Source organism: Rossellomorea vietnamensis (assembly GCF_008180615.1).
In the GTDB taxonomy this organism is placed as follows: Bacteria; Bacillota; Bacilli; order Bacillales; family Bacillaceae_B; genus Rossellomorea; species Rossellomorea vietnamensis_D.
In genome coordinates, this window is record NZ_VTEH01000016.1 from 57,378 (window position 1) to 110,143 (window position 52,766).

At 42.8% G+C, this 52,766-nt stretch carries 61 protein-coding genes (1 of these 61 only partly in view); 49 read left to right on the plus strand and 12 right to left on the minus strand.

The window, feature by feature from the left end; genetic code table 11:
* The 5 genes from FZC79_RS17700 to FZC79_RS17720 form a co-directional block, all read left to right on the plus strand.
* Positions 1–199 carry the 3' end of a diacylglycerol kinase gene (locus FZC79_RS17700; RefSeq protein ID WP_148948082.1) on the plus strand. It extends 725 nt beyond the left edge of the window, so only the last 199 of its 924 coding nucleotides appear in the window; its start codon lies off the left edge, out of view; it ends in the stop codon at positions 197–199.
* 872 nt (positions 200–1,071) lie between these two features.
* A complete protein-coding gene (locus tag FZC79_RS17705) occupies positions 1,072–2,700 on the plus strand; it encodes a mechanosensitive ion channel (protein ID WP_252183380.1) in 1,629 nt (542 codons plus the stop codon).
* A 359-nt stretch (positions 2,701–3,059) separates the two neighbouring features.
* On the plus strand, positions 3,060–4,043 hold the full coding sequence (locus tag FZC79_RS17710) for a TAXI family TRAP transporter solute-binding subunit (protein WP_148948084.1): 984 nt from the start codon (positions 3,060–3,062) through the stop codon (positions 4,041–4,043).
* A gap of 289 nt (positions 4,044–4,332) precedes the next feature.
* The gene (locus tag FZC79_RS17715; RefSeq protein WP_252183381.1) at positions 4,333–4,851 is read left to right on the plus strand and encodes a DUF1850 domain-containing protein; all 519 of its coding nucleotides are present in this window, start codon (positions 4,333–4,335) and stop codon (positions 4,849–4,851) included.
* Positions 4,844–6,835, plus strand: coding sequence for a TRAP transporter permease (locus tag FZC79_RS17720; RefSeq protein ID WP_148948085.1), 1,992 nt, complete (start codon positions 4,844–4,846; stop codon positions 6,833–6,835). Before FZC79_RS17715 ends, FZC79_RS17720 begins: the two co-directional genes overlap by 8 nt.
* Before the next feature lie 40 nt (positions 6,836–6,875).
* Here the strand turns inward: FZC79_RS17720 and FZC79_RS17725 are convergent, their stop codons facing one another.
* The 3 genes from FZC79_RS17725 to FZC79_RS17735 all read right to left on the minus strand — a co-directional run bounded on the left by FZC79_RS17725 (position 6,876) and on the right by FZC79_RS17735 (position 8,341).
* On the minus strand, positions 6,876–7,172 hold the full coding sequence (locus tag FZC79_RS17725; RefSeq protein WP_148948086.1) for a hypothetical protein: 297 nt from the start codon (positions 7,170–7,172) through the stop codon (positions 6,876–6,878).
* Between the two features lie 131 nt (positions 7,173–7,303).
* Complete coding sequence (locus FZC79_RS17730; protein WP_148948087.1) at positions 7,304–7,648, minus strand: hypothetical protein; 345 nt, start codon at positions 7,646–7,648, stop codon at positions 7,304–7,306.
* 321 nt (positions 7,649–7,969) lie between these two features.
* Positions 7,970–8,341 (minus strand): cyclic-phosphate processing receiver domain-containing protein, encoded by a 372-nt coding sequence (locus FZC79_RS17735; protein ID WP_148948088.1) that lies wholly within the window; start codon positions 8,339–8,341, stop codon positions 7,970–7,972.
* Between the two features lie 396 nt (positions 8,342–8,737).
* Here FZC79_RS17735 and FZC79_RS17740 point away from each other — a divergent pair, with 396 nt between their 5' ends.
* From FZC79_RS17740 to FZC79_RS17805, 14 genes are all read left to right on the plus strand, one after another.
* On the plus strand, positions 8,738–9,055 hold the full coding sequence (locus tag FZC79_RS17740) for a YciI family protein (protein WP_148948089.1): 318 nt from the start codon (positions 8,738–8,740) through the stop codon (positions 9,053–9,055).
* Positions 9,052–10,053 carry a S66 family peptidase gene (locus tag FZC79_RS17745; protein WP_148948090.1) on the plus strand — a complete coding sequence of 334 codons (1,002 nt, stop codon included), beginning with the start codon at positions 9,052–9,054 and terminating at the stop codon, positions 10,051–10,053. The genes FZC79_RS17740 and FZC79_RS17745 overlap by 4 nt, the downstream gene beginning before the upstream one ends.
* An 88-nt stretch (positions 10,054–10,141) precedes the next feature.
* A complete protein-coding gene (locus tag FZC79_RS17750; RefSeq protein WP_148948091.1) occupies positions 10,142–11,155 on the plus strand; it encodes a S66 family peptidase in 1,014 nt (337 codons plus the stop codon).
* On the plus strand, positions 11,152–11,358 hold the full coding sequence (locus tag FZC79_RS17755; RefSeq protein ID WP_187442859.1) for a hypothetical protein: 207 nt from the start codon (positions 11,152–11,154) through the stop codon (positions 11,356–11,358). Before FZC79_RS17750 ends, FZC79_RS17755 begins: the two co-directional genes overlap by 4 nt.
* 140 nt (positions 11,359–11,498) lie before the next feature.
* Entirely contained in the window at positions 11,499–12,329 is an 831-nt protein-coding gene (locus tag FZC79_RS17760) for an alpha/beta fold hydrolase (protein WP_286365381.1), read from the plus strand.
* 24 nt (positions 12,330–12,353) lie between these two features.
* Positions 12,354–12,662 carry a hypothetical protein gene (locus FZC79_RS17765; RefSeq protein ID WP_148948094.1) on the plus strand — a complete coding sequence of 103 codons (309 nt, stop codon included), beginning with the start codon at positions 12,354–12,356 and terminating at the stop codon, positions 12,660–12,662.
* A gap of 60 nt (positions 12,663–12,722) precedes the next feature.
* On the plus strand, positions 12,723–13,022 hold the full coding sequence (locus FZC79_RS17770) for a hypothetical protein (RefSeq protein WP_148948095.1): 300 nt from the start codon (positions 12,723–12,725) through the stop codon (positions 13,020–13,022).
* A gap of 144 nt (positions 13,023–13,166) precedes the next feature.
* Complete coding sequence (locus FZC79_RS17775) at positions 13,167–13,784, plus strand: NUDIX hydrolase (protein ID WP_148948096.1); 618 nt, start codon at positions 13,167–13,169, stop codon at positions 13,782–13,784.
* A gap of 65 nt (positions 13,785–13,849) precedes the next feature.
* Positions 13,850–14,311 (plus strand): DinB family protein, encoded by a 462-nt coding sequence (locus FZC79_RS17780; RefSeq protein ID WP_148948097.1) that lies wholly within the window; start codon positions 13,850–13,852, stop codon positions 14,309–14,311.
* 380 nt (positions 14,312–14,691) lie between these two features.
* Positions 14,692–15,531, plus strand: coding sequence for an alpha/beta fold hydrolase (locus FZC79_RS17785; protein ID WP_148948098.1), 840 nt, complete (start codon positions 14,692–14,694; stop codon positions 15,529–15,531).
* Positions 15,532–15,654: 123 nt separating this feature from the next.
* Complete coding sequence (locus FZC79_RS17790; RefSeq protein ID WP_148948099.1) at positions 15,655–16,701, plus strand: DUF2268 domain-containing protein; 1,047 nt, start codon at positions 15,655–15,657, stop codon at positions 16,699–16,701.
* 25 nt (positions 16,702–16,726) lie between these two features.
* The gene (locus tag FZC79_RS23900) at positions 16,727–16,855 is read left to right on the plus strand and encodes a hypothetical protein (protein ID WP_286365380.1); all 129 of its coding nucleotides are present in this window, start codon (positions 16,727–16,729) and stop codon (positions 16,853–16,855) included.
* A gap of 50 nt (positions 16,856–16,905) precedes the next feature.
* Complete coding sequence (locus tag FZC79_RS17795) at positions 16,906–17,409, plus strand: GNAT family N-acetyltransferase (protein WP_148948100.1); 504 nt, start codon at positions 16,906–16,908, stop codon at positions 17,407–17,409.
* Positions 17,410–17,806: 397 nt separating this feature from the next.
* The gene (locus FZC79_RS17805; protein WP_148948101.1) at positions 17,807–18,382 is read left to right on the plus strand and encodes a phosphoglycerate mutase family protein; all 576 of its coding nucleotides are present in this window, start codon (positions 17,807–17,809) and stop codon (positions 18,380–18,382) included.
* A gap of 396 nt (positions 18,383–18,778) precedes the next feature.
* Here FZC79_RS17805 and FZC79_RS17810 read toward each other — a convergent pair whose 3' ends face one another.
* Together FZC79_RS17810 and FZC79_RS17815 are read right to left on the minus strand one after the other, a co-directional pair.
* Entirely contained in the window at positions 18,779–19,810 is a 1,032-nt protein-coding gene (locus FZC79_RS17810) for a DUF4030 domain-containing protein (RefSeq protein ID WP_148948102.1), read from the minus strand.
* A complete protein-coding gene (locus tag FZC79_RS17815) occupies positions 19,810–20,325 on the minus strand; it encodes a sigma-70 family RNA polymerase sigma factor (protein ID WP_148948103.1) in 516 nt (171 codons plus the stop codon). Before FZC79_RS17815 ends, FZC79_RS17810 begins: the two co-directional genes overlap by 1 nt.
* Positions 20,326–20,563: 238 nt before the next feature.
* Between FZC79_RS17815 and FZC79_RS17820 the strand changes: the two genes are divergently transcribed.
* The 12 genes from FZC79_RS17820 to FZC79_RS17875 all read left to right on the plus strand — a co-directional run bounded on the left by FZC79_RS17820 (position 20,564) and on the right by FZC79_RS17875 (position 28,431).
* Positions 20,564–21,103: a GNAT family N-acetyltransferase gene (locus FZC79_RS17820; protein WP_148948104.1), complete on the plus strand. Its 540-nt coding sequence runs from the start codon at positions 20,564–20,566 to the stop codon at positions 21,101–21,103.
* A gap of 84 nt (positions 21,104–21,187) precedes the next feature.
* Positions 21,188–21,646: a GNAT family N-acetyltransferase gene (locus tag FZC79_RS17825; RefSeq protein ID WP_148948105.1), complete on the plus strand. Its 459-nt coding sequence runs from the start codon at positions 21,188–21,190 to the stop codon at positions 21,644–21,646.
* Positions 21,647–21,659: 13 nt separating this feature from the next.
* A complete protein-coding gene (locus tag FZC79_RS17830) occupies positions 21,660–22,169 on the plus strand; it encodes a GNAT family N-acetyltransferase (protein WP_148948106.1) in 510 nt (169 codons plus the stop codon).
* Between the two features lie 16 nt (positions 22,170–22,185).
* Entirely contained in the window at positions 22,186–22,686 is a 501-nt protein-coding gene (locus FZC79_RS17835) for an NUDIX hydrolase (RefSeq protein ID WP_148948107.1), read from the plus strand.
* A gap of 392 nt (positions 22,687–23,078) precedes the next feature.
* Entirely contained in the window at positions 23,079–23,534 is a 456-nt protein-coding gene (locus FZC79_RS17845; RefSeq protein WP_148948109.1) for a YndM family protein, read from the plus strand.
* 217 nt (positions 23,535–23,751) lie between these two features.
* Positions 23,752–23,907: a hypothetical protein gene (locus FZC79_RS23315; RefSeq protein WP_187442860.1), complete on the plus strand. Its 156-nt coding sequence runs from the start codon at positions 23,752–23,754 to the stop codon at positions 23,905–23,907.
* Between the two features lie 329 nt (positions 23,908–24,236).
* On the plus strand, positions 24,237–24,542 hold the full coding sequence (locus FZC79_RS17850; RefSeq protein ID WP_113929055.1) for an antibiotic biosynthesis monooxygenase family protein: 306 nt from the start codon (positions 24,237–24,239) through the stop codon (positions 24,540–24,542).
* The gene (locus tag FZC79_RS17855; RefSeq protein ID WP_148948110.1) at positions 24,539–24,931 is read left to right on the plus strand and encodes a hypothetical protein; all 393 of its coding nucleotides are present in this window, start codon (positions 24,539–24,541) and stop codon (positions 24,929–24,931) included. Before FZC79_RS17850 ends, FZC79_RS17855 begins: the two co-directional genes overlap by 4 nt.
* 790 nt (positions 24,932–25,721) lie before the next feature.
* Positions 25,722–26,108, plus strand: a complete 387-nt coding sequence (locus FZC79_RS17860) for a GntR family transcriptional regulator (protein ID WP_148948111.1) — start codon at positions 25,722–25,724, stop codon at positions 26,106–26,108.
* Positions 26,105–27,001 carry an ABC transporter ATP-binding protein gene (locus FZC79_RS17865; RefSeq protein ID WP_148948112.1) on the plus strand — a complete coding sequence of 299 codons (897 nt, stop codon included), beginning with the start codon at positions 26,105–26,107 and terminating at the stop codon, positions 26,999–27,001. Before FZC79_RS17860 ends, FZC79_RS17865 begins: the two co-directional genes overlap by 4 nt.
* Positions 26,985–27,731 carry a hypothetical protein gene (locus FZC79_RS17870; RefSeq protein ID WP_148992215.1) on the plus strand — a complete coding sequence of 249 codons (747 nt, stop codon included), beginning with the start codon at positions 26,985–26,987 and terminating at the stop codon, positions 27,729–27,731. Before FZC79_RS17865 ends, FZC79_RS17870 begins: the two co-directional genes overlap by 17 nt.
* Position 27,732: 1 nt before the next feature.
* The gene (locus FZC79_RS17875; protein ID WP_148948114.1) at positions 27,733–28,431 is read left to right on the plus strand and encodes a hypothetical protein; all 699 of its coding nucleotides are present in this window, start codon (positions 27,733–27,735) and stop codon (positions 28,429–28,431) included.
* Positions 28,432–28,485: 54 nt separating this feature from the next.
* On the opposite strand, the gene FZC79_RS17880 is transcribed toward FZC79_RS17875, so the two are convergent.
* Positions 28,486–28,680: a hypothetical protein gene (locus FZC79_RS17880; protein ID WP_187442861.1), complete on the minus strand. Its 195-nt coding sequence runs from the start codon at positions 28,678–28,680 to the stop codon at positions 28,486–28,488.
* A 692-nt stretch (positions 28,681–29,372) separates the two neighbouring features.
* A complete protein-coding gene (locus tag FZC79_RS17885) occupies positions 29,373–30,041 on the minus strand; it encodes a CPBP family intramembrane glutamic endopeptidase (RefSeq protein ID WP_148948116.1) in 669 nt (222 codons plus the stop codon).
* 119 nt (positions 30,042–30,160) lie between these two features.
* Between FZC79_RS17885 and FZC79_RS23320 the strand changes: the two genes are divergently transcribed.
* From FZC79_RS23320 to FZC79_RS17895, 3 genes are all read left to right on the plus strand, one after another.
* Positions 30,161–30,307, plus strand: a complete 147-nt coding sequence (locus FZC79_RS23320) for a hypothetical protein (RefSeq protein ID WP_187442862.1) — start codon at positions 30,161–30,163, stop codon at positions 30,305–30,307.
* A gap of 159 nt (positions 30,308–30,466) precedes the next feature.
* A complete protein-coding gene (locus FZC79_RS17890) occupies positions 30,467–30,655 on the plus strand; it encodes a hypothetical protein (protein ID WP_148948117.1) in 189 nt (62 codons plus the stop codon).
* A gap of 365 nt (positions 30,656–31,020) precedes the next feature.
* Positions 31,021–31,461, plus strand: coding sequence for a GNAT family N-acetyltransferase (locus tag FZC79_RS17895; protein WP_148948118.1), 441 nt, complete (start codon positions 31,021–31,023; stop codon positions 31,459–31,461).
* Positions 31,462–31,488: 27 nt separating this feature from the next.
* Here the strand turns inward: FZC79_RS17895 and FZC79_RS17900 are convergent, their stop codons facing one another.
* On the minus strand, positions 31,489–32,241 hold the full coding sequence (locus FZC79_RS17900) for a hypothetical protein (protein ID WP_148948119.1): 753 nt from the start codon (positions 32,239–32,241) through the stop codon (positions 31,489–31,491).
* Positions 32,242–32,386: 145 nt separating this feature from the next.
* Between FZC79_RS17900 and rlmD the strand changes: the two genes are divergently transcribed.
* From rlmD to FZC79_RS17945, 9 genes are all read left to right on the plus strand, one after another.
* A complete protein-coding gene (rlmD, locus tag FZC79_RS17905; RefSeq protein WP_148948120.1) occupies positions 32,387–33,760 on the plus strand; it encodes a 23S rRNA (uracil(1939)-C(5))-methyltransferase RlmD in 1,374 nt (457 codons plus the stop codon).
* A 296-nt stretch (positions 33,761–34,056) separates the two neighbouring features.
* Positions 34,057–34,584, plus strand: a complete 528-nt coding sequence (locus FZC79_RS17910) for a hypothetical protein (protein ID WP_148948121.1) — start codon at positions 34,057–34,059, stop codon at positions 34,582–34,584.
* 5 nt (positions 34,585–34,589) lie between these two features.
* Complete coding sequence (locus tag FZC79_RS17915) at positions 34,590–34,835, plus strand: hypothetical protein (RefSeq protein ID WP_148948122.1); 246 nt, start codon at positions 34,590–34,592, stop codon at positions 34,833–34,835.
* 28 nt (positions 34,836–34,863) lie between these two features.
* Positions 34,864–35,274 (plus strand): protein-export chaperone SecB, encoded by a 411-nt coding sequence (locus FZC79_RS17920; RefSeq protein WP_148948123.1) that lies wholly within the window; start codon positions 34,864–34,866, stop codon positions 35,272–35,274.
* A 571-nt stretch (positions 35,275–35,845) separates the two neighbouring features.
* Positions 35,846–36,538: a response regulator transcription factor gene (locus FZC79_RS17925; RefSeq protein WP_148948124.1), complete on the plus strand. Its 693-nt coding sequence runs from the start codon at positions 35,846–35,848 to the stop codon at positions 36,536–36,538.
* Positions 36,539–36,635: 97 nt separating this feature from the next.
* Positions 36,636–37,559, plus strand: coding sequence for an ABC transporter ATP-binding protein (locus FZC79_RS17930; protein ID WP_148948125.1), 924 nt, complete (start codon positions 36,636–36,638; stop codon positions 37,557–37,559).
* Entirely contained in the window at positions 37,552–38,301 is a 750-nt protein-coding gene (locus FZC79_RS17935) for an ABC transporter permease (protein ID WP_148948126.1), read from the plus strand. The genes FZC79_RS17930 and FZC79_RS17935 overlap by 8 nt, the downstream gene beginning before the upstream one ends.
* A gap of 22 nt (positions 38,302–38,323) precedes the next feature.
* Positions 38,324–39,238, plus strand: a complete 915-nt coding sequence (locus tag FZC79_RS17940) for a sensor histidine kinase (protein ID WP_148948127.1) — start codon at positions 38,324–38,326, stop codon at positions 39,236–39,238.
* 206 nt (positions 39,239–39,444) lie between these two features.
* The gene (locus FZC79_RS17945) at positions 39,445–40,464 is read left to right on the plus strand and encodes an alpha/beta fold hydrolase (RefSeq protein ID WP_148948128.1); all 1,020 of its coding nucleotides are present in this window, start codon (positions 39,445–39,447) and stop codon (positions 40,462–40,464) included.
* 218 nt (positions 40,465–40,682) lie between these two features.
* Here the strand turns inward: FZC79_RS17945 and FZC79_RS17950 are convergent, their stop codons facing one another.
* Positions 40,683–42,404 carry an ABC transporter ATP-binding protein gene (locus FZC79_RS17950; protein WP_148948129.1) on the minus strand — a complete coding sequence of 574 codons (1,722 nt, stop codon included), beginning with the start codon at positions 42,402–42,404 and terminating at the stop codon, positions 40,683–40,685.
* A gap of 151 nt (positions 42,405–42,555) precedes the next feature.
* On the opposite strand from FZC79_RS17950, the gene FZC79_RS17955 reads away from it, so the two are divergent.
* The 4 genes from FZC79_RS17955 (at position 42,556) to FZC79_RS17970 (ending at position 49,716) form a co-directional block, all read left to right on the plus strand.
* The gene (locus FZC79_RS17955; RefSeq protein ID WP_252183382.1) at positions 42,556–43,986 is read left to right on the plus strand and encodes an ABC transporter permease subunit; all 1,431 of its coding nucleotides are present in this window, start codon (positions 42,556–42,558) and stop codon (positions 43,984–43,986) included.
* 12 nt (positions 43,987–43,998) lie between these two features.
* Positions 43,999–45,489 carry an ABC transporter permease gene (locus FZC79_RS17960; RefSeq protein WP_148948130.1) on the plus strand — a complete coding sequence of 497 codons (1,491 nt, stop codon included), beginning with the start codon at positions 43,999–44,001 and terminating at the stop codon, positions 45,487–45,489.
* 37 nt (positions 45,490–45,526) lie between these two features.
* Positions 45,527–47,317 carry an ABC transporter substrate-binding protein gene (locus tag FZC79_RS24085; RefSeq protein WP_148948131.1) on the plus strand — a complete coding sequence of 597 codons (1,791 nt, stop codon included), beginning with the start codon at positions 45,527–45,529 and terminating at the stop codon, positions 47,315–47,317.
* A 1,544-nt stretch (positions 47,318–48,861) separates the two neighbouring features.
* Positions 48,862–49,716, plus strand: a complete 855-nt coding sequence (locus FZC79_RS17970) for a malate synthase (RefSeq protein ID WP_148948132.1) — start codon at positions 48,862–48,864, stop codon at positions 49,714–49,716.
* 52 nt (positions 49,717–49,768) lie between these two features.
* Here FZC79_RS17970 and FZC79_RS17975 read toward each other — a convergent pair whose 3' ends face one another.
* Positions 49,769–50,167 (minus strand): hypothetical protein, encoded by a 399-nt coding sequence (locus tag FZC79_RS17975; RefSeq protein WP_148948133.1) that lies wholly within the window; start codon positions 50,165–50,167, stop codon positions 49,769–49,771.
* Between the two features lie 171 nt (positions 50,168–50,338).
* Between FZC79_RS17975 and FZC79_RS23465 the strand changes: the two genes are divergently transcribed.
* A complete protein-coding gene (locus FZC79_RS23465; protein ID WP_252183383.1) occupies positions 50,339–50,608 on the plus strand; it encodes an SEC-C metal-binding domain-containing protein in 270 nt (89 codons plus the stop codon).
* A gap of 145 nt (positions 50,609–50,753) precedes the next feature.
* The gene (locus FZC79_RS17990) at positions 50,754–51,050 is read left to right on the plus strand and encodes a type II toxin-antitoxin system RelB/DinJ family antitoxin (RefSeq protein ID WP_148948134.1); all 297 of its coding nucleotides are present in this window, start codon (positions 50,754–50,756) and stop codon (positions 51,048–51,050) included.
* Between the two features lie 612 nt (positions 51,051–51,662).
* On the opposite strand, the gene FZC79_RS18000 is transcribed toward FZC79_RS17990, so the two are convergent.
* Together FZC79_RS18000 and FZC79_RS23475 are read right to left on the minus strand one after the other, a co-directional pair.
* Complete coding sequence (locus FZC79_RS18000; RefSeq protein ID WP_148948135.1) at positions 51,663–52,409, minus strand: class I SAM-dependent methyltransferase; 747 nt, start codon at positions 52,407–52,409, stop codon at positions 51,663–51,665.
* A 173-nt stretch (positions 52,410–52,582) separates the two neighbouring features.
* The coding region (locus FZC79_RS23475; RefSeq protein ID WP_215727442.1) for a hypothetical protein at positions 52,583–52,766 on the minus strand (184 nt) is incomplete at its 5' end.

Below are 52,766 nucleotides of genomic sequence, written 5' to 3' on the forward strand. Positions count from 1 at the left end.
TGACCATGTTAAAGATCCGAACGTTATCTATACAAAAGCAAACAGAATTAAAGTACACTCCAAAGACAAAGTCCAGCTCAATATCGACGGAGAATTCGGCGGACTGCTGCCGGTAGAGTTCGAAAATCTCTATCGCCACCTTGAAGTGTTTGTTCCGATTGATAAAATCCGTGAACAGGATCGTGCTGACACAAACTGAATATTAGAATGAAGGCCCCTTTTTAGGGGTTTTTTTGTTAGGAAATTATAAATCTGTCTGTGGTAGCGCCAATATCATACATATCTTGCTGGAAATACGCTGCTCCCGACCGAAGCAGTGCCAGCATCGTACATATCTCCACGGAAATACGCTGCTCCCGACCGAAGCAGTGCCAACATCGTACATATCTTGCTGGAAATCTGCGGCTCCCGACCGAAGCGGCGTCAACGTCGTACATATCTTGCTGGAAATCTGCGGCTTCCGACCGAAGTATCCTCAAAATCGTACATATCTCCACGGAAATATGCGGCTCCCGACCGAAGCAGTCTCAACATCATACATATCTCAATGGAAATCCACCGCTCCCGACCGAAGCATCCTCAACATCGTACATATCTCCATGGAAATGCGAGGCTCTCGACCGAAGCAGTGCCAACATCGTACATATCTCCACGGAAATACGCTGCTCCCGACCGAAGCGGCGTCAACGTCGTACATATCTTGCTGGAAATCTGCGGCTCCCGACCGAAGCATCGCCAACATCATACATATCTCCGCGTTATTCCAAGGCTCATCGCCGAAGCAGCCCCATCAGCGAAAGTTGCCGCACTTAAAAGTGAAGAAGTGTCCATTTAACATCCTCGCTGGTTTCACTTTTTAAAAAGGCCTGCCATAAAACAAAAACTCCTACAAAATAGTACACACCTGAAAACAGCTGGAAAAACCCAGTAAATCTCTATCTCCTTGCCGAAACCCCAAAAATCACCTTCAAAGACCTATACACTTATTTAATAAAACTAATACACTCTGTAGTTTACGCTGTAAACCTATTGGGAATAGGAGGATTAGAAAAAGTCAAAGGAGTTGAAGGAATGAATAATATGAACATGTATAACTTTGAGGGATTTTTAGGGAAGATTCCCGACTTTCTTCTTGCATTAGTTGTTCTTCTTATCGGGTGGCTTGTTGCCAAAGGTGTTGAGAAGGCAGTGTATAAACTGCTGAACAAGACCGGCATGGATGACAAGCTGTTCTCTCACATCCCTAACAAGAAATATTCTTCAGAAAAGATCATCAGCAAAATTGTCTATTGGATTCTGCTTCTGATCGTATTCATTATTGTTCTTAACATCTTGAATTTAAATTTGATCGCTGAACCATTAGTGAACCTGATGAATTCCATTTTCGGTGCGATTGACAATATCCTGAAAGCGGCCCTGATCCTGCTGGTAGCCTACGCATTGGCTATGCTGGTCAGCATGGGAGTTCGCAAGCTGGGTAAAGCCACGCATTTTGATCATCTGCTTGTGAAGTGGAATATGGCAGACACTGAAAAGGATGCTCATTCAGGAATTGATAAAGCCGCCAAGGTATTGTTCTACCTGGTTCTGTTATTATTCCTGCCTGCAGTTCTTTCAGCATTGGATATTACAGGAGTTTCTGAACCATTTACAGAAATGCTGAACAGCATGCTGGCATTCATTCCAAAACTGCTTGCAGCCGCATTGATTGTCCTAGTCGGATATTTCGTGGCCAAGCTGGTTCGTACGATTGTGACGAACTTCCTGCATTCAATCGGTCTTGAAAGGTTAGGGGAACGCCTTGGATTATCCAAGACGCTTAGCGGAACATCCCTTTCTTCCATTATCGGTAATATTGTTTTCATTCTGATTCTGATTCCAACTGTCATTGCAGCACTTGAAAAGCTGGATATCGAAGGGGTTTCCGGCCCGGCAATCGAGATGCTCAATGATGTTCTGACCATGCTGCCGAACATTGCTGTAGCAATTGCCTTGATCCTGGTTGGTCTATGGGCTGGCCGTTTGGCTGGCAGATGGACGACAGACTTCCTGAATAAATTGAACATCAACTCTCTGATGAGCAATATGAAATTAGGAAGCTGGAAGCCTGGGGAATCAGCAAACTCCCTTACCATCACTAAGATCTTGGGATATGTCGTACATTTTGTTATTGCCCTGCTGTTCATTGTGGAAGCACTTCAAATAGTAGAGCTTGACTTCCTTGTTACGCTTGCGACAGGTGTATTCGCCTACATTCCAAGCGTCATTGCTGCAATCGTCATCTTGGCTGTCGGCCTTTATCTTGGAAATATTGCCAAGAAAGTATTGGTCAGCATCTTGAATGGCAGCAGCAAAACGGTACTCGCGACAATTGCCAAATATGCAATCATCATTATGGCGTTCTTCATGGCGCTCGATCAGCTGGGCATTGCACAATCCATTGTCAACTCTGCCTTTATCCTGGTGCTTGGCGGACTTGCATTAGCATTTGGTCTTGCTTTCGGGCTTGGAGGAAGAGAGTTTGCATCGAACTACCTCAGCAAGATGGAGAACAACCTTTCCGACATTTCAGTCGATAAAGAAAAGGCGAAAAGAAAAGCAGAGGGAAATTCTAAGGATGACTGGACTTCTTCCATGAACGAAGACGGCACGATAGATAATCAGCCGAACCGTCCAGATGATGGATTCCCAAGAGGATAATTCAAATAATAAGGTCCGGGTTCATTCCTGGGCCTTTTATTATTAAGGAGATGAGGGGCTGTATCACGATTTGGAGGTTAACATTTTTAAAAACAATGAGGGTTTGTTAATATAGAGATACATAGCATGCAGTTTGCATTCAATGTAATAATATTCATTTTTTAAAAAGTACATACGCCTAAAGAGGTTAATTGCGGGAATAATACAGGATGGCAGGGGTTGTAATCCATGAGTATTATTCAGGAAGACTGCATAAAAACCAATACTAATTAATATCCGAAAAGTTAAATAATTAACAATATTATTACAATTTATGTTAAACTATCTGTGTTATTAAAAAAATTATAGGGGTGAATGACATGAAAAAGAGAAAATTATCCTTCAGTGCTGTTCTTCTCCTGGCTGCGGCAATGATTTTGGCTGCATGTGGCGGAGGAAGCGGCGGGGGTTCTGATGAAGGCGGAGAAGTAGACTTCATTGGAATTGCAACAGGCGGTACTGGTGGTACATACTATCCACTTGGCGGTACATTTGCGGACATCATTGGCGATGAGACAGATTATGACTCCACTGCGTCTACATCTGGAGCATCTGCTGAAAATATGGCAAGCATCAAATCTGGAGATATCGAGGTTGCCTTCACGCAGACAGACATCGCGTCTTATGCAACAGAAGGAACAGAAATGTTCTCTGATAATAAAGTTGAAAATGCACGCGGTATCGGTACCCTGTATCCTGAAACAATCCAGATTGTTACAACAACGGGATCTGGCATCGAATCTGTTGAAGATCTAGAAGGCAAAGTAGTATCTGTCGGAGAAGCGGGATCTGGTACATTGCTGAATGCTACACAGATTCTTGAAGTTCACGGGCTGACTCTTGATGATTTAAGTGCCCGTAACCTTTCTTTCGATGATTCCACTACTGGTATCCAGGATGGGACGATCGATGCAGCATTCATCACTTCCGGTACACCAACTGGAGCTGTAGAAGGACTTGCAGCGACTCAAGACGTAAATATCATTCCGGTATCTGCGGATAAAGCAGATGAGCTGATTGAGAAGTATCCTTACTATGCGAAAGATACAATCAGCGGCGGTACTTACAGCAAGCTGGACAGCGACATTGAGACAGTAGCTGTTCGTGCAATGCTTGTCACAAGCTCTGAGATCTCAGAGGATGTTATCTACGAAGTGACAAAAGCCATTTTCGAAAACACAGACAGAATCAGCCATGCAAAAGGTGAGCTGATCAGCGCGGAAAATGCACTTGAAGGAATGGGGATTGATCTTCATCCTGGAGCTGCAAAATACTTTGAAGAAAAAGGTATTTCTCAAGACTAAATAAACTTTCTTCAGGCAAGATGGAATAGGCCGATCTGATCGGTCTATTCTTTTGTTGTAAAAGGTTCTTTTCGTAACCTTTGTTGCTATTTGATAATAATTCCAGAAGAAAAACAACTTTAATTCACCGGGATAACCAAGTTAACATGAAAAGGAAAGAGCTGCTATCCCAGATTAAAGGGAAAACTCTTACTATCCGGGGATATACAAAAGCAACAATATATGCGAATACAGCCTTGTAAAAAGAAGCTCGATGAACATCCTTTTAGTATGAAAAGAGTGTTAATGCATGAAATGGAGAATAGCTGCAGCGGCAGTGTCTGTATGTGCTTTGCTCCTTCTGATTTTCGTTCCTTTTAAAACCTGTATTGTCCTGGAGTCCCTTAAACAAGAAAGCAAGGACGTTCTGGTTCCAATGCCGTCCAGTGAGGAGAGGGAGTTTTCAATCCTCTATACTCATTCCATCCACCTGTCGGATGTAATGGAAACATATAAGACAGATGATGAGTCCAATATTGTCCAGATAACCCTGGTGTACGAAGATACAGCGATTGGAATGCCAGGCGGTGCAGAAGGGGAAGAGGTTTTTGAAAGGACAGAAGACGGAAAGTACAAGATCAGCAATATGAACCGGACTTTTCCGCATATTGATATTTCTATTGGACAAGTAGCGGCAAATCACAGATTCATATACAATGAGAAAGTGTACAGATTGGCTGACTACTTTGAAAAAGGGGCACTCATCCGCATGAGTGTTCAAGAACAATCATTTTTTCAACTTTGGAAAGGAGTGATCCTAGATGGATAAAAACTCAAAAAACTTCGAGTCACTGACAGCTGAGCAGCAGCAAGAATTGTTAGAAAAATATGATCCTGAATCCTCGACACGGAAATTCACATCAGGAATAGTCAAATGGATTGTATTCTATGGATTGCTGGCATTCTCTCTATTTCAGCTGACGGCCTCAATTTTTCAATTCATTCCCAGACAACTACTTCTATCCATTCACTTAGGTTTCGCATTATCGTTAATCTTCTTATTATTCCCAGCAAGCAAAAAGAGGTCACGCAAGGATAAAGTCGCCTGGTATGATATCATTCTTGCTCTGTTGTCGATTGTCGTGGGGAGCTACTGGCCGATCATGCAGGAGGAAATCGTAAGCAGAATCGGGATCATGACCACCCTTGATTTCACGGTCGGAATCATAGCGGTCCTTCTTGTGCTTGAGGCTACACGCCGTGCGGTAGGATTGCCGATTACCATCATTGCCGGAGCCTTCCTGCTGTATATGTACTATGGAAGATCCATGCCGGGATTCCTAGCTCACCGAGGGTATGATATCGATGCAATTGTTAAGACAATGTTTTTTACAAGTGAAGGAATCCTGGGTACACCACTGTATGTATCCGCGACCTTCATCTTCCTGTTCCTGTTGTTCGGTGCCTTTTTGGTCAAGACCGGCGTCGGTCAATACTTTAACGATCTGGCCGTTTCCATTGCCGGAAAAAGAACGGGAGGACCAGCCAAAGTGGCTATTTTCTCCAGTGCTTTGCAAGGAACGATCAGCGGAAGTTCCGTTGCGAACGTGGTAACATCGGGTTCATTCACAATCCCGATGATGAAAAAGCTTGGTTATCGTAAAGAATTCGCAGGGGGAGTAGAGGCAGCCGCATCCACAGGCGGACAGCTGATGCCTCCTATTATGGGAGCTGCGGCTTTCCTTATGGTTGAATTCATTGGCGGGGTATCTTATTGGGAAATTGCGAAAGCAGCTGCCATTCCTGCTCTCCTATACTTCACTGGTATATGGATCATGACGCACTTTGAGGCAAAACGAATCGGTCTGAGAGGCTTGACTGATGAGGAAATGCCGGACAGAAAAGAAGTTTTTAAGAAAATCTATCTCTTGCTGCCGATCTTGGTGGTTATTGTCCTATTGTTCTCCGGGATGAGCGTCATGCGTGCAGCACTATGGTCCATTGTTGCCACAATCGCCATCAGTGCCATCAGGAAGGACACACGCATCAATTTCAAGGATGCGGTGGATGCCCTGGTTGACGGTGCCAGAACAGCTCTGTCAGTAGCTGCTGCAACAGCTGCGGCTGGTATCATTGTAGGTGTAGTGACGAAGACAGGCCTTGGTCTGACAATGGCAAACGGCCTTGTTGACCTTGCTGGAGACATGACGAATTCTGCTCAAGCAAAGCTGTTATTAACATTGTTCTTCACGATGGTGGCTTCCATCATCCTGGGAATGGGCTCACCTACAACGGCCAACTATGTCATCACGTCCACTATTGCAGCACCTGCTATTATCTTGCTTGGTGCACCAGAGCTATCGGCTCACCTATTCGTATTCTATTTCGGAATCATCGCGGACATTACGCCGCCGGTTGCTCTTGCGGCCTTTGCCGCCGCGGGTGTCTCTGGAGGAGAACCCATACGGACCGGATTCAATTCGGCCAAACTGGCGATTGCCGCCTTTATCATTCCGTACATGTTTGTTCTGTCACCAGAGCTCTTGATGATCGATACCACGATTCCTTATCTGATCTGGGTCGTCTTTACAGCCATCACTGGTATGATGGCCATCGGAGCGGCGATGATCGGCTTCTGGTACCGCAAAGTGACGGCTATCGAACGCGTACTATGTTTGGCAGCCGGACTTATGCTGATTTATCCTGAAGGCATGACGGATATCTTCGGATTAATCTTGTTTGTCATCATGCTTGCCCTGCAATTCATCATCAAAGGCAAGGGTGGAGAAGACAGCAAGCCGGCTACAGCTTGATCTTATAAGAAAATGACCTCCCAATGCGGGAGGTCATTTTTCATTCCGGTTTTAAAATCGTCCTCTGTAACGGCACGCCGCCCATACTGACGTTTCTCTCTAAGAAGATATATTTCTTTCCATCGATTATAAATCGTCCATCTCCTTCATACGTAACATTCCGTCCCTTACTCTTCAAATCCTGCTGTATGGCTTGAATATATTCATTGTAGTCAATATAACGCTCATCAAGATCGATTGTAATATTTCCTTTTTTATATCCCATCAGCTTGTTAAAGAGAAAGAGGCCTCCTGCCAAAACCACAATAATAATTCCTATGCTGATTAACGCCTCCATTGAACTCCGCCTCCTTTATAAAAAATACGGATGGCAGAGTAAAAGGTTTCATGTTTATGGGAAAATCAACTGGGAATTTTGCAATAAAAAAGCTATCAACTCTAATCAGGTTGATAGCTTTCATAAATTGTTTATAGAATAGTAACTGAAAACGCAATGGGGAATCCCAGCAGAAACATCCAGCCGATCTCCTGTTTATGGCGGAGCGGCAGTGAACGGACCATCCAGGACAGCACTTGAGCGATGAAGACAAAAAGGAATGTCCAAAAGATCTGGCCTATCACGAAAACGAATAAATAACCGATCGTCGATTCATTGTTAAATAAAATAGAGTAGCCGAATCCGCCGGCCAATACCCAGATTGTCACGATGATATGTATATAGGGGAGCCAAAAGCGGCGTGATTTTAAAGTCATAAGAACACCAAGAACAACGCAGCTGATCAAAATGAAGTCAACCAGAGAACTATCTTCCAACACGTACCCCTCCTATTAGTTAATCTAAGTGCTATATAACACTAAAGAGCGCTTTCTAAACGTGGTGAAATCTTCCATTCCTACATGCTTTACCTCACTAAAAGGGACAGTCCCTCTTAATGCATTAACGCATTAACGCGCGAAGAGGGACTGTCCCTGGCAATGCTTTAAAGTGTTAAAGCAAAAACGGCATGCAAAAGGGCAGCCATTGAAGGCTGCCCTTGGTAGTGATTTTCTATTTCCTAAATATTACAAAAATCGTATATCTATATTCAATAATGTATGAGATTCAGGGATTTGTTGTTTGTTTGAAAGATAAGTTCAGCTCGTTTGCTGATAGTGCTCCAAAAATCCTGGCGGGTAGAAGTATAGTGGCAGAGGGCGTAAAGATACAATAATCGTGGAAGGCATAATTAAGTCATGCTGCGCTTGTTTAAGTGATTTATACATTCCTTTTCCGCGAACTGAGTTGGCGGAATGAATGGTGATGCGGTTAGCGAAAAGTTTTTCGTGAACCATCATCTCAACCAGCATAGTGCCATTTCTTGTTTTGTTAAGAAGATCGTGATCCAATGACAGATGTTCGATGTGATAGTTTTTCAATAGATTCAAACATTCGTCAATAGTCTCAGTTAGTACAAACCCATCAGGGGCCTTGCGAATGTCATCTAGGAAAACATTGATTTTCTCCATTTCTTCGTGCTCCTTCCCATAAATAGGGATGACTCAGAGAAGTCGAAAGGACCCTAGATAAAATTTAACTATCTTTATCGTAACATAGATTCTAGTATATGTCCGGAAAAACACAAAATATTTTATAATACAATTTTGTAAAGATTATTGTCAAATGATAATGTGCAGTTTGCGGGACTTTTTTCACAGAGATTACAGGAATCTTGAACAGCCTTGAAAGATATAGTTGTAGTTTAAAAAGTCTGACAATATTTTAGCGAAATATGATAACCTAAAGAGCAAGGGCAATGTTTTCGTCAAAATCTGCACGCGAATTTCAAACCATCTGGATGCATCTCTTAAACGCTCCAGGTGCCCCTTTAAAACCCTGAAATACCGAACGAAGGAGAAGTTTTAATGGAAACACAACAATTTATATATAAGCTGAAATTGGTTGATAGATGGACAACAGAGAAAAACTGGACCGAGAAAGAAAATGATACAGTCGCACGCCATTTCCAGTACCTGACCAAACTGCTCGATGATAAAACACTTATTTTTGCAGGAAAAACCAAAGGACTGAATCCATCCACGTTCGGAATCGTAATCTTTCAGGCTGAGACAGATGATGAGGCGGAGTCGATCATGATTCAGGATCCTGCTGTCAAAGAAGGAATCATGACGGCCGAGTTATTTCCTTTTCAAGTCGCATTGATGCAGGGTCAGAGGCCATGATGAAGCCGGAACGATTAAAAAAGGGAGATACGATAGGAATCATCACGCCATCTTCACCAGCTCCGGTCCTGTTTACTGAACGATATCAAAGAGGACTCATTCAATTAAGAAATATGGGATTCAACGTCCTTGAAGGAAAGTGTTCAAAAACTTCACAAGGCTACCGGTCAGCCCCCATTAAGGAGAGGGCAGAGGAAATAAATGAATTCATCCGGGATGAGAAAGTGAAAGCCATCATAAGCACAATCGGCGGCACCAATTCCAATTCACTGCTTCCATACCTTGACTATCAAACACTGAAGGCACAGCCGAAAATTATTATGGGCTACAGCGATGTGACTGCGCTTCTATTGGGGATTTATGCCAAAACAGGAATGACAACCTTTTATGGACCGGCGATTGTACCTTCCTTCGGTGAATTTCCGGAGATGCTTCCGAAAGGCAGAGAATATTTTGAGCAGGCCGTGATGAACCCTGAGAAGGTTCCTTATACCCTCGACATCCCAGCAGAATGGACAGAGGAAATGCTGGATTGGAGGACTCAGACAAGGGAGAAAAAAATGATTTCCAATACTGGCTGGAAGTCCTTGAGGGAAGGGACAGCAAGAGGCAAACTGATCGGAGGAAATCTTAATACATTGTCGGGAATCATAGCTTCTGACTATTTCCCGGAATTAACAGGCGCAATTCTTTTCATAGAAGATTCATTCAAGGACATGGCCGTTCAGGAAAGGTCCTTGAGTATGCTGAAATTAGCAGGGGTTTTTGATGTCATAGAAGGATTGATTGTAGGCAAGCATGAACATTTTGATGACTGCAAAGCTCCGTTCACTTTTGAAGACCTGCTGCTGGAAGTCATGGACGGCCGGGAGATGCCGATCTTGACGAATGTAGATATCGGGCACACCTTTCCTTCTCAAGTCTTCCCGATCGGTATCGAATCAGAAATGGACGCAGGAGCCGGCCGCATTACGTTCCTTGAAAGCGGCGTGAAATAGCCCGGTAAGGCTTGGTTTTTTTAAAGGGAATTGGCCGTTCCTTCTCGAATTACAATTCATTATGATAAAAATGTGAGGACTGATAAACATGATAAGTTATCCAACTTTAAAAAAAGACGCAGTGATTGGCGTGACGGCTCCATCTTCCGGAGTGCCGGCCGAGCTTCATGATATGTTCAGGCTGGCTATTGACCGGATGAGTTCTCGGGGATTCCGCGTAGTGACGGGGGAAACGGCATGGACACAGGATAAAGCGAAGTCTGCTCCCGCACGGAACAGGGCAGAAGAGTTCAATGTAATGATGAGAAACGACAAAATTGATATCATCATACCCCCATGGGGCGGTGAACTCCTGATCGAAGCCCTGCAGGATATCGACTTTTCTTCCGTGAAAAATAAATGGCTTCTGGGGTACTCCGATACCAGCGCGCTGTTGCTGGCCATCACACTGAAAAAGGGGATTGCCACAGCTCATGGAACCAATTTTGTTGATTTGAGGGGAGAGTATTGGGACGACACGACCGCCAAGTGGCAGGAAGTCTTATCCACTGAACCCGGTGACACCGTTATCCAGCATTCATCCCCTCAATACCAGAAAGAGTGGACCCATGAAAATCCATCTCCGTGTGTTTTTCATCTAACCGAAGATACACAATGGAAAACAGTTGGGGAAACCCCGGTAAAAGTCGAAGGTCGCCTGCTTGGAGGATGCATCGATATTTTGCGGCACCTTGTCGGAACAGAATTTGGTGATGTGAAGGCCTTCTGCGAAAAACATCTCGAGGGAGAGCCTGTGCTATGGTACTTGGAAAACTGTGAGATGAAAGCGACCGAATTGCGCCGGTCACTGGTTCAAATGAAGTATGCAGGCTGGTTTGACAACTGCTCGGGTATCCTGTTCGGCCGCAGTCCTGCCAATCATCCTGTCGGCAACTACACGGTTGAAGATGTCTATAAGGAAATGGCAGCTGAACTGGGGGTCCCGGTTGTGTATGATATCGATTGCGGCCACATGCCTCCGCAGGTTACCTTCATCAATGGCGCTTACGCTGTGATAGAAGCGGCGGATGGAAAAGGAACGGTTGAGCAGCGGCTGGTATGATGGGGCGCTATGCAGCTATATTTGGGCTGATTTTAATGATGAACGCAGCCCTATTCTTTGTTTTGGCAATGTTCACCTCAGGCCTATCAGGCGATAATGAGGTGCTCACCAGCCTGGCCCTCCTGCTGGTACTGCTTGCTTCCTTTATCATCACACAACTTTTTTACATCATTGATTTTTTGAAAAGAAACCAGGATTTTTAAAGTGACCTGTGAATCCTACTACTAGAAACTAACCAAGGTACATGAGCAAAAAGAGGTGACAAACGATCAACCAGCGAATACTCATTAACAACACTTACCTTGAAGTACGGTACGAAGGGGGCGACGGTCCCCTCGTCGTAATACTCACAGGGATGGGCTGCTCTTTTGAAGAGTGGCATGACATTATAGAAACCCTGCGGCCGGCGAATAGATTCCTGACTTTTCACAGACAGGGACTGGGACAGAGTGATATTGGTGAAGGGGTGTACAGTACGGAATCGGCGGTTCGGGACTTAAATGAACTTCTCACATATTTTCAAATTGAAGAACCGATTTATTTAGTGGGCCATTCTTATGGAGGACTGTGTGCCCAGCATTTTGCCAAAGTGTATCCAGAGCGGTTAGCGGGTGTGATATTAGTGGACTCGACATCCGTAAATCTAAAGGAATTGGATGAGCTGGATACCCCGGTCATGAATGAAGAGTCCGATGAAGCCTGGATTGAAAAGTGCTTGGATTTTGCAGATAAAGACAAGGAAGAATTACGGGAAATCATCAAGCCTGTCCTGTCTGAACCTCACCTTCAATTCCCGAAGGTTGTTCAAGAGAGGTTACTAGACTTTCAAATTACCCCGACCCTTTATAAAGCGATGGCTTCTGAAATCCAGCAATGGAAAAATGATGCCGAGGTGATAAAGGAGTTAGGGGGATTTCCAGATGTTCCGTTAATGGTCATTGGCAGGGATTCAGAGTTTACCATAAACGCAGAGATGGATTCCGGGATACCCTTAGAGGAATTAAGAAGATTTGAGGAAAAATGGAGAGAGCTTATTAGTAATCAAGGCAGCCTGTCTCCAAAGAGTGAAGTGATTTTTGCGGATAACTCCGGACATTCTGTCTATCTTGACCGGCCGGATCTCTTAGTTGAGTGTATACATAGAATGATTTCCTATGGAAATCCAAGTAAATAAACCTTCAATACATGGAGGGATAAAATGTTCGTAAAAGTATATCAATATCACATCCAACCTGAAAAAGAAGACGAATATCTCAAAATCCAAGAAAGAGCCTCAGAAATCTACAGCCGCTATGTGGACGCTGAAACATTTTATTTTCAAAGCAGCGGCGATAAATCGAAATGGATGGAGATCACGAAATATAAAAGCGAAGCGGAGTATCAGAGAAGTATTGGTCTCATTAATGAAGAGGAAGAGATACAAGAACTTTTTGAAGAGTTGCAAGCTCTTCTAGTCAGCGGGAAAGAGGAAATCACGGAAGAAAATTTTATTGAAAGAATATTTTAATAGAATTTGGCTGTACCTGAGGCTGCCAACTCTGTTGAAAGTGAAAAGGTGAGGAAGATGATGGCGGATAAGTCAAGTAAAATCATTATGACAGGTATTTTGATATGTTTAATAATAATAGCCTTTAAACCAGTTCCATCCTTTCAATCTAACATGCCGGCGTCGCTGGATGTGTCGAATGGGGAAGCTGTCGTACAACTGGGGGAAAATAGAATTGCCGTTGTTGACACCAATATAAACTCTGGCATGCGTGGAGAGGTTTTCGCGCTTGAGTTCAATGAGGATGAGGAAACCTTTGACCTGATAGGAAGATACAACTACGTTGACTTCTTCCATAACCCCAAAAATTATGAACAGTAGCAGTACAAGGCTTGGTTCTTAATGGACTGGGCCTATTTATATTAAAAGCAGTGAGTTTTACATGTAATCGAAGCAGAGATACCTGGGCAAAATTAACTTTTCTTAATTTTATGATAACATTGGTGATGGAAGGGGGACGTAATTTTGAATCCAAAGTGGCTGGAATGGGCTCAGAGAATTCAATCGCTGTCGCAGGCCGGCTTGGCATTCTCGAAAAATGCCTATGATCTGGAGCGGTATGAAGAATTGAGGAGCCTCAGTATAGAAATTATGTCAGAGTATACAAATGTTGAAAAAGAAAAGATCAAAGACTTGTTTTTACATGAAAAGGGCTATCAGACTCCCAAGGCAGATGTAAGGGGAGCGGTGTTTGAGGATAATAAAATCCTTCTCGTTAAAGAAAAAATTAATAACAAGTGGTCCTTGCCGGGAGGGTTTTGCGATGTAGGATTGTCTCCCGCAGAAAATGTCATCAAGGAAATCAAGGAGGAGTCGGGTTACGAGGTTACATATAAGAAACTGCTTGCTCTGCTGGATTACCATAAGCACCCTCATCCGCCTCAGCCTTTCCACTATTATAAAATTTTCATTCAATGCGACATCATCGGGGGCAACCCGGTAAGCGGCCTCGAAACGAGTGATGTCGGATTTTTTGAAGAAAATCACCTGCCTGAATTATCACAAGGGCGCAACACAGAATCCCAGATCCGCCTTCTATTTGAATTCCTGAGAAATCCGGAAAAGGAAACGGTGTGCGACTAATAAAGGGTGTTCGACAAAAACCGGGGCGTGACTGTCACGCTCCGAATACAAAGGAGAAGAAAACGATGTTGGATATGTTTCGATACAATTGGCAGGTAAGGCAGGACTGGTTTGAGTGGTGCAGAGAACTGCCGCAAGAGGAGCTGGCGAAAGAGCGGACCGGCGGAATGGGCAGCATTCTCGCTACACTCTTTCACGTTGCAAATGGTGAACAGATTTGGGTTAACTCGATGCAGGGAACACCGGTCATTATCAAAGAAGGGGTAACCTCACTGGAGGAAGCTATTGAGTTTACAGAATCGACCAAGCCAATAACAGAGCAGTTCCTTCAATCTTGGGACGATGAACTTGCCATGAAGACACTGACCAAGAAGCGCAGAGATGGCAGCGAGATTAACTTCACCTATGAAAAAATCATCAAGCATCTGATTGCACATGAGATTCATCATATCGGCCAGCTATCGATATGGTCCCGGGAACTCGGCCGCAAACCGGTATCGAGCGACTTGATCTTCAGGGACTATTAGTCTCTTAAAGGGAAGTTGTACCGGTAAGAGGGCAGATAGACATTTGGCCTTGGAGTAAATAAATAGAGGGAATAATTCCCCTTATTAGATAAGTAGCAGGGAAAAACAGCATAAATAGAGGGAAAATGTCCCCTTATTTGACTAAAAATACTAGTAAGAGGTTCTTTTTTTTGAATAAGGGGAAAAACTCCCTCTATTCACTAACAAAATGAGTTGAAATCTGCAAATAAGGGGAAAAACTCCCCTTATTTTTCCCGCTAGTTCCTCAATCAAGAACATGACTCTTAATTTCGCCTGTTTCTAAAGTGTGCCGCACAAAGATCAATCGACATATCTCGGGGCGTGACTGTCACCACCCGAAACGAAAGGAGAACACAAACGTGAAGCGTTACTTTATTGAAAACGGCACGATGCCCATACATATTACAGAATGGGGCAGCGAGAACGATTCGGTTATTTTCTGCCTGCATGGCCTTGGAAGCACGAGTCTCAGTTTCATAGATGCAGCCGAGGAACTGAAGGATGGATACCGGATCATTTCCGTGGATGCACCCGGTCACGGCAAGACACCGCCTTTTGCCTATCGGGAAGATTACGAGATGCCGAGGATGGCTGAGTGGATCAATGATATTATCAATCTGCTTAATATCGAGCAATTCTATTTTCTATCCCATTCCTGGGGAAGCTTCGTCCATCTTTTTTACCTGAGAAACTACAGCCATAGAGTCAAAGGATCGATTCTCATAGACGGAGGCTACCAGAGTAAGAGGCATTCGGGCAAATCAGCCCAAGAAGAAATGGACTATTATAGAGAAGATTTCGAACAGACGTGGGCCAATTGGGAGGAATTCCGGGACCTTGTTAAGAGTGAAACACAGACGTGGACACCCCACAAGGAGCTGGCAGCCGAGGACCTTTCATTGAAAAAGGACAACCGCTATTACTGGCATGCGCGGGGAACGACTGGAGCGAATATCATCAGAGCGATGCACAAAGATGATGTGGAAGACATTTTTGACAGCATGCCGCCGGGTATCCTCCTCCTAAGGGCAACTCTTCCGGAAATGATGGAAGAGGACCGCAAATTAAAGGCAGAGCGATTTCAGGACAAAACAGGCGCTGAGGTAATCTCGGTTTCCGGAGCCAGCCACCTTCTTCATTGGGATAAGCCGGAAGTTGTGATAGAAGAAGTGAAAAAACGGTGGCCGACAGAAAAATAAAGATCGTCGTTCACTGCTGGACGCTGAAAATAAGCGAATGCACTTCCCTCAAATCAATAGTTTTACTGAAACTTAAAGACATCCTGCCTCGTCTACACATTAGAAACAGAGGGGGGAACAAGAATGAAGCGATTCGCACTTATATTGATATTTTCTATGATTTATTTGCTGGCAGGCTGCTCTGCGGAAGAGGCAAATGGCGCAAAGAAAGAGGACGGTTCCCAGCAGTCGACGGAAGCAGCCAAGATGAAGAGCGCCGATATGGGTGCTCAGAAAGCAGCTCCCGTCGAGTTCTCGGAAAATGGCCAGACCTTCCGTATTCTTTCTCTTTATGATGAAGTTCTCGAGTACACGGAGACTGTCTTGGAGGATTCTTCCCTAGTGAAAAAAGAGGTCTACACGGATAAGGTCGTTATACCGCTCCAACAAAAACTTTCAGAAGTAGATGCCAATCTTTACACGGATTATTATACGTTTTTATCACCCAACACTAACATAGAAAAGCTGCAGGCATCCGCTGCCGAAATGAAGGAGCAGCAAGAAAAAATCAATGAATTGGTTAAGGAAGCGGCAGGGGCTGCAACGGAACTTTTGTCAGGAACAGATAAAACAATCATTGTAATGCCGGCAGATCCGACGAATGTTTTTGTGGTGGAAAAGATGGAGGGGGTCACAGGCGGAGCCCTAAGTGAAAACCTGATCCTGCTTCAAATTGATCCTTCCTTCAATGAAGATATTCTTAAATACACCGTGGCTCAGACGTATTACTATGCAACGCAAATGGAGTACGGAACTCACTTCAGTGAGAATCTTTTACAAACATTTGTGGTGGATGGTAAGGGAGATGCCTTCGCCTCAATGGTCTATCCCGGCTTATCCCCAGCGTGGACGGAACCTTTATCAGACAGGATGAAAGATAAAGTGTTCGAAGAGTTAAAAGAGAGTGAAAATGAATTTACGGATGGGCTGTATACGGAATTTAACGGATTTGCCAAAAGAGGTATCCCGTTATGGACCAACTTCAAGCTCGGTCTTGAAATCACACAGAGTTACTTAAAGAATCATCAAGATATGTCCATCGAGGAATGGACACAGCTGCCGCCGGGAGACATCATTGCAGGCAGTGATTTTGCGGAGAAATATAAGGATCTGCAGAGCATTACAGATTAGTGTTTCAGGAGTTGGAGGTGGCAGCATGATCTTTATCATAATTATCCTAATCATATTCCTATATGACTTTACGAAAATGGTAAAACAGAATGATACGCTCATTGAGCAGAATAAGGAAATCATCTCTCGATTGGATGATATCAAGAACAAGTAACCGTTCTTAAACAACCGTTTGATTAAAGAAATTGAGAGGGGGGTTCTTTAATGTCGATTCAATCAGAAAGGCTGATATTCCGTCCCTATACAGATAAGGATTTCGATTTTCTGGTCACGTTATTGTCTGACCCTGAAATGATGAGGTTCATCGGGAACGGAAGTACAAGGGACGACCAGGGGAGCAAGGAATTTCTCGCCTGGATTTATCGTACATATGAAGCAGGAGAGAGTCTGGGCTTACAGGTTTTAGTACGGAAAGAAGACGGAGTGCCAATTGGTCAAGCCGGGCTGGTTCCGCAGAAGATTGAAGGAGAGAACGAGCTTGAAATCGGCTACTGGATCGCCAGGAAGTACTGGGGAAATGGCTATGCCACAGAAGCCGCAGCGGCTCTTCTCGAACACGGCCGCAGCACCCTTGGAATTCAGCGCTTCATCTCACTGATTCAGCCTGACAATACAGCTTCTGCGCAAGTTGCGCAGAAAATCGGCATGCTTGTGGAAAAAGAGATTGTGCTTGGTGGAAAAGATGTGAATGTTTTCTCAACAACTTGAAACAGGAAGGCCGCCAATCATACTTAAAGGCTTTCGTTTTCGCATGCTTTATTGTTCGCAACTGACCTATGGATTGGCATGGGTCAGTTTCTTATAAAGGCCTTTAAAGCTAATACCAGTTCTATAACCAGTTCCTCAGCCTAGTTATGCCATTTTGCGAACGTTCTGTTGAAAGAAAGCAAGCCCGAACACTAAAAGGGGGGAGAATATGGGTTGGTTAATCATTGTTGCTGTTGCATATCTTCCAATTATCGTGAGTATTCGCAGACGATTAGATAATTTAGAAAAAGAAGTGAAACGGTTAAAAGGAGAAAAAGATTACTGAACATTGCAGTTCCTGAAAGTTCAACAATTGAGCAGGGTAACACCGGAATGAGACTTGAAGGAGGAGGTACTTGTGGAATTAATTTTTATAAGACACGGACAAGGTGAACACACCTTGAATTCACCAGACAGTTTACAAATTCAAGACCCTGCCTTAACTAAAGAGGGGGTATTTCAAGCCCAATCGCTTCAATCTCAAATCAATTTGAATGAAAGAGATATAGTAGTTATAAGTCCTGTCAGAAGAACTTTAGAGACAGCAAGTATTTTAACTAAAGACATAAATTGCAGAAGAATTGTAAGCCCTCTAGTATCGCCAAGAATGTTTCCACAAAATCCAGAGTGGAAAACCCTTCCTTGCGATAGGATGCTAAATCCGAAATTGATAAGAGAGCAATTTCCACGCTTTACTATCCAAGAAGGACTTTCAGAAGAGCTTTGGACTTCTGGAATAAATACAATGCCTGAACAAGAATTTAATCTATTAGCAGAAACTTTCCTTAAGTGGTGCAAAAGCCAAGGTGTTGAACATATTTATGTGGTTTCGCACGATGGAACAATTAATTCGTACAGGCAAATCATGAGGGGAGAAAAACTGACCAGAAAAGATTTCCTGAAGGATGCTGGATGGATTAAACAAACTTGTTAGTTTCAGCTAAAGGAGACGTTTGCTCAATAAAGGTTAATTGAAAAAGGAATCTTATTTACTTAAAAAAATGGAGGTTTTAAAATTTGAGGTTATCCCTTTTAGGCATTTCTGTATCCTTATTTGGAATAGCGCTGATTCTAACATCTAGTGGTGGTGCCGCAGGATTTGGACTTCTTGTTTCATTTGCCGGTTTATTGGTGTCTCTTGTGTCTTGTCTCATGCAACTTGGTAAAAGTACAGTTGACAATATATCTAAAGAGATAAAGTAAGAAGACACCTCTTTGTTCAAGAAACAGGGGTTTGGGTTTAAGTGGAAGATCGGTCAAAACCGCCCCGAATCTTAGAGAAGGAAAAAGACTCGTCAGCTGACGAGTCTTTTTAGCTTCATTCCATTACTCAATAATTCGTTTCCAATAATATTTCCCTATCCTTACTGTAAATAACAATTTTATAAGGGTCATCCTTAACAGCTTCCTTCGCATCCTCTGATTGAATGAACTCATTAACCGTTTCCTCGGTTCTTTCAGCCAGCTCTTTTGCATCGCTGTCAGAAGCGGGTACTTGGAGAGTGACGAAGACTGTCATTGGTGATGGGTGGTTGGAGTATCCAATTCCCTTCACTTTGTATTCTTTTCTCGCCATCATGCCTTCGCTGATAGTTGAGATGATGGGCTGCCATCTGCCTTCCTGTTCCCGTTTTTTTATGTCGATCTTATGGAAGTTGACGGGAACTTCGCCGAGCTGCTGTTCATTGGCGATTTCTTGGATGATTTGTTCAATTTCTGCTGTTCGAGTTTCAGTCTTTGAGATCTCAATCTCCGCCGTCAGCCTTTTTCCTTTAAAGGATGTGTAGGAAGATAGAATAGTATCCTCATATTCCTTCAGTTTTTCTCCCATAGCTTGCATGAGCCTGTCAGACTTCCTGGCAAACTCTGAATCGCTTTCAGTATCGATTTCATGTCCTCTGTTTAATGGCATTGAAATCTTTACCTTGAAGGCATCATACCCTCTAGAAGCAAGGATCTCTTCGACCTGTTCTTTAATGTCGTCCTTTACACTTTCGTAGTATTCTTGGGAACCGATAACAGTCACGTAAAATTCTTTCTTAGGCGAGTAACTCATACCGATTCCGTCCACGTCATACTCCTCACTCAGCTTTTCGCTGACCACTTCATGAATCGGCTTGGATTCGAAAACCTGGTTCAAAAACGGAAGCTTTGAAGCGAACTCGGCCATTGTTGGTGAAACAAAGGCTGAAGCGATAAATAGGCAGAAGAGAACAGCTGCCGCTCCGGTGGTAAGTCCAGCTTTTTTTGCGGTGCTCCACCTTTTCCTGCGTCCTCGGTGGATGGCCGAACTGATAGCGGCATCGAGCTTTTTCTCGGGAATCTTAATTTGATTTACTTCCTTTTTGAAAGAGTCACTCATCACAAACACTCCTCTCTAAGGTCAACCCTCAGTTTATTGATTGCTCTATGCAGGTTGGTTTTCACGGTCCCTTCAGGACAATCCAGCATGTGCGCAATTTCTTTGATCTGCAGGCCTTTATAATAGCGAAGGATGATGACCGTTTTATATTTTTCCTCCAGGCGGTCCAAGGCATCTACCAAATCAAGGCTTTCTGCGATAGGCACCTTTTCATTGGTTTCATAACGTTCAATTTCCTCAAACGGGATGATGTTTTTATTTTTCTTGATGTAATCTAGTGCGGTATTGATGAGGATCTTGGTTAACCAGGTGGTGAAATAATCAGGTTCCTTTAATTTTTTTATCGAGATATAAGCTTTATAAATCGTTTCATGAACAATATCGATGGCATCATTTTCGTTTTTTACATAGAGATAAGCCATTCGGTAGAGCTTGTTCTTTTCTTCTTCTACAAGTTCCTGGAACGCTTTATCATTGCCTCTTTTGGCCTTTTTGACTTTTGAAAGCTGCGGCATTTCAGGGCTCCCCCTTTCTTTACAACCGTTAGACATCGATTCTATGTAAAACGTTTCAAAGAATTTTTTTAAGTAAAAAAGGCAAAACGGGTTAAAAGCTCGAATAGTAGTTTTATCTCTTATTTTACATGGAGAAGTGTCTTTTGGGCGGATTCTATCGTTATGGTTATTTTTCAAAATTTGGAGTCAGGATCGGTCTTTTTAGCATAGTAATTACAGAGAAAAAGGAGCAGCAAATATGAACACGAATACCTTACCTAAAATAAACCTTAGAGAATTAACAAAAGAAGACGCGGAGGACCGCTACCAGTGGTGTCTTGACGTGGATGTCATCCGTCATTTGAACATGCCCAACAAGTATCCGCCGTTTACCAGGGAGGAAACCCGGCAGTGGATCGATATGTGCATCAGCCGCAGCAACGGCTATGAACAAATGGCGATTGAGACCGGGGACGGGGTTCATATTGGGTGGATTGATTTAAAAAACATCGATAAGCTCAATAAGCATGGAGAACTGGGAATTGCGATCGGTGATAAAAACTATTGGGGAAAAGGATATGGACTGGCTGCGATGAGAGCCATGCTAGAGTATGGTTTCACCAGGCTGGGGCTCAACAAAATCTGGCTGCGTGTGGAAGTCGATAATGAAAAGGCCATAAAGTCCTACAGGAGAATGGGCTTTGTGGAGGAAGGCATCCTTAGGGAGGACCGCCTTAGGAGTGATGGGTATGTGGACAGGCTCAGGTTGAGTATCCTGAAGTCGGAGTTCCAAGCATAACAGATTCTAATGCCTGGTCATTAGAATTCGGTCATTACCTCTCTTTCCGGTAACAGTTAGAATAGTAGGAGAGGGGAGATTTCGATGAATCTTACATTTAGAGAAGCCGGGGAACGTGACGTGGATACGATCGTGAAAATGCTGTCTGATGACATTCTCGGCAGCAAGAGGGAGCGTTATGAACATCCGCTTCCGGACAGTTACATACAAGCATTCAAAGCAATTGACAAGGATCCCAATAATGAATTGATCGTGGCGTGCCTTGAGGGGGAAGTCATTGGTGTCCTGCAAATTACTTTTACACCATATCTGACTCACCAGGGGAGCTGGCGGGCAACGATTGAAGGAGTAAGAACTTCATCGGGGGTCCGCGGTCTGGGAGCAGGGACGGAAATGATGGAGTGGGCAATTCAAAGGGCAAAAGACCGAGACTGCCACCTGATTCAGCTGACCACAGACAAGCAGCGCCCAGAAGCACTCCGCTTCTATGAAAAAATAGGATTTGAAGCAACGCATGAAGGGATGAAATTGAAGCTTATATAAAGGGGAAAAGAGAATGATACATATTTTAAAAGCAGAGCCGGAGCATGTGGAGGGAATCGTAAAGGTCATTTCAGATGCGAACCGCGCAACTTATAAGGATATCTATAGTGAAGAATACATTGAGCGGGTGATCAAACAATATTACACCCCTGAGAGGATTCTGGAGGAAGTCAGTGGTTCAAGCAGAAATTGGGGCGGCTACTTCGTGGCAGTAGATAATGGGACTGTAGTGGGTGCTGGCGGCGGCGGAATGACCGGTGACACGACAGGAGAGATTTATGTTCTGTATATGGATCCCGTCAGGCGGGGTGAAGGCATTGGCTCTCAGCTGTTAGAAGCTATAACGAGTCAGCAGAAGGAAGAATTCCATGCTGAGGAACAATGGGTTTCCGTACAGCAGGGAAACACGAAAGGAATCCCTTTCTATGAAGCAAAAGGCTTCACTTTTAAGCATGAGGAGCCCGGACATGGGAATGAAGAAGCAGAAAACTATATTTCCTTGAGGTTCAGCCGGAAGATTTAAAGGGGTGGGAAGCTAGATGGAATTGTTAAAGAAGACCCATCGGGCATTTGGTGTTTATGGCATTTGTTCTGAAGATAATAAGTTATTGGTCATCAATAAAAGCAGAGGTCCCTATATCTATCGGTTTGATCTTCCAGGTGGAAGCCTTGAAGAGTCGGAAGGGCTGGCTGAAGCGATGAAGCGCGAGTTTACTGAAGAGACAGGTTTTACGGCTGAAATTAAGGAGCAGGTAGGCGTGCAGGATTTTATTTTCCCTATCGAATGGAAGGATTTTACCCATATTCATCATATTGCGGTTTTCTATTTAGTGGAGAGGACCGGAGGAGAATTGGCAGAGCCCGAGCAGTTTGACGGGCAGGATTCATCAGGAGCGGAATGGATCTCAATGGAAGAGGCGACGCCTGACAATTCCTCGCCGTTAGTCTTAAAAGCTTTGGAATGGCTGCGGAACAGAGAATTATACTTGGAAACACATCGCTTTGAAAATTGGGTAATTAGAGACTCTAAGTCAGAATGAAAAAGCAAGCTCAGGAAAGCCTGAGCTTGCTTTTTCTATTCCCCTTCAGCCCACCCGCCTGACATAAGCAGGAGTCGTTGGACCTGTTGGAGTAGTGCTCCCTGAAGGTAAGTATTCGCCGACTATATATGGCCCGGCAGGAAGTTGGTAATAGGGGTATTTTTGTTTGATTTTATCGATATCCAGGAACTTCTGTAAAAAGTAGTACTTATAGATATGAGGAGGGATATATGGCGGGAAATAGGGCGGGTAGAAAAACACTCTCATGCGCCTCGCTCCATTCTTTTTTACCAGTATATTTCAATGCTTTGAAAAAGCATGGACGGTTGCCCCTACTCAGTGAATAGCCTTTCTGCCCTTTAGACAAAATAAAGGAAAAAGGAGTGGACCACATGAGACATTTAAAAGCTTTTCTAGTAAAATTTACGGCCTGTTTTGCCCTTCTTGCAATCATTCTAGGTGGAATATACGGTGTTACTCTTGGCGAGGTATTTTTAATATCAGTAGTACTTGGTGCCATTGGCTATGCAGCGGGAGATTTATTCTTGCTGCCGAGGTCGAATAATACGACCGCTTCACTTGCAGACTTTGGTCTCGCGTTTGTAGTGATTTGGGCAATGCTGGCCAACGTAACACCGGTTGAAAATGTACTGCTTCCGTCCCTGATTGCCGCTGCAGGGGTAGCAGTTTTTGAGTTTTTTTACCACAAGTATTTGTACCGCACTGTCCCGGGGAAACGCGGAGAGACTGTTGAACAGGTTCAAGAAAATCTTCAATTTCAGACAGAGACTTCTGAAGAACTGACACCAGCCAGGCCGGATGTCCGAAATGATGAAGGAGATAAGTGAGCCGAGCACTCACTGAAAAACACTTCATAACAAATAATGGAAACTGTAAAACGGCGTTTGAAAAAACAAAATACTGGGAACATATCTTTCAAAGCAGCAGCACTTTTTTTAAAAAAGAGTGCAGAGCTTGAGATTTTAGAAGCAATCCGACTGTCAGATAGAGTGCACGTTGTAAAATGGCTTAGGCCGCACTAAAGAACAGAAAGGGTGAAAAGTCATGAAGGAAAGAAACCCGGTCAGCAGCACAGAGGTACCGCAAAACCGCGATGAGCTATTCGGGCTTGATAAACAGGAAAGCCTGCAATCGACTAACTTTGCCACTAACGAAAATTCCTACTTGAATGAGAACTATCAGGACGAAATCGAGGAATAAGCCAACTGTAAGAAGGACGATTCTTTCCAAGGGTCGTCCTTTTTAAAAGGAAACTGCGAGCAGGGACTGTCCCTTTTTGTACGGTGAAGCAGTAAAGCGATGAAATGGGTGAGAGTATGGATGAGAGAAAGAAGAGACGAAAGAATCTGATCAAGACCGATTCGCTCCGCCGGAAGAGTGCCTGCAACTGGACGCCGCTCCTGGAGAAAGCCAAGCTACCCGCGGCTGCACGAAGCCGGACAGAAATGGAGGTACATATTTCCCGGCACTGACTCTCTATGGTAAAGTAAAGCTAGAATCAGAGAGAGAGTGAAAGGGATGAGGCATACATGTATATCGTACATTCAACATTTGTTGTGCCGGATGAAAAAGCGGATGAAGTGATATCAATCTATCATTCTCGGTCCCGTTTAGTAGATGAAGCGGACGGCTTTCAGCGCTTCCTCCTGCTGCAGAATGAAAAGAAACCAGGCGAAATCACTGTCCACATGGAGTGGGACTCCAAGGAGCAGTTCATGACCTGGATTCAAAGTGAGGACTACAAGCGGATTCATGACCTCGAAAAAAAATACCCGGACCAGGAGCTCGCCTCCATCATTCCCTCCATCCACAAATTCAAAGTGGTGGCAGTATGATTGATATCGGTAAAAAATATGAAGAGGTCATTAACCACTCAGTGAAAGAAATATATGTGAAGTACCCTGAACTCGATGAAAAATTTGGTGAGCGGGGCCGCCAAAAGTGCTATGAAGATAATGTGTATCATTTTCAGTACTTGGAAACCTCGGCCGGACTCGGTTCAGCTAAAGTATTTACGGACTATGCACTCTGGCTCAACAGCGTCCTGGTCAGCCGCGGGATGTCCACGGGCCACCTCATCGATAACTTCCGCAGCATCATCACCGCACTTGAAGCCCACCCCGAAGTGGAGAATGGCGACAAGTTCACCGACCACCTGCACCAGGCCATCTATGCACTGGAAGAAAGTGATGGAACAGAAGAAGTGGACCGTCCCAGTTTGTAAAAATACATAATTTTGTACAGACACTGAATCCCTTTTTGGATTTAGTGTTTTTTGTTGTGCTTAAACTGCGGCGGGCCGGCGGGTTAGTACCGTTTCGGTTTCGCTGATAAAAGTTCATGTAGCGTCGATAAATACTGAGTTTTCGCTGATAAAAACGTAAGAACCGCCGATAACGGCTTATTTTCCGCCGATAAATTTACCAATCCCGCCGAAAAACGGAAGTGACCCCGCATGCTAGTTCGTCCCTGCAGCCCCATACGAGCGGGGCTCCTGCGAAAAATGGTGCTGCCGGATAAAGGCGTTTCGCCGATAAAAGTTCATGTAGCGTCGATAAATACTGAGTTTTCGCTGATAAAAACGTTAGAACCGCCGATAAATACTTATTTTCCGCCGATAAATCCGACAAAGCCGCCGATAAACTGAAATGATCCCGCATGCTAGCTCGTCCCTGCACTCCCATACGAGCGGGGCTCCAGCTGAAAAGGGGTAACTTTTATCTTTGAAAGTGGGGGTGCCTGATAAAGTCGTTTCGCCGATAAAAGTCCATGTTCCGCCGATAAAAAGCAAGTTACCGCTGATAAAATCGCTGGACCCGCCGATAAATACTCACTTTCCGCCGATAAACCCCGCTGCCACGCTCCCCAACTCCGCCCGCAGCCCCCCACAACCTGCACTTCAGTCAAAAATAACAAACTTTTACCAAAATAACCCTTGCCAAATCCTGTGAAATGACATATAGTACATTACATCAGTAATGCACTAAGGAACGTGAGGAAGAGGAGGTGCTCGTTTGATCCTGAATTCGGATAGCATCAAACCAATCTACATCCAGATTGCCGAGTGGCTGGAGACGGAAATACTTGGCGGAACCCTTGGCGTGGATGCGAAAGTTCACTCTCAGTATCAATTGGCAGAAATGCTTAACATTAATCCGGCGACGGCGGCCAAGGGCCTGAACCTGCTCGCGGATGATGGAATCCTATATAAGAAGCGGGGGCTTGGCATGTTTGTATCGACAGAGGCGAAAAGCATCATTCTTTCGAAACGGAAAAACCAAACATTGGCAAGATTGGTGGAGGAATTGGTCAAAGAGGCTGAGCACCTGCATGTCGGTGAAGACGAACTGGTCGATATGATCAGGACCGCCAAGAGCAAATTGAAGGGGGAAGGAAAATGAATGTAGTAGAGTGCCGGGGACTCGAGAAGCAGTACGGACGGAAAAAGGCTTTAAAGAATGTCTCTTTTATTTTGGGAGAACAAAAAATCACCGGTCTGATCGGGCGCAACGGGGCAGGAAAAACCACGCTGCTGAAACTGATCGCAGGCTATATCAGGCAATCTTCAGGAGAAGTCCTTGTGTTTGAAGAAACACCGTTTAATAACCTTAAAGTGTCGGCAAACATGATTTTCGTTGATGACGAAATGAATCTTCCCCCGACCATGAACCTGGAGGAAATCCTGGAGACAGCAGAAGATTTCTATCCCAATTGGGACAGGGAACTGGCAGGCCGGTTGTTTGATTATTTTTCCTTCCAGCCCTATCAGTACCATAATGGTCTTTCAAAGGGAATGAGAAGTACGTTTAATATGATTCTTGGACTCTCCGCCCGAACATCCCTCACCATTTTCGATGAGCCGACGACTGGGATGGATGCCGGTGTCCGGAAGGATTTTTACCGGGCCCTTCTCAAGGATTATCTTGCTCATCCAAGGACGATCATTCTGTCGAGTCATCTTTTAAACGAAATGGAGGATATCCTTGAAGACATTTTATTAATAAAAGATGGCGAAAAATTTCTGCATATGCCGGTCGAAGAGCTAAGGGAATATGCAATTGGCGTCAAAGGAAAAGAATCTGCTATGCGGGAATGGCTGCAGAACAAAGAAATCATCCATGAAACGAGCCAGAGCATGGCCGGGACCTTTGCGGTGGTCCGTAACAATTTCTCCGCCAGTGAATTTGAAACAGCGAGACATGCAGGTCTTGAATTTTCGCCAGTCACAGCAGATGAAATTTGTACATTCCTTACCAACAGGACAAAAGGGGGAATCGATGATGTATTTAACTGAGGTTAGTATGTGGGATGTTGTGAAAAAACAGTTTCGTTTTAAGCTGAAGTCATTTCGCGGGATGTTCACCTCGCTGATCGTGCTGCAACTAATCGGTATTCTTCTTTCCTTAAACGGTGATGGATCGGGCGGAGGAGGATCGAACTATTTCAACCATACTTTATCGTACTATAGCGGCAATATCCTATTTGGCTTCGTGATGATTTGGGCATTCATCTCGGCCATCTTAATGACTACACGAGGATACCGTTATGATGATTATTCTTTCGTGACCGACAAAATGACCAGCCATTTCTCTAATATCCTATTTTTGCTGGCAGCGAGTTTTATATCCGGCATTACCATACTGCTGGCCAACCGGGTCGTGATCCTGATTATCTATCTTTTTCAGGATAATGTCAGCATGACTGGCCAGCCATTGACCTTCAAAGGAGCTGTTTTTGGGATGATCGGTATCACACTTTACATTTTTTTACTGGCATCCTTTGGGTATCTGGCAGGCAGCCTGGTTCAGATCAGCAAAATATTTATCATGATTTTGCCCGTTGTGGTTATAGGGGGAATATTCTATGACGCCCGGCTTACCGGGAACCCCTCCCTGGTGCCAAATGTTTTTAGCTTCTTCGGAATGGAAGATTCAATTATTTTATTTATGCTGAAAGTTCTGCTCGTCTCCGGACTCAGTTGGTTTGCTGCGATACTATCTTCAATGAAATTGGAGGTGAAGTAGGATGTTATGGGCCTCCATTATTTCCATCTTATTTATCGCCGGCATCCTTGTCTTGGTTTTCTTTTTGGCTAAACCTGCTTCGAAGATATTTCTTAAGGGCAGAAGAGGTAATTGGGTGTTTGGCAGTTATATTGCAATCCTTTTTATCGGAGCTGTACTATCCTATCTGGTCCCGAACAATTCTAGTGGAATTGACCCTTTATCGGAGGAAGAATTGAAGGCAGAGGAAATGAATAATAGACAGTTTCATGATTTGGCATGGAAAGGCAAAATAGATGAAGCGAAGGGAGCCGTTCTGCATAAAGAATGGGAAATGGACTATGAGGGAAAAGAGTTAATGGTCCCATATGAAAATGGCAACTATTACATTAATATACTTGTTGAAAAAACGGAAAGTGATGAAGGAACCATTCATGCTGCTCATTATACGGGAAAAGAATTCCTCGATAATGTGGACGTCACCTCGAAATTGCCTTCTCCTGAGCTAAGGATAGTGGATGGTACCCTGCAAATCATTCCTCCTTTTCCGGTAGAGGTAAAGGTTGCCAAGACAGCTTTCCCTTATCCGTTCCATCAATTTACGGACGGCTATAGTATGTTTGAAAATAACCGGGGTTCCTTATATGGGATGGAAATCCTGTATTTGCGGGTTCCATCGGATGTTAAGGTGAATGGGGACGTGGAGTTTGTTGGGAGTTAAGGACAGAAAACTCTATTAACCATAACGAATAAAGCTCGCCTTTTGGGCGGGTTTTTATTCATTCTCATCCATAGAATCCTTTAATTTAGCCAGATTAGCAATAAGGCCGACAAGCCCGGTAACCGCAAAAATCAGCGGCAGTGCCATAAACTCATCCGTCCGTTCCTCAAAGCCCAGGCGGTACACGCCATATGAAAAGATAATAAAGCTTCCGATTAACGCTATGCTGATTTTCTTCTTGGTGTTCAAATCTATCACTCCTGAAAGTAATCTTGGGGTCATTTTAACATTATATGGGGATGCGGACAGGTCAGGGGCTCTGAGTATTAGTCAAACGTTTGATTGATACTGGAAGGCTGCATTGCTGCGTGAGAATCGAGTGGGCTTGGAGCTTACCCGGCCGGTTTAGGTGTCCACCCCGGAAGAGTAGATACATATCTAAGGAGAAACGGGCCCACTCATGTATCCACCCGGTAAGACTAGATACATATCTAAGGAGAAACGGGCCCACTCATGTATCCACCCAGGAAGAGTAGGTACATATCTAAGGAGAAACCGGGCCACTCATGTATCCACCCGGTAAGAGTAGATACATAACTAAGGTAAAAACGGTCGACATATGTATCCACCGCCGAAGAGTGGATACATATCTAAGGAGAAACCAGCCCACTCATGTATCCACCCGGTAAGAGTAGATACATATCTAAGGAGAAACGGGCCCACTCGTGTATCCACCCAGGAAGAGTAGGTACATATCTAAGGAGAAACCAGCCCACTCATGTATCCACCGCGGAAGAGTAGGTACATATCTAAGGAGAAACCGGTTCACTCATGTACCCACCCGGTAAGAGTAGGTACATATCTAAGGAGAAACGGGCCCACTCATATCCACCATCCTGCAGCACACACCTAAATAAGGCACTAAACCAAAAACATTCTCACTAAAAATAAAGAATAAGCTGTGTCATATACAAATTCCACAGAGCATGGGCGGCGATAGCAGGTATTAGTGATTTTGTTTTATAGACCGTATAAGTTAAAAGAAATCCTCCGATTAAAATGAAAAGCCAAGTAGCTGAAAAATGAATGAAGGCAAATAAGATGGCTGTGATGCAGATGGCCCAAATTGGTTTCAGCTTTTTTAACAAAATCGTCAGCAAAACTCCCCTGAACAGAATCTCCTCCCATACAGGTGTCAGTAAGGTGGTATAAAGGGTTGACCCTAAACTGAAGGCTTCAACCCTCGGATTGTTGAGGTAATCAATAATCGTTCTGTCCAGCACTACCTCATAGTGGATACAAAATTTCAAAAGCAGATAGGGGGTCAAAAAAGTAAGCAGTATAAGAAGATAGCTCTCGGGCTCTTTCATCGCCCTGAAGTTAACCAAGGGAGCAATGAGCTGCCGAACTGGTTTAATAGATAACGTAACGGCCATGAAACAGGCGAACCAAATGGATCCTTGAGCTCCATTGAAAAGGTTACTAGGCAAAGAAATCTGGCTGATGAAGTAGCCTCCAGCGGCAAGGGTGACGAGGTAAAAGACCAAGGTCAATGGCTTCAAAGACGAATCCTGTTTCATTACGGCACTTGTCTGTAGTGGCAAAGACATAAGGTATCCTCCTTAGTGGTAAAATAATACAATTTAAGTTTACCATAAATTTAGGAGATGTTAGGTGTTTCATAAAGATCCTGACGGGAAAACAGATAAAAAGTCAGGAGGGATGTTCCATGTCAGGTAAAGAAGAAAAGAATGAAAACCTAAGAGATGTAGAACGTGACTTTCAAGAAGAGAAGAAGAATGAGAGCATAGAGGACCAGAGCAGGAAGCCGGATCAGCAGAATCGTTTGAAGGATCAGGAGAACTTAAGGAAATAGTTATTCCTGGCCAAGCGGAAAAACAAAAAATAGATGATAGAAGAAAGGGTGAAACAAATTGGTTTCACCCTTTTTGCGTTAGAAAATTGAGTTTGTATAGGTATTGATGAAACTTTTTTACGCTAGAATCAGTAGTATAGGTAACGGGAGGGGAAAACAATGACGGATACTTTTATTTGTGAAAAATGCGGCCATACGGAAAGCAAAACGGGAAGAATCGGAAACTCGAATTATGACAGCGTGAAGAAACCTGGAAAAATCATTTCCGGGACGGCCATGCTGATAAGGTGCTGTGCGTCATGCGGGAATGTAGATTCAATGACTATTGAGGATCCTGATAAATTGTAACTTCTTTTTAGAGAGATTAAAAATGATGTTCACGAGGAGGAGGGAATTTGAATATCTTCATTTGGATCGGTATGTTCATTGCAATATTCGGGGGTACAATTGCAGGAAACAAGTATAGGAAAAAGAAGATTAAAAAGTAAAGAAGCCAGGGAACCAGGTATCTATCTTTCTCAAACCATTGTATCTCTTCTTGGAGACTTGAAATACATGATATAATTGGAAAGTCTGACCATCAGGCAATCTTTGTTAAGGGAGGGGTTCATTATGAGAATACAATCTAATTTTAACAACTGTAAATATAAGGGGATCACGCCTCATTAACAAAGATTAAGAAGCGTTCCCCAAATTCGAAAGGGGAAAACAGAATGAATGTAAGAATAGAAGAGATCAGTGAAGAGAACTGGTACGACTGCTGCCAGCTCGAATTGACGGTGGAACAATCAACGTACATGGAATCCAATGCGATTTCCATCGCCCAGACAAAATTTGAACCATCATTGAAAGCCTATGCCATTTTCTATGACGAGAGAGCTGCTGGTTTTCTCATGTTCAACTCTGTCAAAGAAGAACTCGACGGATATTGGATCTATAGAATCATGATCGATAAAGCATACCAAGGCAAAGGGATAGGGAAAAAAGCTACCGAGCTTATGCTGGATGAAATGGCGAAGCTGCCGGGCTCAGAAAAAATTATTGTCGGCTATCATCCGGATAATAAAGGGGCGCATACTCTCTATAGAAGTCTTGGCTTTGTGGATAACGGAGATCGATTTGGCAGGGAAATGGCTGTCATCAAATATTTGTAAATAGTGAATGAAGGACGGCCTTTAACATCAGGGCCGTCCTTTTTTCTTTAGAAACGGATGGTTGATCACATCCGCTTTGTAATCCACGCGCGTATCCCTATCTACTTCAATGACCTCCAGAAAATCACTCGCCTTTAGAGTGTTCAGCATTCGTTTGCTTCCGCCAAATAAGGAAAAGTCCAAATCATGATCTGTATACAGGCACCAGTCCCTGTTTTCATTCCACCAATAACTTGGGGAGCCGATATGTTCCCTGCTCTCATACAAATTAAATACGCCACCCAGGTCACCATAAAATAGATAGCCATCTCCATGAGGCTCGTTATAAAAGGCAGCTGCAAGCAAGCTGTACTGAAAGTAGCAGGAATCCATTGTAAAAGATTTTATCACGGGAAGAATCTCTTCTAAGGTTTCCTTATCCATGGTCCCTTCATGAGGAAAGAGTAAATACTGTGGTCCGCTGCCGCCATGAAGGTGAACAATAGAATGAGAGCTGATCTCTTTGGTGTACTGTAAATTGTATTTTAAGGCTAGATCTTTAAACCATATCCTTTCCCCGGTCTCAACTTCAATATCTTCACCGGGAACACATTCACTCCATAAGAGTTTTTCGTCTAGTACTTTCAGGTTTCGGTAAAAAGGATGCATAATTTTACAATAATGACTGAATCTATTTGGAATGAAATTCAGGACCCGGCTGCCATTCCAATTGTCAAAGTCTACAGGTTCTGTCTCAGCGGCTATCCATTGAAAAGGAGTAAAATCAGTCAGCTTTTTCATTGAAACCTTCCTCCTCTGCAGGGGAATTTCTTATTCTTACCTTACCATAAAATTTACCAGTTGAGCGGAACTTACAGCTTTTCGCAATCATCGGTTCAATTATGGTACAATCAGTTACGACAAAATGAGCGAAGGAAGTAATACGATGAGCAAAAGAGCACCCGTTAACAAAAACGATTATATAGAGGATGCCTATTTCGAGGACCTGACCCACGACGGGAACGGGGTCACGAAAGTCGACGGCTATCCATTGTTTGTACCGAATGCCCTCCCTGGTGAGCGAGGCAAGGTCAAGGTCGTCAAGGCCAGCAAAAACTATGGCTTCGGCAGACTGGTCGAGCTTCATGAGGAAAGCCAGTACCGGCAGGAGCCACCATGCCCGATTTACCATCAATGCGGCGGCTGCCAGGTTCAGCATATTTCCTATGAAGGACAGCTGAAGGCAAAAGAAAAACACGTCCGTGATGTCATGGCGCGTATCGGCAAGCTTCCGGAAGTGCCGGTCCACCCGACCCTCGGGATGGAAGATCCTTGGAGGTACCGCAACAAAGCAGCTGTCCCGGTAGGAGAAAGAGAAGGCGGACTGGTTGCCGGTTTCTATCAACAGCGGAGCCACGAAATCATCGACATGGACCGCTGCATCATCCAGCATGAAAAAAATGACGAGATCGTCCAAAAGGTAAAAGAAATCTGCCAGAAATACGGAATCCGTCCCTATAATGAAGAAAAGCATCGTGGAACACTAAGACACATCATGTCCCGCTACGGTTACCAAACCGGCGAAGTCATGGTGGTCCTGGTGACACGCACTGCAGACCTTCCGAATAAAGATAGAATCGTCGAAGAAATCGTGGGCTCCATTGAAGGAGTCAAATCGGTCATCCAAAACGTGAATTCCAAGAAAACAAACGTCATCATGGGAGACCAAACCAATGTCCTTTGGGGAGAAGAAGTCATCTATGATTTCATCGGCGACGTCAAGTTCGCCATTTCAGCACGCTCCTTCTATCAGGTGAACCCTGATCAGACAAAGGTACTCTATGAAAAAGCATTGGAGTATGCCGACTTGAGCGGAGATGAAAATGTCATCGATGCCTACTGCGGAATCGGGACCATCTCTCTGTTTCTTGCTCAAAAAGCAAAGAAAGTATACGGAGTCGAAATCGTCCCGCAGGCGATAGAAGACGCGAAGAAAAACGCCGAACTGAACGGCTTCACCAACACAGAATTCGAAGCAGGACCGGCAGAAGTCGTCATCCCAAGATGGTACGAAGAAGGAATCAAAGCGGACGTCCTTGTAGTCGATCCGCCTCGGAAAGGCTGCGACGAAGCTTTATTGAACACCATTCTGGAAATGAAGCCGCGTAAGGTTGTCTATGTATCCTGTAATCCGGCGACTCTTGCACGCGATTTGCGAGTGCTGGAAGACGGCGGGTACAAGACGCTGGAAGTGCAGCCGGTGGATATGTTTCCGCAGACGATGCATGTTGAGTGTGTGTCGCAGTTGGTTTTAAGGTAACTGAATACACATAAGAGGGACAAGGACAGGTGCCTTGTCCCTTTTTACATGGATAGGACGATTCGGCTACTCAGTCCCTTCATCAATTGGTCACCAGGTATGATTGATAATAGATAAAATGTTTCAATTATTAGCCGATAAAATTAATATGAGGTATATGAAGTTGAAATTTTATACAAATTCAGGAAATTTGACCTGAATTTGTTGAAGGATTGAAATAACTTCTGTAGAATTAAAAGAGGAATATGAATAAGGTTCTAATATTTGTCAACAATAACATAATATGAGGTAAGGAAATGCCAACTTTTGTAGGTTATCATGGAACTAAAAGGTCTGATGCAAGAAGAATTGAACAAACGAACTTTGTTATTAGTCCAAAAATCGGGTGGTTAGGAAAGGGAGCCTATTTTTTTGAGGAGAACTCTATTTTGGCAGAAAGCTGGGCTCATTATAAATACGGTACTTCCATTGAAGTATTAGAAACTGTTTTAGAGGTCCCGCAGGATAAAATTTTTGATGTTTCCCATCCTTATAGCAATGATACAAGAGATTTTTATGAGGCAAGAGACGAACTCATAGAAATAATGGTTGAAAATGGAATCGACTTGGAGGAAGAAAAAAGCCAATTAGAAGGTAAGGTTTTAGATTTTATATGTAATAAGAGGGGTATACTCTTAGTAAGAGCATACACATATACTTACCAGGAAAATGACAGGAAAGACAATAGACGTCTTTTTTCTCGCTTTTCCAATGGAATTGAACTCTGTGCAAAGCATAATGGAATAATTAAAAAGAAACAAATACTAACATCCAAAACGGGGTGAAATTAATGAATAATATTAAAAAAGAAATTAGAGAGTCATTTGACGGATTATCCAGAGATGAGATATTAGCTAAGTTATTAAATGCTGGATTTAATGTTAAGAAGGGTTCTGGTAAAATAACGGTCAAAGAAGATAATCTAAATGAAGAAATGCATTTTCAATTGAAGTCTAAATATACATTAAAACCTGAAATAGGATCTGGGAAGGCAGAAGAATATATTCCCCAAATTAATTACTCTTTAGCTAGTTAATTCTATTAATCTATAAACGAGGTATTTTATGAGTGATATAAAGAGTGTATTAAAGTTTAATGATTTCTTAGTTGAAGAAACTATATTTAAAAGAAATTATGTAGAAGCTGGTGACTTTGATTTAGAGTTTGATTTTAATGCAAGTGCAATGTTGTCAGAAACTGAAGATAAGGCTAAATTAGAATTAACATGTATTTTATTTGATGAAGACTTTAATGATGGTAAAGCTCCTTTTTATATGAAAACTACAATTGTAGGTCATTTTGAGTGTGAGAATGTAAGTATACAAGAGTTCGAGTTTAATGCAATGGCAATTTTATTACCTTATATAAGAGCATTTATTACTAGTTTTACATCTCAATCTGGTATCCCTCCGGTAATCTTACCTCCTATAAATGTATTTAATTATTTTAAAAGAGAAAATAATAATCAAAATTAATAATACTAGACAAAAATCACCCTATTTGGGGTGGTTTTTGTCTAATTAGTAGTGTAAAGATGAGCGTTGCCTTTTTAGGTTCTTCTACGGCTTAATCACAAAGATATTTTTCAAACAGTGAAGAAAAATTAGTTGGAGTTAAGTCATTTAGAGATCCTAATATTTACATCTACATTCTTCTAGTTTGGACCGAAGGAGTGCAATTACCTCGATGGTTTTTTCTCTTTTTCCTCATGAAAATTTGGAATCGATATTGATACAGATTGATTTGAAAAAATTCTCCAACTTCCTTCCATTACACACCCCATATCTCTTGTTTTTTTATAAATGGCTATAGTTAATTTTTTGGATTTTTATGATGTAAAAGGATAGGCGAACCAAGGGTATTATCGTATATAATTTCTGAAGTTACTTTACCATCCACCCTTTTAAACTCCATAGACTTTTTCTTTTTACTGAGCGCATAACGCTGAGCTCATTTCCCTATGTCTGGACAATCACTATCTAACACCCCTTGACATCCCCAAAATTTAAATAAATGATAGGGTTAATAAATAAAAGGGTGATTCCAATGAAAGATTCCATAAATATCTTAATAATCGAAGACGACGAAGATATCAACCGCCTGCTGTGCAATATTGTCAGTAAAAGCGGATATTCACCTAAACCCGCTTATTCCGGGACAGAGGCGATGATTTACCTGGACAGTGGGAAGTGGGATATGGTCCTGATTGATCTGATGTTACCGGGGTTGTCTGGAGAAGAGATTTTAAAACAGGTAACGAATGAGAGTAATATCCCTGTCATTATCATCTCTGCGAAGCTTGAGACGCAATCCAAAATTAGTGCGTTAAGAGCGGGTGCTGATGACTACATAACCAAGCCCTTTGATATTGAAGAGGTTTCAGCCAGGATTGATTCATGTCTCAGAAGATATCGTGATCTATCGGGTTTGGTGAATACGAATCAATTGACCCATAAAGATATTGTTTTGGACATGGATGCGAAGATTGTAACTGTGAACGGAACTCAACTTAAATTGACTGCGCGGGAATATGAAATTCTACTTTTGATGATGTCTTCTCCTAATAAGGTTTTTTCCAAGGCGAATCTGTTCGAGAGCGTGTGGAATGAAAAATTTTACGGAGATGACAATACGATCAATGTCCATTTGAGCAATATCAGGAGCAAGCTGGCGAAAGCTAATGGGGATGAAGAGTATATTGAGACAATCTGGGGAATGGGCTACAAACTCAAATCTTAAGGTTTTCTTAAGAATTCACTTAAGAGTTTCTTATGTTTTCCTTCTTATAGTGTAGAAGTGTACGAAATTGAATAATGACGTAAGGAGGAAACTCTGAATGAATGAGTTTGTACTAACGACGGGCCAGTTGTCGAAAAGATATCAGAAGAACATGGCGCTTGATAAAGTAAGTGTAAGGATAGAAAAAGGCTCTATTTATGGGTTCATCGGTCAGAACGGTGCCGGAAAATCAACGCTGATCAGGGTGGTAACCGGACTTGCCTATCCAACCTCAGGGACATTTGAATTGTTTGGGAAAAATAGTGAACGGGATATCATTGAGGCCAGAAAGAGAATCGGCACGATTATTGAAGGTCCTGCTTTATATCCTCAGATGACGGCCAAAGAAAACCTGGAAGCACACCGTCTCTTGAGGGGAATACCAGGTAAAGAGTGTATCGACAAAACGCTTAAGCTTGTTGGCTTGCAGGATACAGGGAAAAAGAAAGCCAAGAATTTTTCTTTAGGAATGAAGCAGCGTCTCGGCTTGGCGATTGCGTTATTGGGTGATCCCGAGTTTCTAATCCTGGATGAACCTATTAATGGATTGGATCCTATGGGGGTTGTGGAAGTCCGCGAACTGTTGAAGAAGCTAAACAAAGAATATGGCATCACGATTTTGATTTCGAGCCATATTTTAAGTGAGCTTCATTTATTGGCCACCCACTATGGAATCATCCATAAAGGAGAGCTGCTGGAACAGTTATCTGCTAAAGAGCTTCATGAAAAATGCCAGCAGTACTTGCATATCAAAGTAGATGATCCAAGCAAGGCTGCGACTATAATAGAAAGCCGGTTAGCAACACAGGAATTTGAAGTCATGCCGAATGGGACAATCAAGCTGTTTGCCTCTGTTGATTCACCAGGAAAGGTCTCTAAGATCCTAACCAATGAAGGCTTGGTCATCGAAGAATTCATGCCTATGGGTGAAGATTTGGAAAGCTATTTCAGCCGCCGTATCGGGGGTGTGCAGCATGGGTAACTTACTGAGAACAGAGTGGTATAAGTTAAGGAAGGACCGATCATTCCGATTCTTAACGTGGATGCTGCTTGCTGCTGCGGTGCTGTTTCCTCTTATAGAATTTGATAATGGTGCTGCAGGCCTGCCAGCTGTGAAGGATTACTATCTGGAAAGCATTCTTGGTCCTCATGCCAATATCGTAAAGCTAATTCCGAGTATCCTCGCCGGGTTCTTTATTACAAGTGAATACTCCACGGGGACGATGAAAAGTATCGTCTCTTCTGGTAAAAGCAGGCTGCGGATCTATTCAGCGAAGCTAATAGTGTTTTCACTTGGAGCCGTTATCATTTCACTAGTGCTGCCAATCGTGATGACAGCGGCAAGTGCGATCTATTTTGGTTTTGAAGGCATGCCCGAAATGGCCTTCTATCTCAAAACCTTAGGATTGATTGTTTTATATGGAGCTGCCTTTGCATCCATCATGGCGATTTTTTCGATACTGTTTACCGACAGTGGAAAAACGATCGGGTTCCTGTTGATGTTCTTTATTTTTGCTGACTGGCCGCTGCAAGTTCTGGCAGCCAAAGTCCCAGCGTTTGAACCGATCATCAGTCATTCTGTTTTTAAACTGATTTACGATATCAGCATCGTGGACAGCTTGAAGAGTGGTGACGTGGTATTCCTTGTGGTGATTCCGATTCTAACGTTCCTGCTATTCTGGGGTGTAGGCGTCTTTATTTTTAAACGAAAAGAAATTAAGTAACCAAGAAAGCGGGTGAGAACAAATGCTCTATTTATTCATAATCGTCGTGGCAGCACTTGCATTTGTCCTCACTCGTTTCTGCCTGCTGAAAAAAGAGATTAACCATACAACCTGGCAGCTCCGTGATCTCAACCAAAATAAAACAGCTAAGAAAATTGATATCTTATATAATGATGCTCATTTTGAAGAACTGGCGAAGGAAATCAATAACCAGATCGACCTGACGAAGCATGCGGAGGCAGTCAAGCGTTCCACAGAAAACGAGTTGAAGCAGGCCATCTCCCATATTTCACATGATATCCGCACTCCTATGACATCAATTCTGGGGTATATTCAGTTTTTGGAATCTGATGAAATTAGCTCTGAGTTGAAGAAGGAATACATCGAAACGATAAAAAATAGTGCAGGAAGATTGAAGGTCCTTCTCGAAGATTTTTTCGAGCTGTCGATTATCGAACAAGCGGACTATCCGTTGAATATGGAGAGAGTCCCCTTCAACGATTTGATTGTAGAGGCGCTGCTGGGCTTTTATGAGGAATTCAATAAAAGGAACATAGAGCCGGAAATCCATATTCCAGACAATGATATTATGGTGATGGCCGACTCCTCTGCTGTAAAAAGGGTCGTGGAAAACCTGATAGTCAATGCGATTCGATATTCAACCGGCCATGTAGTCATAAGGCTGGACCAAAAGGATGCAGCGGTTCAGCTGAGGATTTCCAACTCCGTCGATAATCTTAGTGAACAAGACGTCACCCACCTGTTCGACCGTTTTTATAAGGCTGATCAGACACGGACAGGAAAAGGCACCGGACTTGGACTGCCGATTGCGAAAAGCTTGATGGAAAAAATGAACGGCAGTATTTCGGCTGAGTTGGAGGATAATCAATTAACCATGATTTGTGAATGGAAAGGCGAAAAACCATCTATACAATAAAGGGTTTAGCCGACGCATCCGTCCCCCTGTACCACGGGTTTAGTATAAGTTGTAGATTCCTCCAGACTAATTAGTTTGGGGGATTTTTTTTCGTGGACATTCAGATTAATTTTCCAAATGTAAACAAAATAGAGCTAGGTTTTAAGATATAATTATACTTAATTTTATCATCGGTTTTTACCATACATTGGATTGAAGGTGATTCTATGGGTTCGAAAAGGATGGACTTTATTATTGAAAATGGAATAAGCGAAATTACCTCTGTTAAGATTGGTGGAATTGATCAATCCATTCTTATTCAGGGAGAAGATCTTACTAAACCTGTCATTTTATTTTTACATGGAGGCCCTTCGCTGCCATTACCAGGTGTATCAAGCAGAGGGAGAAATTATACGATTGTTACGAATACAAAGGACCTTGTGAAGCACTTTATTGTTGTGTTCTGGGATCAGAGGGGGACGGGGAAATCTTTTCATAAGTCTATTCCAAAGGAGTCCATGACAGTTAATCAATTTGTTTCAGACACAGTTGAGGTAACGGACTATTTAAGAACGCGGTTTGTTAAGGAAAAGATTTTCCTGGCCGGCCACTCATGGGGATCGCTCATAGGATTAAAGACTGTAAGTGAGAATGCCGAGAAATATTACTCGTATATTGGCTTATCGCAGATAGTAAGCTGGACGGAAAATGATCGATTAGGATTATCCTGGGCCAAAAAGGAAGCGAAAAAACGTAATAATAAAAGAGCCATAGAGGAATTAAATTCTGTCGGTGAGCCGCCATTTCTGGAAAGCTTTAAACAGTGGGGAGTTTTACGCAAATGGCAGCAAAGATTTGGAACGATTGTCTACAGCGATGAAATCATAAAAGGACCGAGTTTATTTTCGATTACCATTTCCATGTTAAAATCCAAAGACTACTCATTAAGAGATATGTATCATACCTTTTATAGAGGGTTTAAGCTTGTCTATTCCGATGATTTTATCACTGACATACAAAAGATTAATTTTGGTGAAACTATAAAGAAGATCGATATTCCCGTTACATTTATTCATGGTAAAAAAGATATCCATGTATTTGGTGAGTTGCTTGAGACGTACTATGAACAATTGGATGCCGTTATGGGGAAGCGGATTATATGGATGGATAAGTCCGGCCATATTTTTCATGAGGAAGACACGGCGCGTATTGAACAACATTTAATAGAAGAATTGAGACATAGTTAATAGTACATAAGAAGATCAGCCTGAAGAGCTCTAACAGCACGGGGGTGCATCTGGCTAAACCCATTTAGAATGGAATTGAAAGAAGGATTAATCTCGATTGCATTATCCGCATAATTTTCACTATAAAAAAACCCTGAATCCTCCTTGTTTTGAACAAGGAAATTTCAGGGTTTTTACGCTCTGCTTTCGAAGAGTGAAAAGTGGGCAGCAGAAATCTATTATGTTAATACATAATGCCCGGGTTTCACTTCCTCTAAAGAGCTGTGGTGGAAATCATAGTGAGCCGCTTCGGGTAGTTCCTGCTTTAGTTTGTTCTTCTCGACTGCCGGGTCGGGAACTGGAACAGCTACGAGCAGTGATTTTGTGTACGAATGGAGCGGATTGCTATATAGCTCTTCACTTTCTGCCAGTTCGATAATCTTACCGGCGTTCATTACTCCCACTCGGTCACTGATGTGTTTGACCATCGATAGATCATGAGCGATAAACAGATAGGTCAGCCCTAGCTTTTTCTGTAGATCTTTTAATAAGTCGACGATTTGAGCCTGCAAGGATACATCCAATGCAGATAAGGGCTCATCACAAACGATGAATTTCGGATTAACCGCAAGCGCGCGGGCAATGCCGATACGCTGGCGCTGGCCGCCTGAAAATTCATGAGGGAAGCGGTCCGCATGTGCTTTTTCCAAGCCGACTAGTTCTAATAACTCTTCAACCCGTTTTTTTCGTTGAGCTTTATTTTTCACCAGCTTATGAATATCCAAAGGATGTCCAATGATATCTAACACCTTCATACGCGGGTTGAGGGAGGCGTAGGGATCTTGAAAAATGATCTGAATTTCTTTGCGCAGCTGCTTTAATTCTTTTTTGTTTAAGCGGTTGATCGCCATCCCCTTATAGAGGATCTCCCCATCGGTTGCATCTTGCAGGCGCAGCAGGAGTCTTCCGGTAGTGGATTTTCCAGAGCCGGATTCGCCAACGAGTCCCAGCGTTTCACCCGGCTGTATAGAAAAGTTTATGGAATCCACTGCATTCAGCGTTCTTCCCCCGCCCAAAGGATAAACTTGTTTTAATTTGCGGACCTCAATTAATGGCCGGCTCGGATCGATATCGTCAGGCAGGTCAATCGTTCCCTTAGGCTGCTTTTTTTCGTCTAGCCGCGGCAAAGCATTCAACAGCTTTTTGGTATAAGGATGCTGAGGCGAAGAGAAGATTTTCTCTGTGGTGTTGCTTTCGACAATTTCGCCTTTTTTCATGACCACAACCCGGTCACACATACCCGCAACGACACCTAAGTCATGGGTGATCAAGATAATCGATGTGCCGAATTGATCTTGAATTTTTTTCATAAGACGTAAAATCTGTGCCTGGATTGTTACATCCAGGGCAGTCGTCGGTTCATCGGCAATCAAAAGCTTTGGCCTGCAGGCAAGCGCCATGGCAATCATCGCACGCTGCCTCATCCCTCCTGAGAACTCATGCGGATACTGTTCGTAGCGTTCTTCTGGATTAGTAATGCCCACAAGCTTGAGCATTTCGATGGACTGCTGTCTTGCTTCTTTGGCTGAAAGTCCCTGATGTTTGATGGACACTTCATCAATTTGCTTCCCCACTTTAGTAGCAGGATTCAAGGACGACATCGGGTCCTGGAAAATCATACTGATGTCTTTTCCGCGGATTTTTTCCATTTCATTGCTTGTGAAAGAAGATATCGGTTTGCCATCAAATTCAATGGAGCCATCTGACATTAATGCCGGGGGAGAAGGAAGGAGCTGCATGATCGACCTTGCTGTTACACTTTTCCCGGAACCGGATTCTCCTACTATACCGAGTGTTTCTCCTTTGCGGACATCAAACGTCACTCCTTTGACAGCGTTGAAAACCTCGTTATTAGAATGAAAAGATATGTGTAAATTGTTGACTGTTAGTAATTTATTCATGCTGCATAGCCTCTTTTTCTTAGTGGTTTATCTATCAAAATTAGAAGTTGACATCAGATTATTTACTGCCTATACTTTAGTACATGTTTAAATCTACACTAATTCACTCGGAATAATCAACTTAAAAAAATAGGCATTAGGGGGTGAGTGTTTGATTTCTGAAAAGGAGCAAGAGATAGAACCAAGAAAATCCGGCCTTGAAAAGCGGAATGATGCTCATAGTAAACAGCCCTTATTTAAGTATTTGCTAATACTTTTCGGACTTCCTGTTCATCTTTTCACCTGGATCTTCTATAGAATTACATATAAAAATTCACCCTATAAGCAGCTGTTCGAAAATGAGACTAAAGCGATTAGACAGTCTGCATTATACGGCCGCTGGGTTGAAAACTATAAAGATCAATACAAAAGTAAACAGCGCTTTTTTAATAGGCCAATAAATGAGCAGGAGATGAATCATGAGGCTGGGAAGCTGGCAGATGAACAAGCTGAAGAATTGGCGAAGGCTAATTTGGCAGAGAGAAACGAAAAAGAATTAAGTTATCTGCAATTCTTTGGAGAATGCTTAAGCAACCGAGCCTTTATCCTGGTTAGCTTTATACCGGGGATTCTGATGTATTTGTTCTTATGGATCGATTCCAGGCCGTTTCTGCGATATGCAGCCGAACGGCTGGTGATGACTGTCTTTGTGATAGTATCTGTAGCAATCTTCGTCTTTACGATTCTCTATTTTTCGCCATCAGATCCGGCTGCTAATATCTTAGGCGAATCGGCGACGATGGAGCAGCGGGCGGAGTTCAACCGCCAGTACGGCCTCGATCAATCGTATATAGTGCAGCTGGTGGACGCGTTAAAGGGCATCCTCACTTTTGATTTGGGATCATCCTACACTGGGAATGAGGACGTATCGGCAAGTATTGCCAATAGATTTCCGATTACTTTACTCATTGCGGTATCATCCTTGTTTATGGCCATACTCATTGCGATTCCGATCGGTATCATTTCAGCAGCCAAACGCAATTCGATTTGGGATTATAGTTTTATGTTCATAGCCCTCATCGGCTTATCGATCCCCAATTTCTGGCTGGGTCTGGTGTTCATCCTGAATTTCTCGATTGAGTGGCATTTGCTGCCGGCAACCTATTCACCTGATGACTTGTTATCTATTATTATGCCTGTCATTGTCCTTGGGACAGGGCTGACGGCATCTATTGCCCGGATGACACGCTCATCGATTCTTGAAGTAATCAGCGAGGATTATATCGTGACAGCTAAGGCGAAGGGACTTAAACCGCGGAGAATTCTTTTTCATCATGCATTGAAAAATGCCATGATCCCTATCATCACGGTGATAGGTTTGCAGTTTGGGGGAATGCTTGGCGGAGCTGCCGTCACCGAGAAGGTCTTCAATATCAGCGGCCTTGGAAGCTACATCGTAGATAAACAATTCATTCCGGACATTCCATCCATTTTGGGCGGGGTGGTCTATATAGCAATTACAATCTCTATTGTAAACCTTGTGGTTGATATGATTTATGCGCTATTGAATCCGCGAATCCGCTCCCAAATGAAAAGTTCTTAAGAGGTGTATGTAATGGCGACCCAACAGAAGTTTGCACTAAAACAATCACAAGAATATAAGAACGCTATATTTTCCATGTGTCTTTCATTCATATTAGGGTTGATTTTTTTCTTCAATGCTTATGATATTGCACAAGGAAATTGGGGTCCGGCATGGGTCATTGTATCGGCTGCATATTTGGCTTCCTCGGTTTGGCAGGGAATCATGGCCATCCTCCTGAGGAAAGATTTATTGATCTATGGAGTTATCCAGAGGCGTACAAGATTATTGAGTGCTGTTCTATTGCTGAGTTTGTTTGTTGGTAACATTTTCACGGCGGCGTTCGCTTTTCGAGTGTTACTAAAAAATGATTCCATCGAATATACCCTTGCTTATTATATGTTCATTACTCAATATCTGCTTTTCGGCATTTCGCTGTTCAATATATTCAAGCCATATGTGTCAAATAGTTTCGTGCCTTCTATGGCATTGCTGGTCATAGCGATGGTCATTGAATTGTCATTGGTCATTCTGCTGGCTAAAGTAGATTTGAAAAAGGGTGTGAAGCCCTTATATAAATGGCTGGGTGTTGTCGTTTTTATTATAGGTTTAACGGGAAACTTCTTCGGGCTGATTTTAGGTTACAGCTTAGTGATGAAGTCGATAAGCAGAGATGCTTCCACTATTGATAAATGGAATAAGTTTTGGAGAAGCATGACTGAAAATTTTACAGCCATGCTGGGTTTTCTGTTTGTGTTTTTGATGTTTGCTCTGTCGGTTGCGAGCTACGGAACCTTTGTGAACAGCTTTGCCACGGAGAACGATTATAGCTCACTATTGCTGGAGCCCAGCCTGGCCCATCCCTTTGGCACCGATAATTTTGGCCGGGATGTTTTTTCCCGCATCGTCTTCGGCGCACGAATCTCCCTAATTGTCGGCTTGTTGGTCACACTTATTCCAATGGTCATAGGGGGAGTGCTGGGAGCAGTCTCCGGATATTATCAAAAGTCGGTTGATAATATCATCATGCGCCTGCTTGATGTGTTATATGCTGTGCCGGGGATCCTGCTCGCGATTGCGATTATTGCCGCGTTCGGATCCAGTACGATTAACTTGATCATCGCATTAAGCGCAGGCGCGATTCCAACCTATGCAAGAACCATGAGAGCGAATGTTTTGATGGTATCAAACTTAGAGTTCGTGGAAGCGGCCAAAGCCTTGGGAGAGAACGAATGGAAGATAATCTCCAAGCAGATTGTTCCCAATGCGTTTGCCCCGATGATTGTGAAAGCTACCTTAACAATCGGTACGGCCGTTATTGCCACGAGCTCCCTAAGCTTCTTAGGCCTGGGTGTGGAGCCGCATATTCCGGAATGGGGAAACATTTTAAAAATCGGCAGTATGTACTTAGAGACCAATCCGTATTTAGCGATCTTCCCCGGTATATCCATTATTCTTTTGGTCCTGTCATTTAACTTCCTTGGAGATGGGCTGAGGGACGCGTTGGATCCGAAGATAGATTAACAGATTTGATTTTATGAAAAATAGAGGAGATGTAAAGATGAAGAAAATAGGAATTTTGCTGGCAGCCTTCGTATTATTTTTAGCAGGCTGTGTCCAGACTGAATCAGATGTACAAGAAGGGCCGACATCAGATCCAAAAGGTGAAGTACCAGAGATTGAAATTTTAGGGATGGCTGCAAGCGAGGATGATATGAACATTTTGCGTGACCAGTTGACGAAAAATGGTTTTGACGTAAAGCTTAATATCCAGCCTGATTACGGCAGCTTCACCTCTCAAAAGGAAGCGGGCAACTACGATCTGGCAGTAAACAGTTGGACAACCGTAACCGGTAACCCTGATTATGCTGTTCGTTCATTATTCACTTCTGACGGTGACAACAGCTTGTTTGCTGATGAGAAAGCGGATGAGTTAGTGGAACAAGCTGCTAAGGAATTGCCTGAAGAATATCAAGAAACCTATAAAGAGCTGGAACAGCATGTGGTATTGGACAATGCCTACATTGCACCGTTGTTCAATTCGTATAAAGCTCAAGCTGTTAATGATCAGGTAGTCGATGAATCAACTGTGCGTTTACCAAAATCCAGGGCGCAGGTATGGGAACAGTACGACTTCGTGGACCAATCGAAACGTGACAGCGAGCCGTTGATTGTTCATCAATCCATTGGTTCTTTAACTTCTTTAGATCCTATTAAAGGGAATGACGGTTCGATCAATACATTAAATACAAACATGTATGTACGATTAGTCAACCTGACAGATGATGATCAGGTAGTATCCGATGGTTCACTTTCTTTAAACCACGCAATATCTGAGGGCAGTGAAGATTACTACTTCTTGCTAAGAGATGATATCCATTTTGCGGCTGTCAATGACAATCAAGCAGTGGATACCGGTGAACTGGTAGGTGCAGAAGATGTCGTGTTTTCTCTGAACCGGGCGAAGGATCCGAAATCCGTTCCGGACCACCGTACATTCAGTCTTCATGAAAACATGGATTCCATCTCAATCGTTAATGATGTAAGCGAGCTTGATGGAAAAACAGCAGATGGCAAAACCATCCGCGAAGCCCTGGAAGCAGGAGTAGACCAGGAAATCACCCAGCTGGTGGATGATAAGACAAAAGTGAAAAATAATTCCGGTGTTTATCAGGTGGTCAAAGTAACCACGGTTAACCCATTCCCGCAGGTGTTGAACTATCTGGCGCACCAATCTGCCGGTATTGTTTCACAAAAACAAGTGGAAAGCATCAATACGTATGACGTAGAAAGCTTCGATGTGAATACAGATGTACCTTACGGCGATCAAAGAACCGTAACAGAAGGCGGCAGCTATAATAATCACTTGTATGCCAGCGGTCCATATATCTTAACGGTTAAAAATGACTATGAAGCACAATTTGTGAAAAATCCTGCCTATATGCCAGGAACTGAAAACGAACCAAAGGTATCTGAAATTGAAGTAAAATTCATTCAAGATGCGGATAGTGCGCTATCAGCAATACGAAACGGAGAAATTCATATTCTGAATGGCGTGCCTGAAACAAAATATGATCTCGTAAACGATGACGAAAAATTAGCGCTGCAACAAAACGAAAGCAATGGAGTTTCATACCTTGCTTTCAATATGAAAGACCGTGAAGTTTCCGAAAGTGCCGCACTGCGTAAAGCCATTCTTTACTCTGTAAACCAGGAAGAATTCATCAGTTTCTACCAAGGAAACAAAATGAAAGCTGTTTCGACAGTAAGTCCCCTGGTTAAGACTGACTTAGAAGTATCGGCTGACAGTGAAAAGGCAAAAGAGTTCTTAAATGAATATCTTGAGCAATAAGTAATTAAAGAATAGATAAAGTGCCTGTCTCCAATTTTTCATAAGGAGGCAGGCATTTTTCTGTTTAGAGGTTTTTAAGTAATGCGGTTTTTCCAAAGGCTCTTTTCGCAAAGATTGTGGCTGGATAAGGTGACGCCTTATTCCATCCCGAATATCCATGCTTCACCCGGGACATGAAGGACACCTATCATTTAAAACCAGCCTCCAGGTGTCCCTCACCGGTCTCCCGAAGGACACCTAGCATTGAAAACCAGCCTCCAGGTGTCCCTCAACCAGCTCTGGAGTGACACCTAACATCGAAAACCAGCCACCTGGTGTAACTCAAACGGCTCTCGAAGGACACCTGGCATCAAAAAACAGTCTCCAGGTGTCCCTCACCCGGTTCACGAATGACACCTAGCATCGAAAACCGGACTCCTGGTGTAAACTCAAACGGCTCTCGAAGGACACCTAACATCGAAAACCAGTCTCCAGGTGTCCCTCACCCGGTTCACGAATGACACCTAGCATCAAAAAACAGCCACCAGGTGTCATTCACCGGCCTTCGAAGGACACCTAACATCGAAAAACAGCCTCTAGGTGTCCCTCACCCAGCTCCCGAAGGACATCTGGCATCGTAAAATGGACTCCAGGTGTCCCTCACCCAGCTCCCGAAGGACATCTGGCATCGAAAACCAGCCTCCAGGTGTCACTCAACCAGCTCTGGAGTGACACCTAACATCGAAAACCGGCCACCTGGTGTAACTCAAACGGCTCTCGAAGGACACCTGGCATCAAAAACCAGCCTCCAGGTGTCCCTCACCGGTCTCCCGAAGGACACCTAGCATCAAAAACCAGTCTCCAGGTGTCCCTCACCCGGTTCACGAATGACAGCTAGCATCAAAAACCAGCCACCAGGTGTCATTCACCGGCTTTCGAAGGACACCTAACATCGAAAAACAGCCTCTAGGTGTCCCTCACCCAGCTCCCGAAGGAAACCTAACATCGAAAACCACTCCTAGGATCACGATGCTTACACGAAGAATGCTTTTAACGACGGGAGAATCAGTTGATAGTGGCCGTGAGTTTCTGATCGGGATACTCACAATGGAGTCGGGCCGGGTTAATTCAAGGTCGTGTAGTGGGCAGTTTTTTTGATTGCCTATCAGCTATGAACTTCACTGTACATACAAGAGTAATATCACAAGAAAGGGACAAGCTGCAGTCTTGTCCCTTAAAAATAGGCGTATCTTATGTCAGGTCCAGTAGATTCATCTGGGTCATTTTTTATCGTGAAATGTACGAAGTTTTTCGAGGAAAAACCAACTGAAACAAAGTGGATACAAGAGCATTGGAATTGAACAAAACTACATTTTACCTCGCATTAAATCGCGTTGTCAAGAATAAATTTGCGTTTTTACCTAAAAAATGTTATAATTGGCTTTAAGTAGTTTTTTAAATGCGTGCGTTCTTAAATATCTTATAAAAACCGAAGGAAATTCAAACAGTTTTGTGAGCTTTTAAGGTAATAGGACCCGAGTTATTACACAAGGAGGACTAGTATATTGAATTTAATCGATAAGAAAGTTACACATAAGCGGTTTGGCATGGGAAGTATCGTTAAACATAATGATACAGTCATTGAAATACATTTCGCATCGGAAAATAAAAAGTTTGTTTACCCTGATGTATTTGGAGAGCATCTGGAAATACATGATCAAAATGCGGCTAATTCACTTGAAGAAATTATTCAACAGAAGGAACTGGAACAAAAAGAGGAAGAACTGAAGAAGGAAGAGGAGAAAAAGCTGCAGCGGAAATATCAGGAGCTGCGATTGGGACATGAAAAGCTCATGAGAAACCATAAGCTTCATCCCGAATCCCAAATGGTGACCTGGTGTGACACAGAAGAACAGAACACTGTCTTTTCAGAGTGGAAGGTTTCCTCTGGTGCAATCAAAAGCGGTGCCAACAAGGGTAAACCAAACAAACCGATTCGCTTGCACCAAAACAGTGCTGTCCTGCTGACGGAGATAGATTCCAGCAAGCCTGAACAAGACAGACGGATTTTGGGTGTCTTCATGGTGAAAGATGGTTTCATCGGTAAGCTGTGTGAAGATGGATCGATTCCGGCTCATGAGGAATACAGACTGCAGCTGACAGAACAAGAAGCAGATCAGATGCTTTTCTGGAAATACTATGTTAATGAAAAATCTCCGGATAAAATGACATGGAATACTGGGAAGTACCGTTATTTTGATAATGTGTGGATGGCTCAAATCCTGCAGGATATCGTTTCATTGAAAAGTGACCCTGAGGAACAAAAACAGGCACAGCAATTTTTAGATCATTTCTGTAGAATGAATCAAATTATAGAGCAGGATCTGCCGAAGCCTAATGGGGCATTGATGCGGTCTTGATGAAAATAACAAAGGATACCGCTCATTTGGAGTGGTATCCTTTTGTTTATATTTAATCCTCATTCTCAATCTCTTGCATCTCCTCATGTTTAATGCCAAAAGGAGCACCGCCCTCAGTATATCCCGCGATAAAAGCAAGTGTTTCATCAGATTCAATTAAATCCTGCAGTTCACGAGCTTCCTTTTTCCTCTTTTTGTTTTCTTTTTCCTGTTTTTGAATATCTATTAATCTTTTTATTTCTGCCCTTTCTTCGCTGCTTATGGTAAAACCAAAACTCGACAGTTCCTTCATCGAGTTCTTCAGGTTAAGACGGAACTTTTTAGAATAAGCCTTTACAATATTGTCGCCTTCATACTCGCTCACCCAGGAGATCGCTGCCTGTTGCCGTTCTTCCCTCGTAAGTCCCCAAAATTCTTTTTTCTTGCTTTTGCGTTTCTTTTTTTTAGCCAAATTTATCCCTCACTTTAAAGAATTTTTCCCATTTAGAGCTAACTATTACTATAGGAATGGGAGGGTGTTTAATGGTTAATTATAAATTGAAATCTCACCTATTGGAAGTGGTGGATAATCCGTTGAACATGAATGACCCAGTGTGTACAAGGAAAACCATTCAATAGGTTAGTGGCAGAGGGTTTTGAAGAGAATGAAACAAAAGAAATGATCGCCAGTGTCCTGACTGAAGAAATGTTTTACATGATGAAAAATGAAGAACACTTTGATGCTGAACGCTATGCAGAAAAACTGTCGCTGCTGCCGGGTTATCTTAAAGGATATGATGACGGGGATGCAGCCCCTGTTCCGGAACCTGTAAGAGGCGGACCATCCGTTGGCAGGAATGAACCCTGTCCGTGCGGCAGCGGGAAGAAGTACAAAAAGTGCTGCGGGAAATAGAAATTTTTAAAATGAAAGATAAACCGTTTATTCCGCAGAAAAGATGTTTATTTTAGAAAGTCAATATTTTTTTTGATTATCCATAGATGTATTGCTAATGTACATACATTAGCATAAGATATAAGTAAGAAAGGAGTGAGTAGCAATGGCAAAAACTACAAATCTCTCTGTGAGGCTTGAACCCGGACTTAAAGAAGAGGCTGAATTGATCCTTGGCCAATTAGGCATTCCTGTTTCGAATGCAGTAAATATCTTCCTTAAACAGGTTGTTATGCAAAGAGGTATACCCTTTGATGTTAAGCTCCCTTCAACAAAGCCTTTGGATGCTCTGAGTTTGACTGAACGGGAGTTAAATGAAGAGTTAGAAATGGGATATGCTGATTTTGTACAGGGAAACACAAAGGCTCTTGAGAAGGTTTTTTTAGAAATCCGTAATGATTAAGATATATGAAATATAGGATTGAATTAACAGAACAAGTCTCCTCAAATTTGAGGGGTATTTATTAATATATTGCTTTTACTCTGCTCGAACCTGAGATTGCTGCCAGGCAGTTAGAGCGGTTTGGAAATGCCATAATGAGTCTGGCTGAAATACCATTTAGATTTCATTCATTTGAAGCAGAGCCGTGGCATAGCCGAGGGCTCTGCCGGAAGCCAGTGGATAATTTCTCTGTTTTCTATATACCCAGAGAGAAAGGCAAAACAGTGACCATTATCCGAGTCATGTATGGAGGAAGAAATATTGACGAACAGCTGAAAAAGACTGAGTATTAAAACCTGATTTTTCGGCAAGTAAGTAAATTGTTAAACTCACATAACTATTTAAGTAAGTAAAAAGGGACGAGGCTCAGCCTAACGGGTTGGTTTCAGGGAGAGAAAATTTAAAATAACCAGTGAATTAACAAGGGTTTTAGCAAGCACTTTAGCAGCATATTTAACCTGCTATAGCGAGCAATTAGCGGTAAAAGCAAAAAGGCTTAGAAGTTTTATCTTCTAAGCCTTTTGACATTCTTCTTCCATTAACGCCCCCTTTTGTTGAATAGCATAAAGAATATCACTCTGAAAACTTACAAATACATACCTCTGTTTTATAATGGAAAGTTACTCTTTCGTTTTGTTGATATTTTGAGAATAGTTGGTGAAGTTCTGCAACAAACTCAACATACATACTATCTAGTTTTGATGGTGTGTATGATAAAGATAGTGCTCCTCCTACAAAACCTTCCTCTGTTACTGTTTGCCAATTGTCATAATATACCTTGGTGTAATCTTGTCCAAAGAAATTAAGTTTCTCTTCATCTGGGTCAAAATTAGAAATTGCGGCAGTTGTTTTGACTTTATACTTATGTAAAGCTGTTGTATATTCTTGAGCAAATTGACTGTCTGTCTGCATTTCATTCCACAAAATAAGCACATATCCATCATCTTTTAAGATTCTTTGAAATTCTTTCTTACATAAATTCTTATCAAACCAATGAAATGCCTGTGCAATAGTGATAACATCAACACTATTTTCTTTCAATGACGTTTCTTCGGCTGGAGCTTTAATAAATTGGATATTATTAATATCCTTACAATGCTTTCTGCACTCATAAAGCATTTGTTCGTTTGGCTCAATGGCCAAAACGCTGCACTCCAAACTTCCTAACATATGTGTAAGAATTCCCGTACCTGCTCCAATATCAGCTATGGTAGATTGTTTATTAACACCTAGTTCACTAAGTATTTTTAATACTTCATTTGGATAGGTTGGTCTTCCAATTGAATATTCTTTAGTTTTATTATCAAATTCATTTTTCATAATAGGTCCCCAATCTTAGCGATTAATTAATGTGTTTTTCTAAAAAAGTTAGACGTAGAATACTTTTTAAAGTTCACTTTATTCATGACAGATAGGTAAGGGTTTGAAGTTATCGCTCCCTTTTCCCCCTGCTAGCACCGTACGTGCGGCTTTCACCGCATACGGCGCCCCAACTAATCCAATTCATTCATTTCTATGTAATTAATAGAAGCACTTTGATTCCAATTTATGATTGAGTCGTTTCCGCAATGTTTTCGGAGTTCATTTACCTTTTGGATTTGTTTTTTATTTAACTCTAGAGTTTTCATTAAATCTTTCATCTTTTCAATATCCTTTAAATGAACCAGGCGGTGGACG

Bases quoted from the DNA above. Each gene is read 5' to 3' on its own strand.
- FZC79_RS17705 (WP_252183380.1), top strand. From the start codon at position 1,072: ATGAATAATATGAACATGTATAACTTTGAGGGATTTTTAGGGAAGATT.
- FZC79_RS17710 (WP_148948084.1), top strand. From the start codon at position 3,060: ATGAAAAAGAGAAAATTATCCTTCAGTGCTGTTCTTCTCCTGGCTGCG.
- FZC79_RS17715 (WP_252183381.1), top strand. From the start codon at position 4,333: ATGAAATGGAGAATAGCTGCAGCGGCAGTGTCTGTATGTGCTTTGCTC.
- FZC79_RS17720 (WP_148948085.1), top strand. From the start codon at position 4,844: ATGGATAAAAACTCAAAAAACTTCGAGTCACTGACAGCTGAGCAGCAG.
- FZC79_RS17725 (WP_148948086.1), bottom strand. From the start codon at position 7,172: ATGGAGGCGTTAATCAGCATAGGAATTATTATTGTGGTTTTGGCAGGA.
- FZC79_RS17735 (WP_148948088.1), bottom strand. From the start codon at position 8,341: ATGGAGAAAATCAATGTTTTCCTAGATGACATTCGCAAGGCCCCTGAT.
- FZC79_RS17740 (WP_148948089.1), top strand. From the start codon at position 8,738: ATGGAAACACAACAATTTATATATAAGCTGAAATTGGTTGATAGATGG.
- FZC79_RS17745 (WP_148948090.1), top strand. From the start codon at position 9,052: ATGATGAAGCCGGAACGATTAAAAAAGGGAGATACGATAGGAATCATC.
- FZC79_RS17750 (WP_148948091.1), top strand. From the start codon at position 10,142: ATGATAAGTTATCCAACTTTAAAAAAAGACGCAGTGATTGGCGTGACG.
- FZC79_RS17755 (WP_187442859.1), top strand. From the start codon at position 11,152: ATGATGGGGCGCTATGCAGCTATATTTGGGCTGATTTTAATGATGAAC.
- FZC79_RS17765 (WP_148948094.1), top strand. From the start codon at position 12,354: ATGTTCGTAAAAGTATATCAATATCACATCCAACCTGAAAAAGAAGAC.
- FZC79_RS17770 (WP_148948095.1), top strand. From the start codon at position 12,723: ATGGCGGATAAGTCAAGTAAAATCATTATGACAGGTATTTTGATATGT.
- FZC79_RS17780 (WP_148948097.1), top strand. From the start codon at position 13,850: ATGTTGGATATGTTTCGATACAATTGGCAGGTAAGGCAGGACTGGTTT.
- FZC79_RS17790 (WP_148948099.1), top strand. From the start codon at position 15,655: ATGAAGCGATTCGCACTTATATTGATATTTTCTATGATTTATTTGCTG.
- FZC79_RS23900 (WP_286365380.1), top strand. From the start codon at position 16,727: ATGATCTTTATCATAATTATCCTAATCATATTCCTATATGACTTTACG.
- FZC79_RS17795 (WP_148948100.1), top strand. From the start codon at position 16,906: ATGTCGATTCAATCAGAAAGGCTGATATTCCGTCCCTATACAGATAAG.
- FZC79_RS17810 (WP_148948102.1), bottom strand. From the start codon at position 19,810: ATGAGTGACTCTTTCAAAAAGGAAGTAAATCAAATTAAGATTCCCGAG.
- FZC79_RS17815 (WP_148948103.1), bottom strand. From the start codon at position 20,325: ATGCCGCAGCTTTCAAAAGTCAAAAAGGCCAAAAGAGGCAATGATAAA.
- FZC79_RS17820 (WP_148948104.1), top strand. From the start codon at position 20,564: ATGAACACGAATACCTTACCTAAAATAAACCTTAGAGAATTAACAAAA.
- FZC79_RS17825 (WP_148948105.1), top strand. From the start codon at position 21,188: ATGAATCTTACATTTAGAGAAGCCGGGGAACGTGACGTGGATACGATC.
- FZC79_RS17830 (WP_148948106.1), top strand. From the start codon at position 21,660: ATGATACATATTTTAAAAGCAGAGCCGGAGCATGTGGAGGGAATCGTA.
- FZC79_RS17835 (WP_148948107.1), top strand. From the start codon at position 22,186: ATGGAATTGTTAAAGAAGACCCATCGGGCATTTGGTGTTTATGGCATT.
- FZC79_RS17845 (WP_148948109.1), top strand. From the start codon at position 23,079: ATGAGACATTTAAAAGCTTTTCTAGTAAAATTTACGGCCTGTTTTGCC.
- FZC79_RS23315 (WP_187442860.1), top strand. From the start codon at position 23,752: ATGAAGGAAAGAAACCCGGTCAGCAGCACAGAGGTACCGCAAAACCGC.
- FZC79_RS17850 (WP_113929055.1), top strand. From the start codon at position 24,237: ATGTATATCGTACATTCAACATTTGTTGTGCCGGATGAAAAAGCGGAT.
- FZC79_RS17855 (WP_148948110.1), top strand. From the start codon at position 24,539: ATGATTGATATCGGTAAAAAATATGAAGAGGTCATTAACCACTCAGTG.
- FZC79_RS17865 (WP_148948112.1), top strand. From the start codon at position 26,105: ATGAATGTAGTAGAGTGCCGGGGACTCGAGAAGCAGTACGGACGGAAA.
- FZC79_RS17870 (WP_148992215.1), top strand. From the start codon at position 26,985: ATGATGTATTTAACTGAGGTTAGTATGTGGGATGTTGTGAAAAAACAG.
- FZC79_RS17875 (WP_148948114.1), top strand. From the start codon at position 27,733: ATGTTATGGGCCTCCATTATTTCCATCTTATTTATCGCCGGCATCCTT.
- FZC79_RS17885 (WP_148948116.1), bottom strand. From the start codon at position 30,041: ATGTCTTTGCCACTACAGACAAGTGCCGTAATGAAACAGGATTCGTCT.
- FZC79_RS23320 (WP_187442862.1), top strand. From the start codon at position 30,161: ATGTCAGGTAAAGAAGAAAAGAATGAAAACCTAAGAGATGTAGAACGT.
- FZC79_RS17890 (WP_148948117.1), top strand. From the start codon at position 30,467: ATGACGGATACTTTTATTTGTGAAAAATGCGGCCATACGGAAAGCAAA.
- FZC79_RS17895 (WP_148948118.1), top strand. From the start codon at position 31,021: ATGAATGTAAGAATAGAAGAGATCAGTGAAGAGAACTGGTACGACTGC.
- FZC79_RS17900 (WP_148948119.1), bottom strand. From the start codon at position 32,241: ATGAAAAAGCTGACTGATTTTACTCCTTTTCAATGGATAGCCGCTGAG.
- rlmD (WP_148948120.1), top strand. From the start codon at position 32,387: ATGAGCAAAAGAGCACCCGTTAACAAAAACGATTATATAGAGGATGCC.
- FZC79_RS17910 (WP_148948121.1), top strand. From the start codon at position 34,057: ATGCCAACTTTTGTAGGTTATCATGGAACTAAAAGGTCTGATGCAAGA.
- FZC79_RS17915 (WP_148948122.1), top strand. From the start codon at position 34,590: ATGAATAATATTAAAAAAGAAATTAGAGAGTCATTTGACGGATTATCC.
- FZC79_RS17920 (WP_148948123.1), top strand. From the start codon at position 34,864: ATGAGTGATATAAAGAGTGTATTAAAGTTTAATGATTTCTTAGTTGAA.
- FZC79_RS17925 (WP_148948124.1), top strand. From the start codon at position 35,846: ATGAAAGATTCCATAAATATCTTAATAATCGAAGACGACGAAGATATC.
- FZC79_RS17930 (WP_148948125.1), top strand. From the start codon at position 36,636: ATGAATGAGTTTGTACTAACGACGGGCCAGTTGTCGAAAAGATATCAG.
- FZC79_RS17935 (WP_148948126.1), top strand. From the start codon at position 37,552: ATGGGTAACTTACTGAGAACAGAGTGGTATAAGTTAAGGAAGGACCGA.
- FZC79_RS17940 (WP_148948127.1), top strand. From the start codon at position 38,324: ATGCTCTATTTATTCATAATCGTCGTGGCAGCACTTGCATTTGTCCTC.
- FZC79_RS17945 (WP_148948128.1), top strand. From the start codon at position 39,445: ATGGGTTCGAAAAGGATGGACTTTATTATTGAAAATGGAATAAGCGAA.
- FZC79_RS17950 (WP_148948129.1), bottom strand. From the start codon at position 42,404: ATGAATAAATTACTAACAGTCAACAATTTACACATATCTTTTCATTCT.
- FZC79_RS17960 (WP_148948130.1), top strand. From the start codon at position 43,999: ATGGCGACCCAACAGAAGTTTGCACTAAAACAATCACAAGAATATAAG.
- FZC79_RS24085 (WP_148948131.1), top strand. From the start codon at position 45,527: ATGAAGAAAATAGGAATTTTGCTGGCAGCCTTCGTATTATTTTTAGCA.
- FZC79_RS17990 (WP_148948134.1), top strand. From the start codon at position 50,754: ATGGCAAAAACTACAAATCTCTCTGTGAGGCTTGAACCCGGACTTAAA.
- FZC79_RS18000 (WP_148948135.1), bottom strand. From the start codon at position 52,409: ATGAAAAATGAATTTGATAATAAAACTAAAGAATATTCAATTGGAAGA.